The sequence below is a fragment of the Marivita sp. S0852 genome, from assembly GCF_046591575.1.
Taxonomy (GTDB): domain Bacteria; phylum Pseudomonadota; class Alphaproteobacteria; order Rhodobacterales; family Rhodobacteraceae; genus Marivita.
The window spans coordinates 1-56,920 of sequence record NZ_JBIQWA010000013.1 but is presented as its reverse complement, the minus strand read 5'-3'; the positions used below and the strand labels follow the sequence as shown (position 1 = coordinate 56,920).

The window sequence follows — 56,920 nt, the reverse complement described above, 5'->3', positions numbered from 1 at the left end:
CGGATAGGCCGCCATGTCTGCGGATTTCGCCTGACCTTCTGGCGACGTAATATACTGAATCCACTTTTTCGCCATTTCAGGGTTACGCGACCCTTTCCCGATCGAGAAGCTTTCCGTCCACTGCAACCCGCCTTCCTTGGGAATGACGCTGCGCACCGGGCTGCCGTTCTTTTCAAGCGTACCGGTGATCCAGTCGCCGATCCCGGCGAAGGCCAGCATCTGACCGTTATCCAGCGACGAGAAGGTGCCACCGTAATCAAAGAAACCGCCTGCCTGACGACGCAGGCCCATCGTGTGCTCTTGGACCTTTTCCCAAGCGGCCTCGTCAATGTCGTAAGGCGACGCGTTTCCGACATGCAGGCTCATCTGACCAAGGTTCGGCAGGTGCCAGTCAAAATGACCCAGCTTGCCCGTCAGCCGGTCATCTGCATACAGATCATAGCTCGACGCTTCTTCTTCGGTAAAGGTATCGGTGTTGTACGCCACCCCAAGGAAGCCAAAGCGCGTGATCACCGAAAACAGCTTGTCATCCTGCCAATGGCCCGGGAATTTCTGGAATTCGGGGAAAAAGTCGTCAAAGGCGTAATCAGCCGGATCAAGCTCTTCGATGAACCCGGCCGCGTTCAGCTGCTGAACATACTCCCCATCCGACAGGATCACATCAAACGTGCCACGCGGCGATTGGGCGATCAGCCCCAGCATGTTGTCGCCGCCGGTATAATATTTCGGCACGAACTTGACGTTGTTAGCTTCTTCAAACTCACCAACGATATCAGGCTCTGCATGGCCGTACCACGCCATGTTCGATGTCCCATCCAAGAAACCCGTTCGGATACAGTTTTTCAATCGACGCCTGATCGACGAAATCCCAATAGGATAAAACCACGATCTTGACGTCATGAATATTGGCCCAGCCCAATTCCCGCAACGCCAGATCAATGGCTTCGGTGATGAACCATGAATTTTCGAAATGCCCGTTCACGATACACAGGTTGCGCGCCCCGTGACGCACAAATTCCTTGACCACATCTTTGAGCGCATTGACCAGGCTGGCCCCATCAAGGCTGGTGGTTCCGGGGAAAAAGTTGCCGCCACCGGATTTCTGGTGCGACTTGTATCCATAGGTAAACGGCGGCGCGACAAGGCCTCCAACCTGCTCGGCGGCGCGCCGTGCGAATTCCGTCGGCAAAAGCACATCCACATGCATCGGCATGTGATGGCCATGCTGCTCCATAGACCCAAGCGGGATCAGGATCGGAACATCACCACCACTGACCAGACGTTCATAATCCGGCCATGGCATTTCTGCGGCGAACACAGTTGGTTTCGTCATAATCTCCCCCCGTTTTGAATTCTCAGAACCTAGAGCAGCTTGTCACATGCAGGAAATTCATAGTAACAATGGTTGGATAAGGAATATTAATGATGCGTCAGTTTACCAACCTCCAGACCGACCTTCTGCGCACCTTTGTGACGATTGTCGATCTGCGCAATTATACCGAAACCGGAACAGTGCTGGGGCGCACGCAACCCGCGATTTCATTGCAGGTCAAACGGCTTGAAGAACTGGCAGGCGCCAAACTTTTGATCCACAAGGGAAAACAAATAGAACTGACGCCCGATGGTCAGGCGCTTCTGGGCTATGCCAGAGAGATCCTGCGCCTCAATGACCGCGCCGTTGCAAACCTTCAGCGGGCCAGGATTCTGGGCACCCTGCGGGTCGGCTTGCCCATCGACTATTCGATCGAACATCTGCAACGGATCATCGCCGAATTTTCCCGAAAAAATCCGCAGGTGACTTTGGATATTCGCTGCAATCACAGCCAACATCTGCTGTCCTCGCTGCACAAAGACGAGCTGGATTTTGCGATTGCCATCACCGATTCCATGCCCGCGCCTTATGTCTCGATCTATTGGTCCGAACGGCCCATGTGGACATGCGCCCGCGACTACAAGGTCGATCCGGACACGCCCGTCAAACTCGTGGCCCACCCGGATGGATGCCATTACCGCAAACGCATGATCGAAGCGCTGGATGCCGAGGGGCGCGATTGGCACATATCATTTGAAAGCCCCGGCATTTCGGCGCTGCAAAAAGCGGTGTTGGATGGCATGGGCGTCACCGCGCTGACCAACAAGACATTGCAACCGGGCATGCGCTTGCTTGGTGTCGAGGATCGGTTTTCCGACCTGCCCAACATTCACATCGGGCTGTTCTACAAACATGTGAAAATGTCCGACGCTGCCCTGATGCTGATTGAACAAGTCACCGAGGGCGTGAAAGCCTTTGGCACACCGACCCAGGCTCGCAAAGCATAGCCGCGATGCATGCATTAGATAAACTTATCAACTGATCACTTCTATTAATTTATGTCTATATCAGCCACCTGCTAACCATTCGCACCACAGACGGTGACAAGGACGAGTGCGAATGGACGATATGCTTCACGTCATGGAGTGGCACAATGGCGAAAAGGAATTCTCGCCGTTTTCAGACTCTGAAATGGCCCGCCGCCAGAACGAATTGCGCGAATGGATGGGCCAGAATGACGTCGATGCGTCGCTCTTCACCTCGTGTCACTGCATCAATTATTATAGCGGCTGGCTTTACTGCCACGTCGGCCGCAAATACGGCATGGTCATCGACCAGAAAACCGCCACGACCATCTCGGCCGGTATCGACGGCGGTCAACCGTGGCGGCGCAGCTTTGGCAACAACATCACCTACACCGATTGGCACCACGATAATTTCTACTGCGCGGTCCAGCAACTGACCCAAGGTGCCAAACGGGTCGGTGTCGAATTCGATCACATGTCACTGGAGTGTCGCGCACTGATCCAGGACGCCCTGCCCGGTGTAGAACTGGTCGATGTGGGCCAGCCCGCCATGTGGATGCGGACGCTGAAATCCGACGAGGAAATCACGCTGATCAAAGAAGGCGCGCGCGTATGCGACGTGGGCGCTTGGGCTGTGGCGGATGCGATCAAGGCTGGTGTCGCCGAACACGAGGTCGCCATCGCCGGGACCAATGCCATGATCCGCGAAATCGCCAAATCCTTTCCGTTTGTCGAACTGATGGACACCTGGACGTGGTTTCAATCCGGAATCAACACCGACGGAGCGCACAACCCCGTCACCAACAAAATCGTCCAATCCGGCGATATCCTGAGCCTCAACACCTTTCCGATGATCTTTGGCTATTACACCGCGTTGGAACGCACCTTGTTTTGCGACCATGTCGATGATGCAAGCCTTGATATCTGGGAAAAGAACATCAAGATCCGTGAACGGGGCCTAGAATTGATCAAACCGGGCGCTCGCTGCACGGATATCGCGATCGAGCTGAACGACTTGTATCGCGAATGGGATTTGCTCAAATATCGCTCTTTTCGATATGGCCCGTCCTTTGGCGTGCTCAGCCATTATTACGGCCACGAAGCCGGTGTTGAACGGCGTGAAGATATCGACACAGAGTTGAAACCGGGCATGGTTGTCTCGATAGAGCCAATGGTCATGATCCCCGAAGGCCAGCCCGGCGCGGGTGGCTACCGCGAACATGACCTTCTGGTGGTCGGCGAAGACACGGTCGAAAACATCACCGGCTTTCCAATTGGCCCCGACCATAACGTCATCACATCCTGACAGCAGAGCAGTTGCATGGCGCGCAAGATCCCCCGGCGCACGGATCTTGCACTGGGGACTGTCGATTTTGGGCCTTAATAGACCCTATTTTTGATCCGCCCGCTTGAACGCACCCTGCACGATACGATCCATCACCATGGCAAGAAACAGGATCGCAAAACCACCCAAAAGCCCCGGACCCTTGGCCGCAAATTGCAGCGCTTCCAGAATTTCCTGACCCAGACCACCCCCGCCAATAAGCGAGATAATCACCACCATCGACAGGCACATCAGGATCGTCTGGTTGACCCCGGTCATGATCGACGGCAACGCCAGGGGGATTTCCACATCCTTCAGCAACTGCCATTTGGAGGCCCCAAAGGCGACGGCAGCCTCCTTGATGCTCTCTGGCACGCCCCGCATCCCCAACGCCGTCAAACGGATGACAGGCGGCATGCCAAAGATGATTGTTGCCAGAATACCGGGCGGATTGCCGGTACCGAAAAACGCGATGATCGGGATCAGATAGACAAAGGCAGGCAGCGTCTGCATCAAATCAAGCACCGGTTCCGCCATACGGTACGCCCGTTGTGATTTGCCAAACCAGATGCCCAGCGGAATGCCGATGATGACACACAAGAGCACCGCCGCCCCCACAAGGGCCACCGTCTCCATCGCCAGCGCCCAATAGCCCAACAGCGCGGTATAGGCCATCGCCGCCACGGTAAAGATCGCCACCCGAGGCCCCGCCGCACGATAGGCGGTCACCGCAATCACCAGCATGACCACCGGCCAAGGCGACCCGTTCAATGCCAGCGTCAGCGCGTCCAGAACCGTCCGCACACCCAGAACAATGCCGTCAAAGACATCTCCTCCCGCAGTCGCCGCCGCATCAATCCGCGCCTCCATCCAGGACGCGACCGCACCGAAAAGCGTACCGCCCCCCTCGCCCAGCAGCATTTCAGACACTTGGCGTTCCGGAAACTCCTCCAGCAACGGCAAAGACGTGCTGACCGTGAACTTGTAGACAATCAACGGCGCAATCGCAGCAGTCAGCAGGCCGCCCAGGATCATGTTGTGTTTTGATCGCCCGCTCTCGATGCTATCGGGATCAATCCGCCAGCGTGAATACTGTTTTTCATAAGCGATATTTGCGTAAATCCCTTGAACCAGCTTGAACAGCACCAGCAACACCAGTCCCGTCAGCAAAATGCCCATCCCCTCGGCCTGCGCCGCTTCGGCACGTTCCAGGTTCTGATCAATCGCACGCTGCATGTTACCGGCCAGGGTTTCGAACCGTTGCCGCGTGTCCTCATCCGCGGCCGCCGCCGCCTGATCCAGCCGTTCCTGCATCCGTGCCCGTTGCTGATCCGCGCGGGCCAGAAAATCGGCACCCAGATTGCCCCAAAGCCCGCGCCCGATCTGCACCCAGGCGATGATCTCCAGGATCAGAAACGCCCAGAACATGCCCCATATCGCCCGAGACGAGGCCCAAAGCGGCCCAAGCACCGCGGCCCAGATGTTGAATGTCTTGGGAATAACCCCGGTATTGTCGTGAATTTTGTGGAATGTCTCGACATAATACTCGCCGTTCGGTCCGGCGAATTGCTTAATCGACCGGTCCAACGCATCGCGGTCCACCTCGATATCCGAGGCCGCCGTGACCTTCATGTCTGTGGTTGCGTCACTCATCTTTGCCCCCCTGAATGCCGCGCAACAGCCGTGGTTTGGTGACGATCCCGATCTCTGCCCCGTCTTGCGTGATAACCACCGGCAGATCCGTGCCAACGGCAAGGTCAATCAACTGATCCAGATCGGCGCTTTCATCCGCCCGCGGTGCCCCATCAAGAGACCCGCTGTGGCTCTCCATTGGCTCCATGATGGAATGCGCCTTGACCAGCTTCAGCTTGGAAATCCCCTGCACGAATTCCCGCACATAATCGTCCGCCGGGTTCATCACGATGTCCTCTGGCGTGCCGATCTGCACAATCACCCCGTCTTTCATGATCGCAATGCGATGGCCGATCCGGATCGCCTCGTCCAGATCATGGGTGATGAAGAGCGTGGTCTTCTTAAGCTGCGCCACCAGCGCCTTGAACTGGTCCTGCAATTGCAAGCGGATCAACGGATCAAGCGCCGAAAACGGCTCGTCCATCAACAGGATCTCGGGATCGGACGCCAAGGCGCGCGCAATGCCGACACGCTGCTGCATCCCGCCCGACAATTCGCGCGGCAGACGGTCTTCATAGCCGACAAGATCCACCAGACCCAACGCATGTTCCGAAATCGCCCAGCGTTTGGATTTTGCCACTTTGCGAATTTCCAAGGGATAGGCGACATTGTCCCGCACCGACCTGTGCGGCAACAACGCCATATGCTGAAACACCATCCCGATCTGCTGCGCGCGGATGCGGCGCAATTCGCTGGCCGAGATGGCAGACACGTCCTGCCCTAGAATCTCGATCTTGCCTGCGGTTGGTTCAATCAAACGGTTGATATGGCGCACCAGTGTCGATTTACCGGAACCGGACAATCCCATGATACAGAAAATCTCGCCGCGCGAGACTTCGAAACTGGCGTTCTGCACGCCGACCACACAACTGTATTTTTCCAAAACCTGCGGTTTGGTCAGACCTTCGTCAAGCACCGCTTTCATCGCGGCATCGCTGCGATCACCAAAAATCTTCCAGACGTTCTGAAGTTTGACGACAGGGTCGTCCATTGGCCTCTCCCACTGAACTTAAGGGGTGGTCACCCGCCATGGCCCATGACGGATATGAAAAGGGCCGCTTTTGATGACAAGCGGCCCTGACCCTCTGAGGCTTAGTTGGTCAGCCAGTTGATGACCGTGTCTTCATTGGCGGCGACCCATTCTCTGGCATAATCCGCCGCCTCCTGACCATCAATCGCAAGCGCCTTGCCCATCGCGCTCAGCGATTCACCGTCCATCTGATAATTGCGGAACAGCGCTGCGACCTCGGGATAGGTTTCTTCCAGCTCTTTTGCGTAATGCAGATGCAGCGTTGCCCCGTTCCAGGCGGTCGATGCTTCGGATTTCTCAAGCCAATCGGGGTCATCTGTCGGCTGAATGATATTCCATGTTGCCGGATCATGCGCAGGCTCTTCCAGAACGTACAAATCCTGCGTCACAAAGATGTAATGCGGACTGTAACAAAAGCCGAGCCACGGCTCACCCGCCGTCGCCGCATTGGCCAGATTGGCATAGGCGATGGTTTCCTCATACTCGGTCAATTCGAACATCTGGTCATATCCGTATGACTTGGCCCGGATCTTTTCGACAACAGTCGAGGCCCAACCCGGTGCCCCGACCCAGACTTCGGGTGTGCCATTCCCGTCTGTGTCAAAGATACCGATCTTGTCAGGATCGGTCAGATCATCAATTGACCGGATGTCGTATTCTTCCGCAATCGCGGTCGGCACGCACATCCCCTGAGACGCCTGAACAGGGTTTTCATTCATCACGACAGTGCCGTTTTCCTTGACATAGGTGTCATGCAGGTTCTGCTGGTTCGGCATCCACACTTCGGGATGCACATGCATGGACCCGCTGTCCATGGCTTCGAACACGATGGGGTTTGTCCCGTTCTGAAGCTCGACATCAAGGCCAAGATTGTCTTCGATCACAACTTCCAGAACATGCGCCGTCGCGTTCACCGAGGCCCAGTTCGGCACGCCAATCACAATGTCGGCGGCCTGCGCCGATGTGGTGGCCCCAAGGGCAACGATGGCTGATGTCGTCAGCGCTTTTGTCTTGGTCAGTTTCATGAGGAGTGTCCTTTCCCTATTGGACTTGGTTTTTTCAAAGAGACGCGGCCTTTTGCTCTTTTGTGTCTCTCCGCGTTACATCGGATCATGCCCGATCCGTTGTAGAAAATTGCACCGTCGCGTTCACCAGAACATCCAGCGCATCAAACATGTTTACCTTAGCGGTTATTTCGCGGGCCAAAAGCGAAAATTCAGTGCAACAGATACATATCACGTCGGCACCATCCTCAACCATCTGGGCGGCCACGTCGCTTAGCGTATGGGCTGCAAATTCCGAAGGCCCCTGCGCTTTGATCGCGCGGATTGTCGCCAAAACGCGCCGGTCGTCTTGGCCATAGACCGGTGCCAGGCCTTTTGCCGCAAGCGCGGCCTCAAACACTCCCACCTGGCGCAAGGCCGGTGATCCAAGCAGCCCAACCTTACCACCGGGCGCAGTCTGTGCCGCCTCGGCGCACGACAGTGTTACCATGTTCAGAAACGGCGCGTCGGTCGCGCGTTCGACATGCTCGGCATAATAGTGGGCCGTGTTACACGGCATGACAAGCGCTTGGGCCCCTGCCCCAACCAGACCCTGCGCCATCTGCACAAGCACCGGGGCGGGGTCGTCTCCTGTGCCCTCGATAATCGCCTTGATTCGTGACGGCACTTGCGTGTTGTTATCAACAATCAGCGGAACATGATCCGCGTCATCGCGCGCAGGAACGGCGTTAACCACGCGCTGCATAAAATAAATCGTGGCTTCTGGCCCCATACCACCCAGAACACCCACTATGCGCATCACGCCGCCCCCTGCCGGGTCACATCAGCAATCACATGCACGATGATGTCGGCAACCTGTGCGCAATCCTCCAGACTGAATGTCAATGGAATGCGCATATCAATGAGTCCGGCAAGAATAGAGTCTGTTATCGGCAAATCCTGCGGCGAGATATATCGCCAGCTTTGGTGGTTCGAAGTAAACCCAACCGGCTGGTCCGCGCCGAACCACTTTAGCTCGACCCCTAACCTCTTGGCCTGCGTGACCACCTGCATCATCATATCCGGCGTCGCATCCGGCATCAGGAACTGAAACGATGACCCCACATAGCGCTCTTGTACCGGACGCTGCGGAACATACACACCGCGCACCCCGCGCAGGCGGTCCGCCACAAGATCGTGGCGCGCGTTCCAGCGGTCAATATTCGTCTCTAAACCGCCTAATTGGGTCAAAAGGATCGACGCGCGCAGATTGTCCAATCGTCCCGACATGTTCGGCGTCTCAAGCTTGATATCGCGAAACACATCCGGTGCCGGTGCCGCCCCGTGCCGGTCAAACAGCATATACGACCCCGAAAGCATAATCGCCCGCGCCATAAACTCCGGATCATCCGAGGTCAGAAGCCCCCCTTCCCCGCTGTTCATGTGCTTGTAAGTCTGGGTCGAAAAACATCCCGCAAGGCCAAAACTGCCCGATTTAGTGCCGTTCCAGGACGCGCCCATCGTATGTGCGCAATCCTCGATCAGCGGCACATTGTAACGCTCCAAAAGCGCCACAAGCGCCTCCATATCGCACAGATGCCCGCGCATATTCGACACCAGCACCACCTTGGGTGACATCGTTTGGATCTTGCGTTCAAGATCACCCTGGTCGATGACCAGATCAGAGGTGATCTCGACCAACCCAACCTCGGCCCCCACCGCCGCAATCGCGCCCGGCACAGGCGCAAGCGTAAACCCGTTTGTCAGAACAACGTCCCCTGCCCCGACACCCAAGGCGCGCAATGCGGTTGCCATGGCATAGCCGCCAGAGGTGCAGGCAAGACAATATGCCGACCCCTGATACGCCGCATAGGCCGCCTCAAGCTCGGCCACAGCGCCCAGTTCTTCACCAACCGTATTGTACCGGTGCAGCCGCCCCGATTTCAGCACCTCGACAGCCGCCGCTATCGCATCTTCGGCGATGGGTTCTTGCTGGGTAAAACTTCCGGTAAACGGCTGCATCAAGAGCCTATTCCGCAGCACTTGCCGGTGCGGGCGCGTCATAATCAAACGCTGCCGTGTAGCCAAACAAGGCCACACCGCCGCCCGTATGCAGGAAGACGATGTTCTCATCGCCCTCGAACGCGCCTTTTTTCACAAGATCAATCAAACCGGCAGCCCCTTTGCCCGAATAAACCGGATCAAGCAGAATCCCCTCAAGCCGGGCGAACATCTCGATCGCGGCCAATCCTTCTTTTGTCGGGATGCCATAGCCGTCGCCCACGTAATCGGTGTTCGCCTCTACATCCTCACGCGACACAACACCGGGGCAGCCCAGCTTTTCGGCTGTCTTTACCGCCAGATTATAGACGTTCTCTTCCTGCTTTGGCTTGGGCGCACGCACACCGATGCCCAGCAGCGGGATATTCGCGTTTATCGCCTTTAGACCTACAACCAGACCCGCCTGTGTTCCTGCACTTCCCGTCGCGTGGATTAGACGGTCAATCCGCAGGCCCATATTATTGGCCTGGGTCACCAATTCCATCGCCGCATTTGCATAGCCCAACGCGCCCGTCGGGTTGGAACCGCCACCGGGGATGGTGTATACATTGCGCCCCTCAGCGCGGAACTTTTCCGCAACCGTTTCCATTTCGGCATTCATATCAAGCCCGCTGCCGGGGCGCTTTTCTGCCGTTGCCCCGTGCAGGAAATCCAGAAACACATTGCCGTTCAGATTGTAGTTGGGATCGTTCGATCCGGTGCGGTCCTCCAAAAGGATATGGCAGGCAATCCCCAGCTTGGCGGCACAGGCCGCTGTTTGACGTGCGTGGTTGGATTGGGTCGCGCCCTGCGTGATGACCAGATCGGCCCCCTGCTCCACCGCTTCTGCCATCAAAAACTCAAGCTTGCGCGTCTTGTTACCGCCAGTGGACATCCCGGTGCAGTCATCGCGTTTGATCCAGATCCGCGGGCCGCCCAGCTCTTTTGACAACCGATCCATCGGCTCCAGCGCGGTGGGAAGATGGGCAAGGTTAACGCGAGGGAATCGGGAGAAATGCATCAGACATCCTTTCAAGACGGTTGCGCGGACAGTTATGCATGTTTTACCGCTCGTCAAATAGAAAATCGGCTGTTATTATGCGTCAATTGCATAAAGATGGTCAGAATGCGCATAGATTGGATTGAAGACCTTATTGCTTTGCTGGACAGCGGCGGCGTCGCGGATGCCGCGCGCCTGCGCAATGTAACACAACCTGCCTTCTCTCGCAGGATCAAGGTTCTGGAAGACGTTTTAGGCATCGAACTCATTGATCGCAGTGTCAAACCCAGCGGGCCGTCCGCCATCCTTCATGATCACGAATCGGCGCTGCGCAAACTCGCCAGAGAACAGCGGCTGCTGCTGTCCGAGATGCGACAGGAACAAAGCACCGGCGTTCGGCAGCTGATTATTGCCAGCCAGCACGCCATCACCACGTCAATGGGCGCAAAGATCATCACCGCCCTAGCCGAATCCAGCCACACCCATATCCGCCTGCGGTCCGCCAACAGGGACGAATGCGAAACGCTTTTGATCCGGCGACAAGTGGCGATATCCCTGACCTATCGGATCAGGTCAGAACCCGTTTCAGACCCGCCATCTTTCCTGATCGAAGCGCAGATCGGCTCTGAACTGCTGATCCCGGTTTGCGCCGCATCCCACAGGCGCGATCTGATGAAACAGTTTCACAATGGCGCACTGCGCATCATCGGATATCCCGCCGAAGTGTTTCTGGGCGCTGCCATCGCGCGGCATATATTGCCCACCCTTGATCCCCGATGCAGCATCAGTGTCGTGACGGAAACCGGCCTGTCGACAGCCGCCTTGCAGCTGTCTCAATCGGGTCTTGGCGTCGCTTGGGTGCCAGAGGCATTGGCCCGCCCTGCCCTTTCACGCGGGGATCTTTGCAATCTTAACACAGAGCTGGGCAGTCTTGAGATGGATCTTGTGGCGCATCGCTGGGCCGCAACATCAAACGCCGCGACGCTGGACGCCTGGGAAAATCTGACCGCAGCGCTCTGACTTCGGCAAACGCATCACATTTTGCCATTATTACGCTGACCTCTGAAAATGTGGGGCAAAAAGGAAAACGGCCGCTGATTTGGCGGCCGTTTGATGGTTACCCATGGGTAACTGTGCTTAAAAATTAGGCAGGGTTACCCGTGGGTAACCGCCCTGTCTACTCAAGGCTGCGCACACGCGGCTGTGCCGTCAACGCCTCTTCGAACGCGGCAACAGCACGCTCTAGGGCGCTTTTCGGGATGGTGGCAAAATCCCGGTCACTGACGATCCGACACTCCCCATCCCGCGCGGTGACTTTGGTCTTTCCGACATAGAATTCAAACTTCTGACGCGGCGGCTTTTCAGCGCTTTCCGACGTGGCCAATGCTTTTGACTCTTTCACAAAAGCGGACAGCAAATCATTCTGCGCGTCCGGCGTCGTCACGGCTTCCAGCTTGATCCGAAGCGCCTCCACCGCCGCTTTGTTGGTGATCGCCCGAGACACTTCGACACCAAGGTTACGGGAAATCGCTTTGGGAAACTTCAGGCTGTCCCCCAAAACCATCATCATAAAGACAAAGCCTTTGATATAGCTGCGCTTGGTTTTGTGCAGCGACCCATACAAGCGATTGACCAGTTCATTCGGGTCCGGCTCACCCACGGCTTTGTCCAGCGACGCGGTGATCGCAACTTGCGCCATCTCTGCAAAAGACAGGTCTTCGCGCACCACGTTCTCTTCGACCATGTCAATGTAGCGCGAAATGCGGTCCTCGGCAGTTCGCTCGACGCGCGCGACCACCTCGGCAAAGGCATCATCACCGGTTTCACCCAGCAATTGGCGCAGCGCGGTCAGGCGGCGCCATCCCTTTTTAAGCTGAAACGCGCCATCTGCGCCGACATAAACCTCGATCGGCTCTTTCTGTCCGCGTTCTCGGATCGAGGATTTAAGCTCCTCCATCTCGTCCGATTGGGCGATCACCTCAAGCTGCAAACGATCACGGGGCAGATCATCGGTCTGGATGTCACCCACGGGTAACCGTTCAAGCACCAGCCCGTCTTCCTGAGCCGCGCGAAACGCTTTGGCATCCTCCGCATTGCGGCGGCGCTGTTCCACCTTGGCTTCGGTCGCCTCTTGTAGATTTTCTGCCGTGTCGCGCACCGCAGCCCCCATCGGGCCCGGCGATCTTTCCCGCCGGGCCGGCGTCGGGGCAGTGTCCAAGGGCGCAAATCCGAATTTGTTTTTGCTGCTCATTCCGCGGCCTCCTTCGTTGCCTTGTTCTGGGCATTGTTGTTGGTCCAGGCTTTCAGAACGGTGTCGAGGAATTCATCATAAGCGCGATCAAAACTCTGCCGCGCGCGCTTCCACGTCTCACGCGTCATCTGCCTGTAATCCTGTTCATAGACCGACATCTGAAACCGCCCCGATTGTTCAACCGCGCGGGTCATTTCAATCGGATGATTGCACACATCCGACCCGAACACGTTGCGAAACGCGTCCATCATGGCGGCATGTAGCGGATTGGTGGCTTCAAAGCGGGTCATCAGCAAACGGATGTCGGCAAATTGTTTCGGAAGCGTTATCGCGGCGTCCGCAGCCAGTTGCGTGAACCCGTCCGAAATATCGGCCATCGCATCGCCCAGCTGACCCAGATAGCTGGTTGTGCTGTCATATTCCCAATAGCCGGGACCAGAGGGCACATACAGAATATCAGCCGCAAATGCCGCGTTTAGAGACTGATATCCAATCGCTGGCGGACAGTCGAAAATGATGATGTCATATTGATCATCCGGCAATTCATCAAGATACCGCGCCATGCACCCAAAGAACGACCACGCCTTGTGCAACGACCGGTATTGCGCCGATGCGAATTCGACAAAGGCCGCATTGGCGCAGCTTGGGATGATGTCGATGGTCGGCCAGCAGGTGCGTTGGATAAAGTCCTGAAACCGCTGGGCACCGATGGATTGTACGTCTTCCGGAAGTTCGGCCGAGGACGGGTAGGGGCATTCATCCGGGTCATCATAGCTGTCCATGATCCGGTCTGCCTCGCGACACAGATCCCGGCACATGATCCCCCAAACCGTGTTCCATTCCTTCACCTCGGTCAGCCCCATGGAATGGGTCAGCGTCGCCTGCGGGTCGAAATCGACACAAAGCACGCGATACCCGTCCAAAGCGGCGGCATTTGCGAGGTGCTGGGCGACGACGGTTTTGCCGACACCACCTTTGAAATTCGACACCGCGACCCGCATTGCCCGACCGCTGGGCCGTTTCGGGCTAAGCGATTTCCCACGGAACCGCATCCGGCGCCGCAGCTCGTTGATTTCCGTCAGCGAAAACCAGCGCTGTCGCCCGTCGGCTTCGGTTTCGCCCTGGGGCAGAGACGGGTCTTCGGACAGCTTCTTGCGCAGCGTGTCCGCAGGTACGTTGAACATGAACTGGGAAATCTCCCAGATCGAAAAGGGGCGGAGGGTTTTGACCTCGCCTGGGCTAAAGGTGGCGCGGCGCACGGCGGCCTGCTGTGCCAGGCTGCGTTCGTTCATTGCCAATAGGTCTGAGTGATCCCGCATGATCTGCCTCTTGTTATTTGCTTATATTCCGTGAATAACGCGATTTCAGTTTTTGCGCAAAAGTAAAACACGGATTCCCGAAAAATCGGAAAATTCCGGCAAAAGGCTGCAAATCTGGGTCTTTAAAGTCATATTCAGTGACATCGTGCGTCACCAAAAACGGCGTTTGGGTGACATGCAGGGGCGAATTGGGTGACACTCTGGCTGTCACACTACACCATTTGACCTTATCCTTTTTTGGATTTTCAAATGAAGGCCCAAGTCGTGTTTTTTCCTCGTCATTGACAAAATACGGGAAAACATGTGTTGATTGTTTCAAAGAAGAATCGCTGAGCACAGTGATCGCATGAGGCAAGAGATGAGCAGAGTTTTTCCTGCAGCGCGACCCGTGACAGGGCCGACCGCTGCCGTCATGAAATACGATATTCTATCAGCGATTGGGTTGATAGGCATTCACGGGTCAAACCGCGATCAGGTTTCGATGCCGCGTTTGGCCTTGTTAGTGACGGCACGGTACAATTGGCGGCGCAATGAGGTGAGCATGGGACAGGCCGAGATGGCGCGGCTTTGGGGCGTGTCGGACAGGACCGCCAAGCGTGAGGTGAAGTTCTGGGTTGAGCAAAAGCTGTTGATTTGTGTCCGGGCAGGGGTCCGGGGCAGGGTGGCGTCCTATCGTCTGAACCTCAGCCGCATTATTGAGATGTCAGAGCCGTTTTGGGCCGCAATAGGGTCTGATTTTTCAAAAAGGATGGCCGCAGAAGAAATTCCTGAGCCGCAAGATCAGAAGGTTGTGCCTTTGCGCGTCAGGCACGCGGTGCCAAGTGAGCCAGACATCTCTGACCCATGGAGTGCGGTGAAGCGATCCTTGAACGCATCGCATCCGGAGGTCTATTCCAGTTGGCTTGCCGATCTTGACTATGACTGGTCCGGTCCTGGAACGGTACACGTTACGGCACCAAGCCGCTTTATCGCATCTTATGTGGATGGGCATTATATGGACGTGATCGAAGCGGCGCTGCGGCTGGAAGTGCCTGATTTTCGACAGGTCTCGATTTCGACATCATAGACGGTGTGTCACAAAGTGGGGTTTCCGCTTGGGGCGCGCTATTGTAGCGTGCATACGTTCTGTTATGATTCACTCGGACCAGCCGCCATACAATGCCGAAAAAAACTGATCCTGATCAGGACGCGTTTCTTACCGTCAGCAAACTTCAAAGTTGGTTTCTTGGAATCATTGCCTTTGCGGTGATCTTGTTTCTTCTGGTGCAGGCAAAGTTCCTTTTGATCTCATTGGCCATCGCGATCATGTTGTTTTCGTTGACGTCTGATGCGATTGGCTATTTTCAGCAGCTCAGGATCGGCAGCGCCAAGGTTTCGATCTGGATCGCGTCAACGCTGGCGGTTCTCCTGATTGCGACGATCCTCATTATGGCGTCGGCCATTTTGCTGACCCAGGCCAACACTGTCGTTCTGACCATTCTGCAATATGCCGATCCCGCGCAACGGGCGGTGGCCGAGCTGTTTAGCTGGATGGGTGAAGATGTTGAAACCTCGGTTCTGGAGTGGCTGCAGGGCATCCGGTTTGGCCCGTATCTGACGTCATTGGCAGGGCAGGCTGGGAATATTGCATCCGGTGCTGTTCTGGTGACCCTGTTTGTGGGCTTTATGTTTCTGGAAAGGATCTGGTTTTCCACCAAACTGACCAGCCTGATGGGAGACAAGGAAAGTGCGGTGCGGGTGCAGATGATCATTTCGTCGATCATCCACCGGGTGAACCGCTATCTTGTGGTGAAAGCCGTGATCAGCGTTTTGACCGGGGGCATGGTGTATGGTGCCATGACCCTGTTCGATCTGGAGCTTGCGTTTGCCATGGGGGTTTTGACCTTCGTCTTGAACTTTATCCCCAATGTCGGGTCGATTATTGCAACCTTTATCGTGGCGCTGGTCAGCTATGTGCAAACCGGAGACACGGTTATCGGTGTATCGCTTTTCTTTATCGTCGGGTTCCTTCAATTCGTTGTTGGACAGGTGCTTGACCCTGTTCTGCTTGGCCGGACGCTGCGGCTTTCATCATTTGGGATTATCGCGTCGCTTGCCTTTTGGGCGGCGGTCTGGGGCATTGTGGGGATGTTTCTGGCGGTTCCCATCATGGTGTCGATCATGATTGTGTGTTCCCACATCAAGGAATTGCGGCCCATTGCCATTTTGCTGTCCCGAGACGGGCTGCCCGATCACGAGCCTGTGGGGGACACAACCGTCATTCCCGCTATGGCGCGGCTGAAGTCGTCAGATCCAGCTGAATAGGCTCTATTGGCCGTGTAGTGCCTGTTTCTAGGCCGTTTCTGCCTCTATTGGCGCGTCGTTGTGAAACGGGCAGGCAACATGGTGCTGGGGGGCCTCTTCGATCAGAGCGGGGCGTTTTTCAGCGCAGGCAGGCCGCGCGATAGGGCAGCGGGTGCGAAACACGCAGCCAGACGGAGGATCAAGCGGCGAGGGGAGTTCGCCCTCGAGCGCGGTGCGTGTGCGGGCGCGTTCGCGCACCGGGTCCGGCACGGGGATCGAGGCAATCAGCGCTTTGGTGTAGGGATGGCGGGGGGCCGCGATCAGATCTTCGGCGGGGGCGGTCTCGACCAGACGGCCCAGATAGACCACCGCGATGCGGGTCGAGACGTGGCGCACTACGCTTAAATCATGGGCGATAAACAGCATCGACAGCCCCATGTCGCGCTGCAGATCGGCCAACAGATTGACCACCTGCGCCTGCACCGACACGTCAAGCGCCGAAACAGGTTCATCGCAAATCAGCAATTCGGGTTCCGTGACCAAGGCCCGCGCGATGCCGATACGCTGGCATTGTCCGCCCGAGAATTCATGCGGATACCGGTTGACCAGAGACGGCAAAAGACCCACCCGCTCCAGCATCGCGCCGACGCGGTTTCGACGCTCTGTTGTCGAAAGGTCAGGCATGTGGGTCAAAAGCGGCTCTGCCACGATTTGCCCCACGGTCATGCGCGGGTTCAGCGCGGCAAGCGGGTCTTGAAACACCATTTGCACATGGCGGCCCAGTTTGCGCCGGGCAGAGGCGTCAAGCCCGGTGATCGGCTTGCCCTTCCATGTCACTTGACCTGCGGTGACCGGCACTGTGCCGATGATTGCGCGGGCCAGGGTGGATTTGCCTGAACCGCTTTCCCCGACAAGACCCAGGGTTTCGCCCCGGTCCAGCGTCAGGTCGACCTGTGACACCGCTTGCAGGCCCTTAGGCTTGGTCCAGGGCCAGGCGGCGCGGGGCATGATGGGAAAGGTCACATCCAGCCCCTGAACAGAGAGCAACGGCGTTGTCATGACACCTCCTGTGGTGGGGCGTGACAGGCGCGGACGCGGCCCGGTGCGAATTCGACCAGCGGTGGCATGGTCGCGCAGGCGTCATGCGCCAGAGGGCACCGTGGGGCAAACGGGCAGCCGCCTGTCAATTGCGTCAGGTCCGGGGGATCGCCGGGGATTGTTGGCAAAATCTCCTGTGCCACATCCAGCCGGGGCACCGCTGCCAGCAGACCGGCGGTATAGGGATGGAGTGGATCGGCAAAAAGCGCATCCGTGGGTGCGGCTTCCATCACCTGACCGCCATACATCACCAAAGTGCGGTCGCAACTGCCCGCGACGATGGCCAGATCATGGGTAATCAGGATCATCGCGGTGCCGAATTCCAGACGAATGTCCTCGAGCAGATCCATGATCTGGGCCTGAACAGTGACATCGAGCGCGGTGGTCGGCTCGTCCGCGATCAGCAGTTGCGGGCGACACAGCAACGCCATGGCGATCATGATGCGCTGTCGCATGCCGCCGGAAAATTCGTGCGGATACATCGAAAGCCGCCCCTGCGCGTCAGGAATGCGCACCGCTTCAAGCATTTTGGCGCTTTCGATCAGCGCGTCGCGTTTGGATATGTCGTGGTGCAGGGTCAGCACTTCGGCCATCTGGTCGCCCACCCGCAGATACGGGTTGAGCGAGGTCATCGGATCTTGAAAAATCATCGCCATACGCTTGGCTCGCAGACGATTCAGTTTGCTTTCGGGCAGGCCCAGCACCTCTTCGCCCTCAAGCCGGACAGAGCCGCGCGCCGAGCCGTTGCGCGCCAGAAGGCCCAATATGGCAAAGGCCAGCTGCGTCTTGCCGGACCCGCTTTCTCCGACAATGGCAAGCGTTTCGCCCTTGTCGAGCCGCAAGGACATGCCATTGACCGCGCGCACCGTGCCGTCGGGGGTGTCAAAGGCGACATTCAGATCGGAAACATCAAGCAGCATTAGCGGTCTTTCGGATCAAGGGCGTCACGCAACCCGTCGCCCACGAAGAAAAACGCAAAGAGCCCGGCCACGAAGAACCCGAGAGGGAAGAGCAATTGCCAGATCGTGCCATTGCGCATCTCTGACGCGCCTTCGTTGATCAGCGCGCCCCAGGACGTCAGCGGTTCCTGAACGCCCAATCCAAGGAACGAGATGAAGGATTCGTAGATGATCATCGAAGGCACCAAAAGAGTGGCATAAACGATGATCACGCCCAGCAGGTTGGGCACGATATGGCGCAGGATGATGCGGAAGGGATGCACACCGGTGGCGATGGCCGCCTCGACAAATTCCTTGCCTTTGAGGGCCAGAGTCTGCCCCCGCGCGATGCGCGCCATGTCGAGCCAGGAAATCAGGCCGATGCCAATGAACAGCATCAGGATCGAGCGTCCGAACACCACCAGCAGCAGGATCAGCACAAACATGTAAGGGATCGACATCAGCACATCGACGATACGCATCATGGTGCCATCGACACGACCGCCGAAATACCCGGCAATTGCACCGTACAGCGTGCCGAAGAATACCGCGATCAGCGCGCCGACCAGGCCCACCATCAGCGAAATCTGTGTGCCCTGGGCGGTGCGGGCAAAAAGATCGCGGCCCAGTTGATCGGTGCCGAACCAATGCCCGCTTGCCAGCGACGGGCGGCCCAATTCTTCGACCTGGCCCAGCACGGCCCAGTCGATTTCCTCGTAATCCCAGGGGGCGATGATTGGTCCGATCGTGGCAAACGCCGCAATCAGCGCGAGCACGATCAACCCGGCCACGGCGGCACGGTTGCGAAAGAACCGTGCGCGGGCGTCAGACCACAGGCTGCGCCCCTTCGGAGCATGCGCCAGATGCGACGCATCGGTGAGCGTAGCGCCCCGCATCAGTAGCGGATCTTCGGGTCGATCCACGCATAGGCGATATCGACAAGCAGGTTGAACAGAATGGTCAAAGCTCCCAATAGGACGGTGATGCCCATCATCACGCCGTAATCGCGCGCCAGGGCCGAGGCGACAAAGAACTGCCCGATGCCGCCGGTGGAAAAGTAGATGTCGATCACCACCGATCCGGTGATCATTCCCACAAAGGCCGGTCCCAGATACGAGATCACGGGCAATAACGCTGGTTTAAGCGCGTGGCGCAGCATGATCGTGCGCTGGGACAATCCTTTGGCGCGGGCGGTTCTGATAAAGTTGGAGGACAGCACTTCGAGCATGGAGGCGCGGGCGATCCGCGCGATGGAGGCCATGAAAGAGGTGCCCAGGGCGATGACCGGCAAGACAACAAATTGCCATTGACCTCCTTGCCAGCCGCCTCCGGGCAGCCAGCCAAGCCAAAGTGTGAAAATCAGAACAAGGATCGGCGCGAGAACGAAATTCGGCAGCGCTTGCGCGCCGACCGAGATGCCGACGGCGAGGTAGTCCAGCCATGAGTTTTGTTTGAGTGCGGCCACAATGCCCAGCAGGCCGCCGACCAGCGTTGCCAGAACAAAGGCCCAAAGCCCGTAGGTCAGGGTGACGGGAAAGCCTTGTGCGATCAGATCGTTCACATCCTGATCGCGGTACACAAAGCTTGGCCCGAAATCGAACCGCGTCACGATATTGGTGATGTAGGTCCAGATCTGAACGATAAACGGCTGATCCAGGCCGTATTCCCGTTCGAGATTGGCCAACACCGCCGGCGGGACACCACGTTCGGTTGCAAAAGGCGATCCGGGGGCCGCGTACATCAGCACGAAGGTCAGCACCACAAGAAGCAGGAGCACTGGAATGGCGACCAGAAGGCGACGGATGATGAAAGCGGTCATAGGGGGGCTGTGCCACAGTTGGTTTTACGTGTCATTCCCGGGCGTGACCCGGGGATGACAGTGTTTTGGGATCAGATGTTACTCAGCCGCAGCGCGGTAGATGTCTTGAACGTACCAGTTGTTTTCCACGTTGTTCATCGGCCAGTTACGGATCTGTGGGTCGAGCATGAAATTCTGCGTGTAGTGGTAGATCGGAATGATCCCCATGTCATCGGCAAGGATCTGTTCAACCTTTGTGTAGGCTTCGTTTGGATCGGCCATCTGGCGGGATTCGCGCATCAGCTTGTCCACTTCTGGGTTGGAATATTTGCCGTCATTCGATCCATGTGTCGTTGTCACCAGATCAAGAAAAGTCGATGCTTCGTTGTAATCGCCGCACCAGGCAGAGCGCGCCACATCGAAATTTTGTTCGCCGCGAATGTCGATATAGGATTGCCATTCGTAATTCGACAGCACCGCATTCACGCCCAGCGGTTTCCACATCTGGCTGATCACCGTGGCGATGGCCTTGTGGTTGTCGGAGGTGTTGTAGATCAGATCAAGTTCGATCGGGTTGTCGGGACCGTAGCCGGCTTCTTCCATCAGGGCCTTGGCCTGCTGCATTCTTTCGCCGTACGGAATGTCGGCATAGTAAATGTCAGGCATTTCGAACCCGGCGGTTGCTTCATGGGTGAAGTTATAGGCCGGAGACTGCCCGCCCTTGAGCACCTGATTGACAATCACTTCGCGATTGACCGCATAGGACATTGCCTTGCGCACCTTGACGTCTTGCAACGCTTCGTGGCCGCTATCGGTGAAGTTGAACGCATAATAATAGCTGCACAGGCGTGGGGTTGAATGGGCCTCGTCCGGGTAATCCGCCTTGAGCTGCGGATAAGTGCCTGCGGGCAGGTCATCCATCATGTCAAATTCACCGGCCTGATAGCGGGTCAGGGATTGATTGCGGTCGTTGACGACAAAAAACTGAACCTCTTCGATCACCACGTCATCGGCATTGTAGTAATTCGGGTTTTTGACCAGAGTGGCCACTTCGTTCACCGACACATCCTTGAGCATATAGGCCCCGTTGCCAACAAGATTGCCGGGTCGCGTCCAGTCTTTGCCATGCGCCTCTATGGTTGCCTGATGGGCCGGGAACAGGGTGGAATAGGTGGTCATGGCGGGAAAGAACGGCAGCGGCTGGGTCAGCGTGACCTGCAGAGTGTGTTCGTTCACCGCTTCGACACCCAGCGTGTCCGGATCGGCCTCACCGGCCACGATCTCGGCTGCGTTCTCGATGCTGGTCAGCTCGACATACCAAGCATAGGGCGATGCGGTCGCCGGGTCAGCGGCGCGCTGCCAGGCGTAGACGAAATCCTGTGCGGTGAGCGGATCGCCGTTTGACCAGCGCGCGTCGTCGCGCAGGGTGAATGTCCAGGTTTGGTTGTCGTCGGTTGTCCAGTCGGTTGCGATGGCCGGGATGACGTTGCCATCCGCATCCTGCCGCGTCAGCCCTTCAAAAAGCTGCCGGGCGATATGGTTGCCGATCGTTTCCTCGATCAGCTGCGGGTCAATCGTTTTGAATTGATCCAGCACCGAAACCTTGAAGGTCTGGTCGTCCGCGAGGGTATCGCCGGGCTGGATATCGGCGGCAAAGGCCGTGGTGGTCAAGAATGTTGCAACGGTGGTCAGAAGGGTCAGTCGGGTCATCAAAGATCTCCCTTTATGGTTGCACGTGGCGTGCGCCTCGCGCCGGTCGTTTGCATAAGACTTCTGTGAATAGCCTAACGAAAACGCACCGCTGTTCAATGCGTTCCAGTGCAATATTGCGAAATGCTTTGCATGTGGGGGGGCATGGCCGTTGGCTCACTGTCGTGCCGCACGGGCAACAGGTACACACCGGGCAGGGGGGTGGACTTAGACTGGGCGCTGGATGGTGACGAAATGGGTGACGGTCCCGTTTTCGTCTTTCACCGGACGAAATTCGCATTCGTGAAGAAACGGCGTGCCATCTTTGCGGTAGTTCGTGATTCTGACCGTGCCTGCCGAACCTGTCTTGATCAGTTCGCGGAAATACTCGACGGCCTCGGCTTCGGTGTCCGGGCCTTGTAGGAATGACAGATTGCGCCCCACCGCTTCGCTTGCGCTATAGCCGGTATGGGCTTCGAATTCTTCCGAGGCGTAGATCACGATGTTTCCAGACCCGGCAAGACAGATCACCGCCGAGTTTGATTTGGCTTCTTCACCGAATCCGGTGTCGACATGTTGGTCGATGAAATCATCAAAAGTGTCGTCGTAAGAGCTCATGGGTTACTTCTCGTGGGCTGTGACAATGGCTTCGACAAGTTGAACCAGACGTCGTTTTTCGTTGGCATCCGTCAGGCGAACAAACGAACTGACCAGACGTGCAAGCAAATCGGCTTCTTGTGGCAAGTCTGCATCGGCCTCTTGTTTGGCCGGCGACGGGGCAGGGGGGGCGGCCGGGATCGGCGCGGGGTCGGCGACGTCAGTGGAGGGGGCATCCACCGGAAGGATCGAATTGACGTGAACGCCATAGAAATCGGCCAGTGCGATCACATAGGTCAGGTTGCATTTGCTCTGAGCGTCTTCGTATTTCTGGTATTGTTGCGGGCTGACATTGATCGTCCGGGCAACCTCGGCCTGGGTCAGACCGCGCGCGGTGCGCAATTCGCGTAGGCGGCGGCCAAGAAAGCCATAGACGTCGATGGATACGACATTTTGCTGTGCTTGCGCCATTGCGACTCCGTTTGTTGCGGCGTTTGCCGCGCATTCGGCGGCGGTGATTTTTAATATGCGATCCTTCGGCTCGGAAATGAAGAGTTTTGCGCGTTCGCGCATGTTCGGCCGTAAATACGGTTGCGATGCGGTGTTTTTTTACAACGTGACCCAAGGTAAAGAGCTGATTTATCAGAAAAAACAATTTTTCCGGACGGCTTCCAAAATCTGAGAGTGGGTTGTCAAGTGCTTGATAATAATAGTCAAATTTTCACGTCTCATGAAATGCGGCAGGTATAAGGCTTGCGCGCCCTTAAGGTTGACGAATTATCTCCTGAATTTGCCTCAATTTCTCAGAATAAGAGAATCAAATCTCTGATTGTGAGGAAATGATCATGTCTATAGCGTTGATGGAACGGCCCGTCATTGAAACTGCAAGCGAGGTTCTGGAACCCGGTTGCCTTTTGCATGATGGATATTACGCGATTACAGAGCTGCTCAGCTGGAGCAGTTTTGGTATCACGTATCTGGCCGCGGATCGGAATGGTCGTGCTGTCATCATCAAGGAATGTTACCCAAGCGCATTTTGCGAGCGTCACGGTCTAAACGTTGTGCCACGCGATAGCGCTGCTGCTCCGGTTTTGGAAGCGACGCTGTACCTGTTTCTTCAGGACGCCCGGTCGCTTGCGAAACTGCAGCATCCCAATATCGCCTGCGTCGAACGGGTGTTCGAGGAAAACGCAACGGCTTATATCGTGGTCGAGTTCATTGACGGGTTGGACCTGCTTGAGATTATCGAACACAGCTGGCCGCAACTGAGCGCCGACAATGTGCGCGACCTGCTGAACAAAACACTGGATGCGCTGGACAAGGTACATAGCGCGGGATTGTTGCACCGCGATATTTCGCCCGAGAATATCATTGTCACAGGTGCCAATGAACCGGTGTTGATCGACTTTGGCGCGACGCTCAAAACGCTGGCGCGCCGGGCTGGTTCACGGTCAGAGTTGCCGATTTCCAAGAGCAGCTATGCACCGCATGAGTTTTTCGTGTCGGGCAGCAAGCAGGACACAACCGGCGATTTCTATGCTCTGGCCGCCAGCTTTTATCATCTTATCACCGGGGTGATGCCCGTCGATGGGCAGGCCCGCCTGTCTGCCCATCTTGCGGGCAAGCCAGACCCGTACATCCCGCTCAGCCACCTGACCGATGATTTCGATATGGCGTTCTGCAATGCGCTGGATTGTGCCTTGTCCATTCTTCCCAAAGACCGCGTCCGGTCTGCCGAAGAGTGGCAGCGCAACCTCTGATCTTTTCCCGAATACTGACGATTTTGCGCCGATCGCGCACCTGAATGGAGTTCACGATGTCAAACCTACTGTCCCGCCTGAAACGCTCGGCCCTGACTGCATCACTTGTCGCTTCGGCGTCGTTGTTGCCACATGCGGCAAATGCAGGTGATGTCGTCTTGAAATCCGCTGATGGCAATGTCGATCTGAAAGGCGAATTCGTAGACTTTACCGGCACGGAATACGTGATCCGCACCGCACTTGGCGATTTGCGTGTGGCAGCGGCGCGTGTGCGCTGCGAAGGGGCGGCCTGCCCGACATTTGATACCGACGCTGCCGATTTGAAATTTGTCGGCTCTGACGCGATTGGCGACGGCTTGATGCCGCTGTTGTTGTCCGGATACGCCGCCCATCTTGATGCCGAGGCCGCCATTGTCAAAGCTCCGCAGGGCGAACAGATCCTGGCAAATTTTGTCAGCGAGTCCGGTTTTGGTGATAAGATCGGAAGCTACCTTGTGAGCCCGTCCTCTACAGATGATGCGTTTGAGGGCCTCATGACAGGTGAGGCACATATCGGCATGGCGTCGCGTCGCATTCTGCCGGAGGAAGCACGCGCCCTGAAACAAGCGGGTGCGGGCAACATGATTGACCCAAACCAGGAACATATCCTGGCGGTGGACAGCATCGTGATCATTACACATCCGTCCAACCCCGTGTCCGAGATCACGCTTGGCCAAATGCGTGATATCTATGCCGGGCGCATTTCGAACTGGCGCGAGCTGGGCGGTGATGACCTGCCCATTCAGGTGGTCAGCCGCGCCAAAGACACCGGCGCGCGCACAACGTTCGAGGCGTCGATCTTTGGCAGTGCCCGTGTCACCAATACTGCGTCAGAGATCATTGCAGACAGCAACACAGACATGGCCGCTTTGGTAAATGCAGACCCGGCTGCGATTGGTTTTGTGCCCTATGCGTACCAGCGTGGTGCAAAGGCGATGAACCTTGTCAACGCCTGTGGCATCGTTCACCAACCTGATGCGTTTTCGGCCAAAACCGAGGAATACCCGCTGAAACGGCGCCTGTATCTCTACAACCGCGCCGATCTGGACAATGCGCTGGCGGACGATTTTCTTGAGTTCGCGTTGTCCGAGGATGCGGACAGCGTGATCGCCAAGGCCGGGTTCATTGATCTTGGCATCACCCGCCGCCCGCAGGACATGGATGGCCAACGCGCGCGGATGCTGCTTGAGGCGAAAACGGACGCCTATGAAGAAGGCGTGATGCGCGAGATGTTGGATCAGATGGCCGGCTATGACCGTTTGTCCACGACGTTCCGCTTTCGATCCGGGTCGTCGCGGCTTGATGAGCGGGCCGTGATCGATATGGAACGTCTTGTCGATTATCTTGCCGATCAGCCCGAGGGCACGAATATCACGCTGGTGGGGTTCACCGACAATGTTGGCCCCTTTGACAGCAATCGCGAGTTGTCAGAAAAACGCGCAGCGCGGGTTGCGGATACCCTGCGCGACACCGGGGGCGACGCAATTGCCCATGTTGAAATTGCCACCGCCGGGTTCGGAGAAGTGGCCGCGACCTCTTGTAATGTGACGCAGCAGGGTCAATCCATCAATCGCCGGGTCGAGGTGTGGATCGAAGCCGCCAATCAAAGCTAAGGCTTACACGGGTCGGCACCTCGTGTTGGTGCTGAACCGTGCGGTTTTCGATAACTGCTTTCAAACTTGATATGAACATGACTGAATAAGTCAATCCCGCCGAATAGGCGGGATTTCGTTTTGCGTGAGAGAATTCTGATAAACCAAGTTACAGTTTTTAGATAAGCAATATCATAACCGGTGATATAGACTGCTAAATTATTAACTCTGGGAAACACATTTTTGCCATCGTTTAATCGCGCCGTTTCGTTTCGCTACATCTGCACAATTGCCGGTTTTGATTTTACAACATAAATGCAAGAATGTTGAACGAGGGCTCGTTTATAAGTTGGCCAAACATTCAGAAAAAATATGTATTTAGAGCAACTTGGCTAAACCGTGTGTGTGAGTCGATCTTTGCGTGCTTTGCGTTCTGAAAGTTAACACAAGGTTACTGCACATCACCTTTTTTTATTTCGAAAATTTCTGTGACTTCGCAGAAACACCTGAACAATGACACGGTTTTGTCCAGTTTCAAATCTAGAAAAATCTAAAGCGTGCAGATCGCACGACAGCCCAAAAGAACTTTGGAACGAGATTGAAAATGGCCGATGCACCGCAAATAGAAGATGATAGCCAAGAGCATTATCTTGATGAGCTGGCCCCCGGAACCGAATTGCTTCAGGGACAATACAAGATCCTGAAATACCTGAATTCCGGTGGATTTGGGATCACGTATCTTGCCTCTGACAGCCTTGATCGCAAAGTTGTCATCAAAGAATGTTTCCCGTCGTCCTTTTGTGACAGAACGCGAAACACGGTGCGTGCGCGGTCAAAGTCGCAATCACAGGAATTGCGGTCGGTTGTGCAGCTGTTCGTGCAAGAGGCGCGCCGGCTTGCAAAACTGGAACACCCCAACATCGTGGGTGTTCATCAGGTGTTCGAAGACAATGAAACCGCCTATATGGTGCTTGATTTCGTCGAAGGCCGCGACCTTCTTGATACAATCGAGGAGGCGACCCACAGCCTGACCGCCGAGCAGATTGTCCATCTTTTGAAAGAGACCTTGCAGGCTGTGCAATATGTGCATGACAAGGACATCCTGCATCGTGACATTTCCCCTGACAATATTCTGCTTGATGCAAACCTGCGGCCGGTGCTTATTGATTTCGGGTCTGCGCGGGAAGAGGCAACAAAAAAGAGCCGTGTGTTGTCAGCGATGCGCGTTGTCAAAGACGGCTATTCTCCGCAGGAATTTTACGTCCAGGGCAGCCAGCAATCGCCTTCCAGCGATTTGTATGCCCTTGGTGCCACGTTCTATCATCTGATCAGCGGTGATATTCCGCCCAATAGCCAAACCCGGCTGGCGGCTATCGCGGCAGGGGAAAAAGACCCGTTTGTCCCGCTTATTGGTCGCGTCAAAGGGTATGACGGCAACGTCCTTGCCGCCATCGACAAGGCGCTGGCGATACTTCCTCAAGATCGTCTGCAATCGGCAAAACAATGGCTTGAGATGATGGAAGGCACCCGAACGGCAGCGCAGGTGGTGTCCCAGATTGTCCCGCCACGATCTTCCCCCAATGCCAAAGCGAAACCTGCCAAGCGTCGTCTTCTTGTCCCGCTTATGGCGGCGGCCGCGGCTGTGGTTGCGTTGATTGTGGTGGGCGGATTGGCGGGTTCGGGGATCACACCCTCCGAAAGCGAGATCAGCGACGCATCGGACCTCCAGACCCGCACGCCCAGCTCCAACCAAGACTTGTAGCGCGTCCTCCTGTTTTAGGCACCAGGTGCGCCACCTCCCGTGATGCAAGCGAAACGAAAGGCAGAAAAATGAAATTTATCAGAGACATCATGTCCCGCAAATCAAAAGAACCCGAGGCTGTTTCCGACGATGTTCCGGCCTTTGAAAAGGTGATCGGGTTTGGCGAAGATGCAGCGCAGTCGTCTTTCGATGATGACCCATCGGTCAAACGCACAGCCAAGATCAAGGTGGTTGATGAACTGACTTCGCTGGGGTCCGAAGAGCAAGGGCCAAATGACGAACAATCCGACGCAATTCTGGAAAAGGCGCGGGCGATCATGGCGCAAGAGGCTTCGGAAACAGCGGTGAACATTTGGGATATCGAAGACGAAAACGACACAGACTCTGCCGAGGCCCCTGCGGCCCAGCCGATCCGCCGTCGCCGGAACGCAACGCGCGTTCTGAGCTTTGATGGCGGTGCTGCTGATATTGTTCCGATGTTTGACGCTGCACCGCCCACCAAACCAGCGGAACGCACAAAGTTTCCGGTTGGCTGGATTTTGGTTGCCGATGGGCCGGGCCGGGGCGAGTGTTTCACGCTTGAACCCGGCATGTCCCAGATCGGACGCGGTGATGATCAGGCGATCCAGCTTGATTTTGGCGATAATTCAATTTCTCGCACCAATCATGCGGCCATTGTGTACGACACCGAAACTCATGCTTTCATGCTGGGCCATGGTGGCAAAAAGAACATTGTCCGCCTGAACGGCAGCCCCGTTATCTCGAACGAGACGCTCAAAGCGGGTGACAAGATCAAGATCGGTGAGACCGAGCTGCATTTCGTGCCGTTGTGCACAGAAGAGTTCAACTGGGCTGATACCGATAACCCAGAGGAGAGCGATGATGTGGCGATCGCCTAAACCCAGATTTGATGTGGCGTCCGCGATCTGCCAAGGCGGCCGCGACTATCAGGAAGACGCTATTGTCACAGATTTCCCGTTCGGAACAGACACCGGTGTCGTCGTCCTTGCCGATGGCATGGGCGGCCACGCGGCCGGTGATGTTGCGTCCAAATTGATCGTGACAGAGGTCTATAGCGAACTGAAATTCCAAAGTGCGAATTTCGTTCAGAAGGAACGCCATATCCCCGACCTGATGACCAAGGTCGCGGCAGAGGCGAACACTTCGGTGCGCGAATATATCCGGTACAATCCCAAAACCCGTGGCATGGGCGCGACGCTTGTTTCGCTTGTTTTGGTCGAAAACCGGATGTTCTGGTTGTCGATCGGTGACAGCCCGCTTTACCACCTGCGCGGCGGCAAGTTGCAGCAATTGAATGAAGATCATTCAATGGCCCCGCAGATTGATTTCATGGCCAGACAAGGATTGATTGACGAAGAAGCGGCGAAAAACCATCCGGACCGCAATTGTCTGACCTCTGTGTTGATTGGTGAAAAAGTGACGCGGACGGATTGCCCGCGCACGCCTTTTGAACTGAAGGTCGGCGATATTGTTGTCGTCTCCAGCGACGGGCTGCAATACCTGGAAGATTCCAAGATCCAGAAAATTCTTCAGAAATACCGCCGACGCAGCAGTGCCGAGATCGCGGGATATCTGCTTGAGGCGATTGAGGCGCTTGCCGATCCTGATCAGGACAATGTGTCTTTGGCGGTGATCAAGCTGAATCACAACACCCCGATGGAGCGGACGATCGCGCCCAAGCCGATTGATGTGGTGGCCGACCAAAGCGGAAAGGTCACGCGCGTGGTCAATCTTGATGCGGCCAAACCCGCCGAGGACGTGGCAGCTTCGGCCGCCGGGCAACCGGCCCTTGCGGCGACGGACGCGGCAGGCGGCGGGGCTCAGGCCTTCAAAATGGTTGTAGGAGGCAAGTAATGTCGTCTCGGGATGTTGTGCAGGAAAGCCAGGACAATCTGATCCAGGCGCTGGACTCGGGTGTCTTGTCCGATGCGCTTGCCGCGCAGGGGCGGGAAATTCTTGCCAATATGCAGCAGGTGCTGCGCCTGTCGGTTCTTGGCCTTCCCGATGCCGGTAAATCCACATTGATGAACCTGCTTCTGGGCAAAAATGTCATCCCGGATGGTCTGTATCTGCCGACCTTGTCCTTTCAGTACGGCGAGACCCCGCAAGCAAAATGCACGATGCCCAATGGTGATATCGAAGTTCTGGACGATATTGATCTGAACGCCATCGCCAAGCGTCAGCCTGTCTTTGTTGACCTGTCACTGCCTTTGCCCGCGCTTCGGAAACTTTCGATGATGGAGGTGGTTGTCGGGAGCGATCTTGCCGAACAACAACGGGCCGTGAAATGGGCGACCAAGCGGACGGATATCGCGCTTTGGTGTACCCAGTATTGTGATCCGGTTGAAGAAACGCTTTGGACTTTGCTGCCCGACCATTTGTTGGATCATTCCTTTCTCATGCTCACCAAGACCGATGAGCTTGCCGCGAACGGGACCTTGTCTGAATATTCTGATCGTGCGCAGACGCTTGGCAGCGAGACATTTTATAAAACCCTTCCGATTGATACATTGGCAGCGGTCAATGCGCGGCACGCCGATGGCACAGTGGACAAGCAGGCGTTGCGCGCATCAGGTGGCATGGCGCTTATTTCGGCCATTTTGCGAGAGGTCGAGATCGGACAACGCGCCGCGGCTGACGCGGCTGACATCTTTCTGCGGCAAATTGATTTTGATCCCGAAACCTGGGCCCCGGCCAAGGATATCGCACCAAACCTCCCTGCGCAGGATGCCACAGAAGACACCGCCGCGCCGCCAGAAACCGCGCCAAAGACGGTTCCATCCGAGGCCGCGCCGACAGATCCAGACGAGAGCCAAACGGCAGATCCCGATCTGGTCGCAGGGGCCGCGCCGACCCTGAGCGTTGCGGCACGCGCCGCCTGCACACAGGTGGTGGATCAACTGATCGCAGAAGGCAACGCGCTGGCGCATCAACTGGAAAACGACGAGATCAACCAGGCAACGGTTGTCGATGTATCGGTCGATACCGTGACCTGGATTGCAGATTATCTGGCCGAGGCCAGCTCTGAAAACGATCCGGTTTTGGAGCATACCTGCGACATGGCAAACGATGCGGCAGACCTTGTTCAGCTGATCAAGCTTGAGAAGGGCGATACCGTCGCGCTGGATGCGCTGAGCCTGATGATCCAACTGAAACACGAGATACAAGCCGAACTGGCCGCCTGAACACCATCAATGAAACAGTATCCCATTGCTGACACGATCAGCACGACACCGGGCGGCATCTGCGTTGCGCAGGGTTCTGAGCCAATAACAAAAAGGAGGACAGCATGAGAGCGGAATGCATTCGCGTCGAGGCCAGCGAGCCCGTGACAGCCGACCTTTCTACCACACGCACAGGTCTTGAGCGTGATTTTTCGCAGATCGGGATGGAGCCGCTGCAATCCGTGAAAGACGATCTTTTCGATGTGCAACACTCTATCGAGGATCTCAAAAGCTTTGGCGGGCCCGAGGTTGCCAAGAAGGCCGAGAAACTCATCAAGTCACTTACCGAATTCAAGCCGTCCATCACCATGATCGGCCAGATCAAGTCGGGCAAAACGTCATTGGTGAACACGATGGTCGGGATGCCTGACCTGCTGCCCGCGGATGTGAACCCCTGGACGTCTGTTGTGACATCGCTGCATGTGAACACGCCGCAACGAGATGGTGCGCCAAAGGCATCATTCCAGTTTTTCGATCAGGATGAATGGGATCATCTGGTTGAAAAGGGTGGCCGCCTTGGCGAGCTGTCCAGCCGCGCGGGAGCCGATGAGGAAAACCAGAAAGTGCGCCAGCAGGTTCTGGAAATGCGCGAAAAATCCAAAGCCAGACTGGGCCGCAAATTTGAACTATTGCTGGGGCAGACCCACGATTTCAAATATTTCGATGATGCGCTTTTACAGAGATATGTCTGTATGGGCGATGATTTCGGCGATGCCGATCTGCAGGATTTGCAAGGCCAGTTTGCCGATATTACCAAATCGGCCGACCTGTATCTGGACGCGCCGGCCATTCCGTTGCCGTTGTGCATTCGCGACACGCCGGGCGTGAATGATACGTTCATGATGCGCGAACAGGTGACAATCAACGCGCTGCGTGGCAGCCGGATTTGCGTTGTCGTCCTGTCTGCGACGCAGGCGCTGAATTCGGTTGATCTGGGACTGATCAGGCTGATTTCGAACGTGACATCGCGGGAGGTGATCATTTTTGTGAACCGGATCGACGAATTGGCAAATCCGGCAACGGAATTGCAGGAAATCGAAAGCTCGATCCAGCGCACATTGGAAGAACATAACGGCCCCAAAGACCTCAAGATTATCTTTGGCTCTGCCTATTGGGGCAACATGGCCATTCAGGATCTGATAGACCAGATCGTTCCGGACAGCGCAAATGCCTTGGCCAATTATGCCCAGGGCATCGGAACGCCTCATAAGGCGTTAAACGCCGCCGGGATCTGGGAATTGTCCGGCATTCCAAGGCTTTTTGAGGAGATCGGAGAACGGATTGCCGCTGGCGAAGGTCAAGAGATGCTGAGCGCCATGCGGCGCCGCGCTCTGAACCATTTGCAAGGGCTTCAGGCCTCCAGCTCTGTTGTATCCCTGCGTCTGGACGATGCCGAGCTGGACATGATGGACACCGAGACCCTGCGCGAAACGCTGCGCCAGAACGAGGCGCGGTTGGTGGCAGAGCTGGACAGCAAGCTTGACGCGTTGTTCCACAGCTATGAACAAAGGGTCGATCAGGCCCATAAACGGTTCCTCGATCGCGCAGTCGACTCGCTTTTGGATCATCTAGAACGCAAGGGCCCAAGCGAATTGTGGCAGTATTCACCCGATGGCCTGCGGGTATTGTTGCGGTCCAGCTACCACATGCTCAGCAGAAAGGCCGAGAAGGCGACCAAGGATATTTTTCTGGCGGGTGCGTCTTCGATCACCGAGACATATCAGAACATGCTGTCAGCGACGGTGGACGGTTTCCGGATCACTCCGCCGCAACCCCCGTCCTTCCCGCCGCCTGCCACGCTCGGGCAAACCATCGCGCTTGATATGCAGGGATCGTGGTGGTCGGGCTGGTGGCAGCGCCGCAAGGGCTACCGGTCTTATGCTGATGAGTTTTACAAGCTGATCGAGGCGGAAACCGCGCCGATGATCAATGACATGAAGGTCACGCAAACCGAGGACATCCGCAAGATTGCGATTGCCGAACTAATTGATTTTCTGTCCGAGCAATGCGGGATTCTCACAGATGTCAGCCAGAAATCACATATCTCTCTGGACGAATTGAACGGCCTTTTCGGCATCACCGAACAGCAAGAGCGCGATGCACTTTTCGACATTCTGTTCGAGGAGTTTGCAGTCGATGATCCCGAGCCGGAAGACGAACCAGAGGGCCGCCCGACACGGCCCGCCCGCCCGACACGGCCAACCTAAAACCGTCCTGAACACGAATGACCCCGGAGACCAGGAATGACCACGCAGAACCGTAAACCCCGTATCGCTTTGATGGGCGAATTCAGCTCAGGCAAAAGCACCCTGTCCAACCTGCTTTTGGGCGCGCGTCCGTTGCCGGAAAAGGTGACCGCGACCCGCCTGTCTCCGGTGTGGATGTCGGCAGGCACGGCTGCGCCGTATCGTGTTGACGTGGACGGCCATGAAGAGCCGATTTCGATTGAAGATCTTGATGGTATTCCGGTCGAAGAAACGCGGGTGATCCGGCTTTTCTTTAAAACCGAGGTGCTGGAACTTTGCGATCTGATTGATTTTCCCGGAATTTCGGACCCGAATATGTCGTCAGATGTCTGGCAGCGGATGCTCGACGAGGTCGACGCGGTGGTCTGGTGTACCCATGCCACGCAAGCCTGGCGCCAATCCGAGGCGTCCGTCTGGGAGACAATTCCTGCAGAAGTGCGCGCGCGGTCCATTCTGCTTGTTACGAAATTTGACAAACTTACAACAGAACGGGACGGTCGCCGCGTTTTGGCGCGACTTGCCAAGGAAACCGACGGGCTGTTTGCCGCAACCTTCCCGGTGTCGCTGACAGCGGCCCTGGCGGCAGAAGATGATTACGCGGCGTTCGACGCCAGCGGCGGCTTGGATTTCTTGCAGTATTTCCTGAAAATGGTCGAAGACCTGACCGACACTGTTGCAACAACCGAAAAAACGTTGTTCGCAACACATCAGACGGTCAAACCGCCAGCTGCCAAAGTCGAAGCATCGCAGCCAACGGACCGATTGGAACTGCCGTCACAAGACGCGCCTGTGTCCGTTGCGGCCGTAGCTTCGCCTGCGCCTGAACCGCAGCCCGAACTCAAGAACGAAACGCCATCTGCATTTGACGCCGCGCAAACAGCGGAACCTGACAATTCGGTCAGCCCCGAACGGGTTATTCCGCGGCGGGTCAAACCAAAGAATGTAGGTGCCCGCCAACCACGCCCGCGCATCCGCGCAGAAGCCAGCACCATGTCTGCCTCAGAGCTGGCCGCATTGACCACCTCCAGAGTGCCGATGTCGAACAGCGGGCCGAAACTGCGGTCGATCTTTCAAGAGGGCCAATCGAATTCCCAGGACTAGGACCGCACGCATGCCTTGAGACAGTGATAGGACTTTCGCTGTCCCGACGTTTGGCTTACTTAGGACGCGGGGCAAAAACGAGGTGTGCGCGCGATGGTTCGACAGGCATTGGATGCCGTTTGTGAGACGTTTGAAGGCTGCGAGACGCTTGCATATGCAGATCTGTCTACCCAGCTTGTTCTGGCAACAAATGGAAACAACACTCAGGCCCAGGATGGCCTGAACGCGCTGTGCGAAGAAGCTGCGCTCATGCTGGATGGCGGGCATATCGGGATTGTCGGCACCCAGACCGGGTTTCGCCTGTTTCTCAGGGATTTTGACGAACCCAATGATGGCCTGATCTGCCTTTGCACGCTTCAGACCGATATGGACGGTCTTTTGCCGGCGGCCAGGAAATGTCTTTCGCAGATTGCTTCTGGAGGGTAGGGCGCATGGACGAAAAAGACCCACTTGCCCGCAAATTGGCGGCGCTCACATCCGACGACACCTTTGACGGAAAAGCGCTTCATTTGGGGCGCGCCGGGGCGTCTGACAGCATGACGCTGCTGCTTCAGGCGATTGATGACACGATGCTAGAGCGGGATGCGCTATTTTCGGTTGGCAACAGCTCTGCAACCCTGCGGATCAGCGGCAAGCGTGTGCAAATGCTGGTCGCGGCAACCGATGATCTGACTGCTCCGGCAGAGCTGATTGGGGCTCCCATCGATGCCGAAAAACCGCAGGCCATGGCGCAGCTGGGATCGGTTCTGAACACGCTGCTGTCCCGTGAAGGCACACTGACCGTCGAGCGGCAGCGCGTGTCAGGGGCTGGAACCGGATTGGGTTCCGGGGTGAGTATCCGAACGCTAAAAGCCAATTGGAGCTCAGAACAGGTGCAGGATGACAAAGATCCGATGACAGAGTTTCTGGATCGGGTGACGCCGCTTGCCATAACCATGATCGCGTTGAAAGAGTGGGAAATCGACAGCGTGACCGGTGATCCCGAAGCCATTGGCAATCTGGAAGCTATTCTGGATTCGGGATGGAAAGCGTTTGATCACGCCCATGGCCCGTTTCTGTCCGAGGATCAGTCAGCCCATATGCGTCTGCTTGACCAGTGGGGCGCTGACGGGCAATCGACGCTTGTTGCGGTGATCGGGGATCGGCAGTGCCTTGCCTTGGTACGCACCGAAGACGCGGCGCAAATCCTGACCGCCTGGCAATCTGCGCTTCGCTGATACCTGCAGCACAAAACGCCTTGGTTCAAAGCGCGGTCTGGAGTGTGACATTCGACATGCAAAAACCCGACGCGTCTGAGGGAAAGAACGCGCCGGGCTTTTTGTGTCGAAGCACTTGGGATTGGCGATCAGGCCAATTCGCTGGACACGTCTTGCAAGAAGTCCAACAGGCTGTCGACGCTGATCGCTTCCGGGTTCACCGTGTTGCTTGGGAAATACCGCAGGAAGATTTCGCGGGTTTCATCGCCCATCCCTTCGTGCAGACCCATTGACCAGGTCGGGAAGATCCGTTCGCGGACATCGTGGCAGGACATCAGAATGATGTTCACGTGGCGCGGATCGGATGCAATCCGGTGGTAAATGCCACTGACTTCGGCGCGACCGCCTTCAAGCACCTGCAGGAAGTGATTGCCATTGTAGTGCAGAATACCGGTCACGTTCATCGCGGCATTGTTGCGCTTACACACTTCAAGAAGTTCCGACATATCGATCGTGATCGAAGGGTTACGCTGGCTGTAGTAGACAAGACGAGTGAGGTTCATTGTTTTGCTCCGGTCAATTTTCTAAAGTTTGGGTCAGGCGGTTTGTGAAACGGGTTCGACAAGCTTGGGTGTCGGACGCCGGGTTTTCTGATGGGCGCGGGACGCTTCGCGGCGGCGTTTCTGCCGTTCGCGCTCGATCAACAATTCGGCGCGGCGCAGTTCGCCTTTGGCCTGCTGGGCCCGGCGGTTGGCCAAAAGAAGTTCTGCTTGATACAGATCTTCGATTTCGCCACGTACCTTGTTTTTGGACTGCTGCGCGATAAGGAATGTGGCAACAACCAGTAGGGCAAAGGCCGCAAGCAACGCGGTGTCTGGCACGGGCAAGTCCACCATCATGGCTTTCGACAACAGGTCGCCGCCCATAACCGACCCGGTAGAGACCAATTCGGCCCCTTTCGCCTGTGCGACACCGGCCCATACCGCGGCATTGTCGGTTAAATTCGTCCACCCCGTATTGAGTGTGCTCAAGACTGTATCAAGATCCGGCAATGATTCCATTGGATTAGCCTCCTTTTAGTCGATCAGAAATTCGACGGGCAGACCATCATCGCTATAGGCAACCACCTGGGCGTCCTGCGAAACACTGTCCACGATTTTCAGGTTAAGAGCCGCATCGTCGCGGTCCCACTCCACGCGCAAGCTGGCAAAGCCAGACGCTGCCAGCTCGATATCGCCATCAAGCTGCATGCGCGCCATGTCGCAATCCAGGGTCGCCTGGGCCATGACACGAATGCTGTCACGCTTTGTGTCCCAGTCGGTGCTGACATTTGCCACACCGTGAAGCGCGTTCAAGCGATCCTCGATGCGCGCCACACAAGGGGCAAGACCAGCCGGGGGCGTATAGCTTATCGCCTGGGCGGTGATAGGTTCCGCCACCTCCGGCTGGATCAGAGCCTCCATGTCGGGGGCAGACAGGTCAACCGCGGCAAGTTCGACATCTGCTGGTGCGTCTTCGACCGCATCGGCGAAAAAAAGCGGCGTGTCTATTGGCGTTGCCACAGGGGGTGCAATAGCCGCGACCATTTCGGCCATCTGTTCGGTTTTTGGAATCCCGGCTTCACCAGGTTGTCCGTAGAAATAGCCAGCACCACCAATTGCAATAGCAGAGGCGACTGTGAGTGTGATCAGAACAGGCGCTCCGCGACCTGTTTCTTCTCCGGCGCGCTTGGCAAGACGCTGAGACCGGGCAAGCGGAACACCCGCACGGTTTGGCGTATTGCCATCGATATAAGGCTTGGCGACCATTACGCCCGCCTTTGGAATTTGAAGAGCACACTGCCATTCGCAGCGGCGACTTTCTTCAATTCAATTCCAAGCCCATTCGCAACATCCGCCAGCATTGCCTCATTATCCGCAAGGGAAACTGGTGATGTGTCGTCTGACAATACCATATCTAATCCAAGCTCTAACACCATCTGCTGGAGAACGCCGGAAAAGCGGTGTGAATAAACAATCATTTACAGGGTCTCTCGCTTTCAATTTCCATTTTTATAAGAATTGCCCGTATAAGGTGACGAAACTAAGACAAAATCCTCATGAAATGTGTTAATTTCCAGAAAATTATAGGAATTTTTGAGAAAACTCATAATCCAAGAAAAAGCCCCCGCGTGGATCACGCAGGGGCTTTGACTGTGCTGGTTGTGGTTTTCGGCTTTATCCGAAAAACGCCTCGTTCAGCAGATCAGAGGCTTCCTCGATATCTTCGTCAGTGGTTTTTTTGGAAATACTACTTTGCGACTTTTGCGTAGTACCTTTTTGCGCAGTTCTGGATTTCTCCGAAATTGCACCGTCATTTTCCACTTTCAACGCAATAACGGAAATATTGTCCTGTTCCGGGTGTTCAACATTCAACGCAGTTTCCAACAGGCCTTTTGAGATATCTGCTGCGGAAGCTGTTTCAAAATGTTCGATACAGTCACAAATATCCGCGTCTGACAGCGTTTGAAGTCCATCGCTTGCCATAACCAGAATATCGCCTGCCTTAAGCCTGGTCGGTGTATCGGGGCAATCCAGATATTTGTATTCAGCCCCGCAGATCGCCGAAAGCAATTGATTGCGCTGCGGATGATTAAGCGCCTGCTCTTCATCCAGCATGCCGGTGGCCACCATGGCATCGATACTGGGGGCCATGGAATGATCCGCGTTCAGCCGCTCCAGATTTCCATCGCGGTACAGATACAGCAGTGAATCACCGACCGAGGCCCAATAAAGATCCGGCCCCACGGTCATACAGGCGACAAGCGTCGTACCCATTCCGCGGGTTTCGGGTGCATTTGACAGATAATCGGCCAATGCCGTGTTCGCCCGATGAACCGAGCTGCGCAGTGACTCTGTGACATCTTCGGTCTGCGCACGGCACAGGATGGAGCGGGTTTTGAGTTCAGCAAACGCCTCTCCGACGGCCAGCGCGCTGGCAATCTCGCCGCCCTGATGGCCACCCATGCCATCCGCCAGAACGGCGATGCCATAATCGTCACCTGCAGGAAAATCGGCGACAAGCGTGTCTTGTTGATAATCCCGCTTGCCGCAATCAAGGGCGCTGCCGACATCAAAGCGGGACATCACCGCTGATGATGTGTCTGACGGTCTGACGGATTTGGTCCACCGTGCAGATGTAAAAGCAAATCGCTTGTTCATAGTGTTATCCAGCCGCATCCGTTGCCGTCAAATTGACGTTCACGTTCCAAAGCGTGCCATTGCGACGGATCGCAAGATCAAGCTCTGAACGCGCGTTCGATATCGCGTTTGATGTCACTTCCGCCAAGGATGTGATGTCCGACAGGCGAATATTCTCGCTCATCAGTCCAATAACCTCGTCACCCACGGCAAGACCGGTAACACCGGATTGCGGAACATCGACAACCGATGTCACCCAGGCCCCGTTGGCAGGATGTACGGCAAAGCGCAAACCGTTCTCGAAACTGGTTTCATACGATACAGGGACGTCCGCCAATGTGCGCACCGTGACCTCTTCGCCTTCGACGGCCCAATCAAAGGCAACCCGGGCGGTGGCTTGATCTGTGCCGTCAAGATGCGTTTGGATCGCATTTTGCGCCGTATCGCGTCCGGTAACGGGGATGCCGCCAACCGCCTGAAGACGTGACCCAATTGGCAGGGCCAGACGCTCTGCGTCGGCCGGAAGCAACACACCCTCATCATCCAACGCAAACGGCAATTCGGCCTGTGTAGACAATGTGATCCAACCGTCAGCCCAGGTTGTTTGCACCGTGGGCGGTGTGACACTGGCCTGTTCGACAACCGGGACGGGCAGCGCAGCTACCGCTTCGATTACAGGTTGCACAGCCGCCGTTTCAACGACCGCTGCGGTCTGGTCGATTTCAGCCGCCGGTTTCGCTGCGGCGTTGATCATCGGCGTCGACGCTTCCGGGGACGGGGAAAGCGCCACAAACGCACCACCGGCAACAAGCGCACAGACCGCGACACCGGCTGCAATCCGACCAACGGACAGCCCGCTGGATTGCTTTTGCAGCTTGGATTGCTGCCTGCTTGTGACCCGCGTTTTGCGTGTAGTGCGGCGGGAATGGATCTTCGACATACGCTGCGCGCTGACAACGGCTTTCGCCCGCAACCCGGACGCCTTTGAATCCAGCGCCTCTGACCATTCGGCAGCGGTCTGGAACCGATCTTTCGGCAACACGGCCAGCGCTTTGTCGATCGCGGCACAGAAATTGCCATCGTAGCCGTCAACAACCTTGCTCAATGACACATAAGGATCAGATGCCTTGCCAACATGGGCCGTCAGGCGCACCTGGCTGTCAGGCGGAAGGCTGCCCGCAATGATGTGGTAAAAGGTGGCTGCGACAGAATACAGATCGCTGGACGGCCCCTGGGCACTGCCGGCAAGGTAGAATTCCTGCGGCGAATATCCGTCCTTTACCACGCGCAGAGCAGACAGCGCCTGGGTTGTTTTGGTGGCCTGCTCCCGCGCAGCGCCGAAATCAATCAGGATGGGTTCATGATCATCCGTCAGGATAATGTTGTCCGGCGATATATCGCGATGCAACAGACCTGCCTCGTGGACAAAACCCACCGCATCCAGCGTTTTGCGAAGAATGCGGCCGATTTCGGTCGGCATCAACGCGCGGCCGCGCTGTTCGATATAGCTGAGCAAGTCCGACCCTTTGACATAGTCAAGGATCATATATGCGGTGCCATGCTCTTCAAAAACCTGATGCACGCCAACAATGTTGGGGTGGTTCAACTTCGACAAGGCGCGCGCTTCTTTCAGGAAAAGTTTAATCACCGCCTGAAGCTCTTTGGCATGAGACTGTGACCGTGCATGCACATCCTGCCCGACGCGGCGGCACATGGTGTCCGGGAAACACTCTTTGACAACAACCTGGCGGTCCAGACTGTCGGTTGCGAGATATGTGATGCCAAAGCCACCGTGGTTAAGATACCCGGTGATCGTGTACTGCCCCGACATGAGCTCTGTACCTTTCGGCAGCTCATCAGTCGACGGGGGAGCCAAGTCTATCGTGTTGTCTTTTGTCATGGTGGAGACCTTGATAAGAATAGTTAAAAATTCTCATAAATTGGGAATATGTGCGAAATATGGCTTGATTGGGCAAAGTTTGGGATCGGGAATTGAGAATTCCCCGTCAAATGCGCGCGGATTAGTTGAAATTGGCCGGGTTTGATATTGACGACCCCTCAAAACCGGGTGCCGTTTACATATCGCGGAAATAAAGACCTCGGACGCACTCAGGTCTGCAAGATCGACAGATATCAAGGTAAATTCGATGATACAAAAGCGGCCCCGGGCCGGCGCCCATTCATCCTATAATCAAGATTATGTGTTTTAATATATGATGGGGAAAGCGCTTCGGGCTAACGGTTTGATTTAGAGATGATGCACTTGGTGATCATGTCACCGTCGGGTTTGCGAGTTTAATGGCAGAATACGGCATCATGATCGGAGACCCGTTATGCACAGCGCGCTTTGGTATATCTTGTTTGCCCTGCCCGTGGCGGGGGTGCCTGTCTTAGGTCAAACCTTGGCACGGGATTAGAGGAAATGCACACGCACTTAGGGGGGAGACATCAGCAAGCGGTCAAACCGATGCCTGTGTTGCAGCGGGCGCTTCTTGATGCGGGTGGTGTGACACGCATTGCTCAGGAAGGTGACATTGCTTTTCGGTGGCGCGGCCGTCCGCGCGCATTCGTGTTCTTGACGTCCGGGCGGCTTTCGGTGCGGTTTCGCACGTCTGAGCGCCAAATGGCCTGGGCTGAATGCAGGGCGACGGATGGGCAGGATTGTATGCCGCTCACCGCGGCCATTCTGTCGGAACGCGAGATTTCCATTCGCGCTTTGTGTACGGCTCCGTCAACCTGGATCGAATTGTCGCCGACCAGCCTGATCCTGCTGGTACATGGCCAACCGGAATTCCGCCGCGCGCTGTTCGCCGGGCATGCAAGACGCTTGCCGATCTTTTTCGCCAAGCTGTCGTCAAAAAACGTACTGGGCTTTGATCAACGCCTTGCGGATTGGCTTTTGAACCACGCGCAGGCATGTACGGTTCGGGCAACCCATGCCGAGATCGCGCAGGACTTGCTCACAGCACGGGAAGTCGTGTCGCGCAGGCTTCGGGCGTTTGCCGTCAAAGGGTGGATCGAGCAGCAACGCGGCCGCATTCTGATCACCGCCCCTGCCGCCTTGTCGCGTATTGCCAAAGGCGTTTTTTCGCTGTGCAGCGCGGTAAACAGACATCATCACGAGATTGCGCCAGCAGACCCGTTTCCAGGACCAGATCTGTAGTTCAACCAAGAGTGTCCGTTGAAGGCGTTCAAGGCGGGAAACATCATCCGGATAAGCCACACACAGCCGCACCATTTTCAAATGTCCCATTTGTTTGTGACAATGTCACCGAGTGTTCCGGTTCCTAAATGGTAAAGTTGAATAAAGAGCTTTGCATGTGGGGTGCTGATACGCGGCTCGAACACTGTCAGAGCGGGTTTTCGGAGGACAAAGACATGGACAGACGACAATTTCTATCTGCTGCTGTGATGGGAGGGGCTGCTGCCACCTTGGTCTCTGAAAAAGCGTCTGCACAAGCCAGCCCGTTTCAGACCAATGCCCGGATCGTCATCATTGGTGCCGGGGCTGCGGGAACCAGCCTTGCCAATCGCCTGACGGATCGACTTGACGGCGCACAGATCACCTTGATTGATCCGCGCACCGACCATCTTTATCAACCCGGCCTGTCGCTTGTTGCGGCTGGGCTAAAGCCATCGGGCTATGTGGTGTCTGACACCGGAGAATGGTTGCCCAGGGATGTGACCTGGCTGCGTGACCGTGTTGCGGCGGTTGATCCCGAAGCCAAGACCGTTTCGACCGAAGGCGGCGAAACCTTGGGCTACGATTGGCTTGTCGTGGCACCCGGGCTGGTCCTTGATCATGATGCTATCGAGGGGTTCAGCCTTGATATGGTTGGTGAAAACGGGATCGGTGCGCTTTATGCCGGGCCCGAGTATGCAGCCCGTACCTGGCAAGCGGCCAGTCGGTTTACGCAAGAGGGTGGAACAGGTCTGTTCACCCGCCCCGCCACCGAGATGAAATGCGCGGGTGCGCCGTTAAAGCATACATTCCTGATCGACGACATCGCGCGGCGGGCGGGCAATGCAAGTCGGGTCAACATGGTTTACGCAGCCCCACAATCATCGCTGTTCGGGGTTCCGATTGTGGCGGAAAAGGTGCGCATGCTGTTTGAGGATCGCGGCGTTGACACGATGATGAACCGAACGCTGACCTCTATCGACGCAACCGCCAAGCGTGCAACCTTTGCGACGGACACGGGCTCCGAAGAGATCGAGTATGATTATCTTCACGTGATCCCCCCCCAGCGCGCGCCGGACTTTGTTGTCCAGTCAGGGCTGGCATGGGCTGACAAATGGACAGATCAGGGCTGGGTTGAGGCCGATATGAAGACCCTGCGTCATCTGCGATATCCCGAGATTTTCGCCCTGGGTGATGTCGCGGGTGTCCCGAAAGGCAAAACGGCGGCCTCGGTCAAGTGGCAGGTGCCGGTTGTCGAGGATCACCTTGTTGCCGCGATTCAGGGCGGCGAGGGCACTGAGGCTTATGATGGCTATACCTCTTGTCCAATGATCACGCGGATCGGCCGCGCGATGCTGGTCGAATTCGACTACCACGACAATCTGGTCCCGTCCTTCCCCGGCCTTATCGCGCCGCTTGAAGAGTTATGGATCAGTTGGCTGATGAAAGAGGTGGCGTTGAAAGCAACCTACAATGCCATGCTGCGTGGGCGCGCATAAGGAGGAACAGACATGGAAGACCTTACTTTTGGAACGATGATCGCAGTTTTCGAAGAAATATTCGGTCAGGGCCTGTTCTGGACCATGCTGGGTGCCGCAGTGCTGGTGACGGTTGGATACGTCTATGTCCTTGTCCGGGACCGAGAGGTCAGCTGGAAAAAGTTTCTCTTTGCTCAGCTGTCCATGCCGGTGGGCGCGGTGCTTGCCGTTTGGTTCGTCATGGTCATGACCGACTCACATCTTGCGGATCTGGGTGGCCCGGTGGATTACATCGTCTTTCTTGGCATTGCGGTGATGGGTGCGATTGGCATGGCAATCCTTGTCTACACCTTGGAATCTCTGCTGTTCAAACGGCGCAGCGAAGGCGTTTCCTAACCCAAGACGACCGCATCACACAGGTCATGCAGACATGAATTGTTGCGCACCGTTTGGTGCGCACGGCCTCTTGAAACGGGCGTTGGCAGAAAGGCAGCAGGAATGGCTTCGGCACATGACATGACAAAAGACGCAGCGGGCACCGAAACACTCGGTCGGCTTGCGCATTTCCCGATCACGATTTTCGGCATCACGATGGGCCTGTTCGGGCTGGCGCTGGCGCTTCGTGCTGGGGGGTTTGGCGCCGCATCGATGAGTGTGATGTGGATCAGTGCTGCGGTGTTTCTGGCGTTGATCACGCTTTACGGTGTCAAGGCCATCCGTTTTCCGGCGCATGTCGCTGGCGAGTGGAGTCATCCTGTCAAACTGTCGTTTTTTCCGGCTGCAAACATTTCAATTCTGTTGCTGTCAATTCTTCTGCAAGGGCAGGTGCCCGCGATCTCTGCGGCGCTTTGGATGCTTGGTGCCGGTGTTCAGGCCGTTCTGACCCTTGTCATCGTGACCGCGTGGATTTCGCACAGAGCGTTTACACCCGAGATGATGTCACCAGCCTGGTTCATCCCGGCTGTTGCGAATGCGATTGTGCCGTTGGGCGGTATGCATCTCGGCTTCATTGGCATCAGTTGGTATTTCTTTTCAATCGCGGTTCTGTTCTGGAGCATTCTGCTGACGCTGGTGTTCAACCGATTGATCTTTCACGACCCCCTGCCCGGCAAACTGCGCCCGACCCTTGTGATCCTCATCGCGCCGCCCTCCATCGCCTTTCTGGCCTGGATCGAACTGACCGGCGGTACGATTGATGCAATGGCGCATGTGCTTTTGAATCTTGGCCTGTTTTTCGCAGCCCTCGTCGCCATCCAGGTTCCGGCTTTGGTGCGATTGCCGTTTGCCCTGTCGTTTTGGGCCCTGTCATTTCCACTTGCCGCACTTACGACCGCGCTGTTTCGCTTTGCGGCTCTGAGCGGCGTTGAAGGCTACCACATGGCCGCGAACGGCCTTCTGGTTCTTCTTTGTCTCATCATTCTCGTCCTTGGCATACGCACTGTGCGGGCCGCCATGGCCGGGGATATTTGCCAACCCGACTAAACTCAATATCGAAGGATATCTCTCATGAAAAAGCTACTTCTCACTGCTGTGTTGGCAGCGACTGCGGCAAGTTCAGCCTTTGCGGATAACATGCCCAAACTGGTCACTGTCGTGACATCGCCAGACGCGCAGACACAGCTTATGTCGATGGTCCTGACCATGCAGGCGGCCAGCCAAGGTGCAGACACGCATATCATGCTGTGCGGTCCTGCGGGAGATCTGGCCTTGCGTGACGCGCCAGAGACGGCCACCGCCGCTCAACCGCCCAAAGACTTGAGCCCACAAGGGTTGATGCAAACCATTCGCGAAAAAACCGGGGCCACGGTTGAGGTCTGCGCGATCTATTTGCCCGGTCGTGGCGAAGACGCGTCGGTCTTGCTGGACGGCATCGGTGTGGCGGACCCGGCTGAAATGGCTGCCCGGCTTATGGATGACGACACCCGCGTCCTGAACTATTGATAACGCGCCACGCCGATCCGGTCATTTGGGTCGGCGTCGCACAAACAGCCGTGGCGGAAACCCGCATGGCGCAACAGGTCGATATGCGCGACTGGTATTTCCCGAACATTGCGAACTAAAAAACACATGTCAGCCACATGCGTGTTTCTTCATCTGAAAACGCGCACACCTGGCTGAAATGTGGAGCTTGGGGCCGTGCCATATGACCGACACATGGATTGATACGTTCAAGGGTCTTCGTCGCTTGCCAGACGATATCCGAACAGACTTGGAAACAGGAAGCCAGATCGTCACCGTTCCTCCGGGCACTCAGATTTTTGCACCCGGTCAAACGGCAGACAATCTTTGGTTGCTGTTGGAAGGCACTGTCAAGGTACAGCAGAAATCAGAAACAGGTCGGGACGTGTTTCTGTACCGTGTTCACGGGGGTGAAAGTTGTGTTCTGACAACCGCCTGTATGCTGGCCTTCGAAGATTACGCAGCCGAAGGCACATCCGAGACCGAAGTAAAGGCGGTGGCCATTCCGCGAAAGACGTTTGACGATCTGGTCGCGAAATCCCCGGTGTTTCGGGAATTTGTCTTCACCGCCTATTCGCGCAGGATCACCGATCTTTTTACGCTTATCGACGATATCGTGTTTCAACGTATGGATGTCAGGCTGGCATCGCGGTTGCTGGAACTGGTGGATGACAAGAACGTGGTTCACGCCACACACGCGATTCTTGGAACCGAGCTGGGCACCGCCCGCGAAGTGATCTCGCGGACCCTCGCGGAATTTCAGCGCCGAGGCTGGATCGAGCAATCCCGCGGAGAGGTCCACCTTGTGGATGTTGACGGGCTGGAACGGTTGGTAAGATCCTCTGGCGCGCAGTCCTGACGCAATTTGTTTATTCTAGAGTCAGGTTTGGTGACTTGGTCACCAAACTCCTGCTGCGGATCGTGCAATGGTCTCCTGATTGATTCTTGATGGAGAAAGACATGACCACCAATATGGGAAAAGCAGACCGCATCGCACGTCTGGCCGTCGCCGCTGCTTTGCTGGTTTTGGCGTTTGGCACGTCGGTTCTGGCCAGCGGCCTTTTGTTCTGGCTTGCACTGGCGGTTGCGGCTGTGTTTGCGGTGACCGCGCTTGTCGGCAATTGTCCGCTTTACGCGCTTGTGGGACTTAAAACATGCCGGGATTGCCAATGATCGAGACAGCGTTCACACCCTGGATGTCGCTTGGTGGCGGTGTGCTGATTGGCCTTGCCTCGACGCTGCTCATGCTGCTTCTGGGCCGCGTGATGGGGGCCACTGGCATTCTTGCCGGGTTGTTTCAGCCGTCCTCCAAACAGGATTTTGCATGGCGCGCAGCGCTTTTGGCCGGCATGATCACCGGGCCTTTGGTTGTTTGGCTTCTGTCGGGTCAGATGCCCGCAATCCAGGTGCCAATCTCCACCCTGACCCTGATTGTCGGGGGGGTGATCGTCGGGGTCGGCGTGACCTTTGGTGCGGGCTGCACATCTGGTCACGGTGTTTGTGGCATGGCGCGTCTGAGCCCCAGATCCATTGTGGCAACAGTGACGTTCATGCTGTTCACCTTTGTCACCGTTTTCATTATCCGCCATGTGATCGGAGCCTGAGGCATATGAAACTGATCGTAACCTATCTGATTGGCGTCATTTTTGGCGTCGGCATCGCCATCTCGGGCATGGCAAATCCGGCCAAGGTTCTTAACTTTTTTGACGTCTTTGGCACGTGGGACCCGTCGCTGATCTTTGTGATGGGCGGTGCTTTGGTCACAACTTTCATCGGCTACAAGCTGGTGTTCGGGCGCAAGGCCCCAGTGTTTGAGGACAGCTTCAACATTCCCGGTGCGCGTGTGATTGACGCAAAACTTGTCGGGGGATCTGCGGTCTTTGGCATTGGCTGGGGCATATCTGGGTTTTGCCCCGGAGGTGCGCTGCCCGCTCTTGGCACCGGACGATGGGAGGTGTTCGCCTTTACCGCCGCCATGATTGCCGGGATCTTTTTGGCCAAATTCTTTCAAGCCACCGCCGCGCGCCGCGCATCGGCCGCGACCTGACGCAGATACAAGGAGACACGCAAGATGACTGCTTATCCTGTCAATATGGACATCAAACCGGACGTTCAGGCCTTTTTCGATGAGACCACCAATACCATCAGCTATATCGTCAAAGACCCAAATTCGAACGCCTGTGCGATCATTGATAGCGTGATGGACATCGATTACGCCGCCGGGCGGATCACCTTTGACCATGCCGATACCCTTATCCGCGAGGTTGAATCGCGAGGGCTCAAGCTGGAATGGATCATTGAAACACATGTTCATGCAGACCATCTGAGCGCCGCGCCGTATATTCAGGAACGGCTTGGCGGCAAAATCGGTGTCGGATCCAAGATCACCGTGGTGCAGGACGTTTTCGGCAAGGTCTTTAACGAAGGCACGGAATTCCAGCGCGACGGCAGCCAGTTTGATGCGCTGTTCGAGGATGGCGACACTTACATGGTGGGCAACATGCAGGCATTCGCGATGTATACGCCAGGTCACACCCCGGCTTGCATGGTGCACGTCATGGGGAATGCGGCTTTCGTTGGTGACACGTTGTTCATGCCTGACGGTGGATCAGCCCGCTGTGATTTTCCCGGCGGAAGTGCCGAAGAGCTGTATGAGTCCATCCAGAAAGTGCTGGCTCTGCCCGACGACATGCGGCTTTTCATGTGCCATGATTACGGCCCGAATGGCCGCGATATTCAGTGGGAAACCACGGTAGGAGACGAGAAAGCGCACAATATCCATGTGGGTGGCGGCAAGACCAAAGAGGAATTTGTAAAGTTCCGTACCGAGCGAGACGCCCAGCTGGATATGCCAAAGCTGATCATTCCATCGCTTCAGGTAAATATGCGCGCCGGTGAAGTGCCGACCGACGCAGATGGCAATCCAATGCTCAAAGTGCCGGTCAACGGGCTTTGATCGGCATCAAACGCCCGGCCTCAATCACCAAAGCGCGACACGGCATGCGGAGATATATCCGCGTGCTGCCGCTTTGACGAAATCAGGCCAGCATGGCCAGTTATCCGGACCATAGAATGATCAACCGACTCCGCCGCTATATTCCGGTTCTTGACTGGGGGCGCACCTATGATCGCAGGGCTTTTTCGAATGACATGATCGCAGCGGTGATTGTGACGATTATGTTAATCCCGCAATCATTGGCGTATGCGCTGCTGGCGGGTCTGCCGCCCGAAGCCGGTATATACGCCTCAATTGCGCCGATTATCCTGTATGCGATATTCGGAACAAGCCGCGCATTGGCCGTCGGACCTGTGGCTGTTGTCTCTCTTTTGACAGCGTCGGCCATTGGCCAGATCGCAGAACAAGGCACCGCAGGCTATGCGGTTGCGGCGCTGACGCTTGCCTTTCTCTCGGGCGGATTTCTTGTGCTTATGGGGGTGTTCCGGCTTGGGTTCTTGGCCAACTTCCTAAGCCATCCGGTGATTGCCGGCTTCATCACCGCGTCGGGTCTTTTGATCGCGACAAGTCAGCTCAAGCATATTCTGGGGGTCACGGCCCAGGGGCATACCTTGCCGGAGATGGTCTTTTCGATTGTCAGGCATCTGTCCGAGACGAACTGGATCACCCTTGTCATCGGGGTAACGTCCACCGGGTTCCTATTTTGGGTTCGCAAGAACCTGAGACCAACGCTGAAAACGCTGGGCACACCTGCATTGCTTGCCGATATCCTGACCAAAGCGGGGCCGGTTGCGGCTGTTGTTGCAACAACTGTTGCAGTTTGGCTGTTTGGTCTGGCCGATGGCGGGGTCAAGATTGTCGGCGAGGTTCCCCAAAGCCTGCCGCCGCTGACGATGCCGGGCCTGTCGCCCGATCTGATCAGCGCTCTTTTGATGCCGGCCATCCTGATTTCGATCATCGGTTTTGTTGAATCGGTGTCGGTTGCACAAACGCTTGCGGCCAAGAAACGCCAGCGGATCAATCCAGATCAGGAATTGATCGGCCTGGGTGCGGCAAATCTGGGTGCCGCCTTTACCGGCGGGTATCCCGTCACGGGCGGCTTTGCGCGGTCGGTCGTGAACTTTGACGCAGGCGCCGAGACACCGGCGGCCGGGGCCTACACTGCAATTGGCCTGGCGATCGCAGCTGTCGCCTTGACGCCGCTAGTTTATTATTTGCCGAACGCGACGCTTGCAGCCACCATTATCGTGGCCGTCCTCAGCCTTGTTGATCTGTCAATCCTGCGGAAAACCTGGGGCTATTCCCGGGCCGATTTCAGCGCGGTTGCCGCCACGATTGTGTTGACGCTTGGTCTTGGTGTCGAGGTGGGGGTTGCGGCGGGTGTGGCGCTTTCGGTAATGCTGCATCTTTACAAAACATCGCGCCCTCATGTGGCCGAAGTTGGCCTTGTTCCGGGAAGTCAGCACTTTCGCAACATCCACCGTCATGAGGTGGAAACGGACCCGTCCCTTGTGACCTTGCGTGTCGATGAAAGCCTTTATTTCGTGAATGCGCGCTTTCTTGAGGATTTGGTCCAGAAACGCGTGACCGATGGCTGCGACGTGCGCAATGTGGTGCTGATGTGTTCGGCGGTGAACGCTGTCGACTATTCGGCGCTTGAAAGCCTTGAGGCCATCAACCAGCGCCTCAAAGACATGGATATCGGCCTGCATTTGTCCGAGGTGAAAGGTCCGGTTATGGACAGGCTCAAAAGATCGCATTTCATCGAAGAGATGAACGGCCGCGTGTTCCTGTCTCAATACGACGCCTGGCGCGCCTTGGCACCATGCCCGTCATCGAAGCTGTCTGAATAATATCACCCACGCACGACGCACGCGCGCGGTTTTGCGTCAGCTGGCATATTCCGTGCGCAGCACGTTCTTTTGCACCTTTCCCATCGTGTTCCGCGGCAGGGCGTCGCGCAGGATGTAACGCCGGGGGTGTTTGAACCGCGCGAGTTTGGGTTCAATGACGTTCGCGATAGCGTCCTCGGTCACGGATGCACCCGGATCGGGTATGACAACTGCCAGAACGCTTTCGCCAAAGTCAGGATGCGGCACACCGAAAACCGCGCTTTCCAGTACGCCATCTATATCATTGATCGCGTCTTCGATTTCTTTTGGGTAAATGTTGTACCCGCCGGAAATGATTAGATCTTTCTGACGTCCGACAATGCTGATCCTGCCATCTTCTGCCGCAATGCCCAAATCCCCGGTGATGAAAAATCCGCTGGACCGAAGCTCGGCTGCGGTTTTTTCCGGCATGTTCCAATAGCCTTGAAACACGTTGTCGCCCCGCACTTCGATCATACCAATATGTCCCGGTGAAACCGGGGCCCCGGTTTCAGGATCGGTGATCATCACTTCGGTGCCCGGTAACGGATACCCCACAGTTCCGGCAATCCGGTCCCCGTCATAGGGATTGGACGTGATCATGTTGGTTTCGGTCATGCCATACCGTTCAAGAATGTGATGCCCGGTGCGGTCGGCAAAAGCGGTATGTGTTTCCGCCAAAAGCGGCGCAGAGCCGGACACAAAAAGGCGCATGTTCGCGCAACGCTCTTGGGTGACGCGGGGATCGTCCAGCAAACGGGTATAAAAGGTCGGCACCCCCATCAACAAAGTTGATTTCGGCAATTCAGCGATGATGTCATCGGTATCAAACGCCGCCATGAATCGCACCCGCGCCCCCGCCAGAAGGCTGGTGTTCAGCGCCACGAAAAGCCCATGCGAGTGAAAGATCGGCAAGGCATGGATCAAACGGTCTTGATCGGTGATCTGCCATAATTCGGTCAAACTGTGCGCATTCGACAATAGGTTCTTGTGCGAAAGCATCGCGCCCTTGGAACGCCCGGTTGTGCCGGATGTATACAGCAACGCGGCCAGATCATCCTGTCCTCTGGGCACGGTATCAAAATGATCCGGGGCAGCATCGGCGGCCGCGATCAAGCTGCCTGTCCCATCCGACCCAAGCGTCAGCACAGAGGCACCGACCGGGGCACAGATATTTGACAGGACCGCTTCGTCCTTTGGGTCACACACCACGACACGCGGGCTGGCATCGGTGATGAAATAGGACAGCTCGGCCTGCGTATAAGCGGTGTTTACGGGCAAATAAACGGCACCCGCCTGCACGGCTGCCGCATAAAGCGCGATGGTATCGGACCGCTTTGGCACCTGCACAAACACGCGATCACCGGGGCCGACACCTGCATTGACAAGAACATGAGCAAGCTGGGCAACCCGACGCACAAATTCCGCATAAGGTATCGTGCTGCCATCATCACATTCCAGAAAGGAACGGTCAGAAAACGCATGCGGGGCGATCAACGCGTCATACAGGATGTTGGTCACGGTATAGAATCCTTGGTCTTGTGTGCATTGGCGTTATACCCTCAATGCGGATACACTGAACCCCGTGTTTGATGCGGGCATATCCCCTGTCACCGGCCCGGAGTTTTTTCAAAACCGGCTGTAATTGCACAGGAATCCAGGCCTAAAGCGGCACGTGGGTGGCACGCATCACGCGGGTACGCCCCACCATCTCAGGGTTTGGTCATAATGATACCGGATCGCCAATTCGGTCGCGTCCACATCACAGCGTCCCAGCGCGTCAATGATCGCCAGATGTTCTTGCATTGCAGAGGCGATGCGGTCTTTCAGAAACGGGCGTATATTCTGAATGATGGCGATGCGCACACGGTTGACGTCATAAGCTGCGGAAAGCTGCGCATTCTCAAGCCCATCCGCCAGAAAATCATGCAATGACAGATCCGTTTCAATCGCCCGAGGCGGAAGATCGCCGGCACCTTCGGTGTTCGCCTCTTGCCACAAGTGATCATGTCGGTCCCGAAGCCGGTCCAGCCCATCAAGTGACCGCGCCGCAATCCGCCGCCGCGCGCCTTCCTGATCAAGCAACATGCGGAAATCCAGGCTTTCGCGAATGGCGACGAAATTGACATCCATCACCTGAATCCCGCGTTTGGGCAATGTTGTCACAAGACCCAGTGCGCTGGCCTGTTTGACGGCGTCACGGGTCGCTGCAATCGGGCATCCAAGAATGTCGACAAGTTGAGACATTGAAAGAAATTGACCGCCGCGCAACGTACCCTGTCGCAATGCCGCCCAAAGCGCGTGCTGCGCCTTTTCTTCAAGAAGCGGTGCGGGCTGTGACGGGGTTTTGCTAACAGGGTCTTCGGTATTTTCAAATATATCCATAAACTGTCTGCTGAATTTTGCGATAGTGTTGTAATTAACATATTTAGTAAAATGTTAGTTGCAAGATCAGTTTTCAATGATCCTCAAAAACAGTGAGATGCCACGCAGGATGCCTGGCAGAGGGAGGGACACATGACTTCAATAGACACCACGCCCGTCATTCATGGCGGGACAATGGACGCCGATGGCAACACGCTGAACCCCGCTGGGGCAGATGAAAAAACCTGGGGGTGGTTCGCAATTTTTAACATCTGGGCCAATGACGTCCAATCGCTCTTTGGCTACACGCTGGTTGCGTCGTTGTTCATCTCCTTTGGCGTTGGGGGCTGGACGGCGTTCGCCGCGCTCATCACCGCCGGATTGTTTGTCATGTGGATGGTGAACCTGTCCGGGGCTGCGGGCGAAAAATACGGCATTCCCTATCCGGTTTTCGCGCGCGCCAGCCTTGGAACGCAGGGGGCGAAACTGCCTGCAATTCTTCGCGCAACTGTTGCCGTGTTCTGGTACGGCGTTCAGGTTTATTTTGCCTCAACCGCGATTGCACTGTTGATCCGCTCGATCACCGGGGCAAGCGGCGGTGCAGAATTTCTGGGCCTGACCGGCATTGACTGGTTTTCCTTTTTGCTGGTCTGGATCTTTCACATCGTCATCTTCTGGCGCGGTATGACCTGGGTCGAGACCTTTTTGAACATTGCAGGCCCGTTCGTTTACGTCGTGATGATTGGCCTTGTGATTGTCCTGTGGCAACGCTCTGACGGTCAGCTTTTGTCAGCGACCGCCACCATTTTCGCCAATCCCGAAGGCACGTTCTGGACCGAAGTGAAGGGCTTTGTCGCCATTGTCGGCACGATGGTCGCGTATTTTGCCGCCGTGATGATCAATTTCAGTGATTTTTCACGCTACGCCAAAGACAAGAAGACAATGGTTTTGGGCAATCTGGCCGGCCTGCCTTTCAATATGATCCTGTTCTCGGCGCTTGCGCTTCTGACAACCGGCGGTGCAGCCGTTGTTTTTGGGGAAGAGATCATCAATCCAACCGAGATTGTAGAGCGCACAGACAGCGTTTTGCTAGGTATCATCGCCGCCATCACGTTCTTTGCTGCAACCGTTGGCATCAACCTTGTTGCCAACTTCATTCCGGCGGTGAACGGCATTGCGAACATCTCACCCGAAAAGATCAGCTTTCGGACCGCAGGTCTGATCACCTCCCTTTTTGCTCTGGTTATTGGTGCCTTGTGGGTCAGCTTTATCAGCGAAGTCGGCATAAGCGGCTTTGTGAATACGCTGGGTGCGGTGCTCGCGCCGATCTTTGGCATCATGATTGTCGACTATTATGTCCACCGTAAAGAGCAGCTGAGCGAGGCGGATCTTTATAATATGGACGGCGGTCTCTATCACTACAGCAATGGCTGGAACAATGCAGCGGTCAAAGCATTCGGCATCGCGGCAATTTTCTCGGTTGCGACGGTGTGGGTGCCATGGTTCTCGGTTTTGTCTGGCTTTAACTGGGTGATTGGCGCGATTTTGGGTGCCGTAATCTACCACGTCTTGGCAGGCGACCGCACAACCGCCTGACACAGATAGTTCAATTGCAAAGGGCCAGAGACGTAGATGTCTCTGGCCCTTTGTCGTTCAGCATCGCAATGCCGTATGGTCAGTCGGGGATCAGCATTCCGGCAAATTAACCGCAAGACCCCCAAGGCTGGTTTCCTTGTATTTGGTCAACATGTCATGCCCGGTCTGGCGCATCGTTTCGATACAATTGTCCAAAGGCATGAAATGCGTTCCATCCCCGCGCAGCGCCAGACTTGCCGCACTGACCGCCTTGATCGCGCCAAGCCCGTTGCGTTCGATGCACGGCACCTGAACAAGCCCTGCCGCCGGGTCACAGGTCATGCCAAGATGATGCTCCAACGCAATTTCCGCCGCGTTTTCGATCTGTTCATTAGTGCCGCCCATAGCGGCGCACAACCCTGCCGCGGCCATCGACGAGGCTGAACCCACCTCGCCCTGACATCCCATTTCAGCCCCTGAAATAGAGGCGTTGTGTTTGATCAGCCCGCCAATGGCCGACGCCGTCAGCATCAGGGTCCGCACGCCCTCATGGCTCGCACCCAGACAATGGTCGCGGTAATACCGGATAACGGCAGGCACAACGCCCGCAGCCCCGTTGGTGGGCGATGTCACCACACGCCCTCCGGCTGCGTTTTCTTCGTTCACCGCCATTGCGTAAACGGACAGCCAATCATTGGCGACATGAGGCTGACTTTGGTTCAGACCCCGCTCTGCCAAAAGCTGTTCATAGATCGCCTTGGCGCGCCGTTTGACCGACAACCCACCGGGCAAGATCCCCTCCATCCGCAGGCCCCGGTCAATACAGGCATCCATCACTTCGCAAACATGATCAAGACGCTTGTTCAAACCACCGCCGGAATGGGCTTCCTCATTGGCGCGCTTCATCTCGGCAATGCTCAGGCCCGATATGCGCCCCATCTCAAGCATTTCCGCCGCAGACCCAAAGGGATAGGGATACCCCATTGCCGCTTTCTCGTCGTGCAGGTCGTTCGACGCATGCGCCTTTTCCGCGTCAAGCTCGGCTTCGGTCACCACAAACCCGCCGCCCACCGAATAATAGGTCTGGGTCATATAGGGATTGCCACGCTCATCAAACGCGCGCAACACAAGACCGTTGGCATGGCCGGGCAAAGGCGGGCCATAGTCGAAAACCAGATCGGTATCCGGGTCAAATTCAAGCGTGCCCAGCCCCGGGGGGCTGATACGCTTGGTTTGCCGCACTTCGGCTTCCAACTGCTCGGCCGCGTCGGGGTCAAGCGTGTCAGGCAGATACCCGATCAGGCCCAGAACCACAGCACGGTCCGTGGCATGCCCCTTGCCAGTGAACGCAAGAGAGCCGTGCAAAGATGCCCCGAGGCGGGTAAGCGTACCCGACCCGGGGATTTTCTCGGCACCGCCACGCAGATCGTCAAGGAACCGCGCGGCTGCCGTCATTGGCCCCATCGTGTGCGACGAGGATGGGCCAACGCCAATCTTGAAAATATCGAACACCGACAGGAACATAGGATTACACGCCTTCTGCGTAGATTGGGTGTGCGGCACAAAGCGCCTTCACCTCTTCCAGCACGGCCGCTTCAACAGTGGCATCACCCTCGGGATTATCCGCAAGCGCGTCAATCACCCGTAGCACAAGTTCACCAACTTTACGGAACTCTGCTTCACCAAATCCGCGCGTTGTACCCGCCGAGGTGCCAAGCCGTACACCAGAGGTGACAAATGGCTTTTCCGGGTCAAACGGAATGGCGTTCTTGTTGCAGGTCAGCCCGGCCCGTTCAAGCGCGATTTCCGCCGCTTTGCCTGTCACACCTTTGGGGCGCAGATCGACCAGAACCATGTGGCAATCAGTGCCGCCGGACACGACGCCCAAACCGCCCTCGACCAGAACCTCGGACAACGCGCGCGCATTGGCGATCACGTCTTTGGCGTATTGCTTGAACGACGGATCAAGCGCTTCACCGAACGCCACGGCCTTGGCCGCGATGACGTGCATCAACGGGCCACCCTGGTTGCCGGGGAACACGGCCGAGTTAAACTTCTTGGCGAGCGCTTCGTCATTGGTCAAGATAATCCCACCGCGCGGCCCGCGCAGTGTTTTATGCGTTGTGGACGTGACGACATGCGCGTGCGGCACCGGATCAGGGTATTCACCCGCCGCAATCAAGCCCGCGTAATGCGCCATGTCCACCATCAGGTATGCGCCCACTTCGTCGGCAATCGCGCGGAACGCGGCGAAATCCATGTGACGCGGATAGGCAGAGGCACCAGCAACGATAAGCTTTGGTTTTGTCTCAAGTGCCACCTTGCGCACGTTGTCCATGTCGATCAGCAGATCATCCTCGGACACCTCATAGCTGACCACGTCGAACCACTTGCCCGACATCGTCACGGGCGAGCCGTGTGTGAGGTGGCCCCCATGCGCCAGATCCAGACCCATGATCCGATCACCGGGCTTGAGCAGCGCAAGAAACACCGCCTGATTGGCTTGCGCGCCGGAATGCGGCTGGACATTCGCAAAACCTGCACCAAACAGCTCTTTCAGACGATCAATGGCAATTTCTTCCACGGTATCAACGTGTTCGCAGCCACCATAGTAACGACGCCCCGGATACCCTTCGGCGTATTTGTTGGTCAGAACAGAACCTTGCGCGCGCATCACATCTGCGCTGACGATATTCTCGGATGCGATGAGTTCAATCTGGGTCTGCTGGCGGTCAAGCTCGTGACTGACAGCATCGGCGATGGCCGTGTCAGAGATACGGGACGTGTTCAGTGTCTTAAGCATGGAATAGGTCCTTTCAGACGTAAAAGTGGGACCGCGCCCTGATCACAGGAGGCGGCACAACATAAGCGTTCGGGAAGGTTACAGACCGATGGTCAATTCCCTCGCCGCGATGTTCAGGATGCCGTGGACATGCGGGAGGTATGATCGCCAGACTTCGATGCGGAATGTGTCTTCGGCGTCTCGGATGAGGGTGATCTGTGCGTAGTCGAAGACTGTCCGCTTGGCGCTGCCTGC

56 protein-coding genes and 1 pseudogene (1 of these 57 cut by a window edge) are annotated in these 56,920 nt (G+C 56.4%); 29 read left to right on the top strand and 28 right to left on the bottom strand.

Annotation, left to right across the window (positions count from 1 at the left end; genetic code table 11):
* Positions 1–807: pseudogene (locus tag ACG74X_RS19380) on the bottom strand (spermidine/putrescine ABC transporter substrate-binding protein) (its annotated part extends 198 nt beyond the left edge of the window); the annotation flags it as partial.
* Positions 773–1,303 carry a creatininase gene (locus ACG74X_RS19375; RefSeq protein ID WP_411236984.1) on the bottom strand — a complete coding sequence of 177 codons (531 nt, stop codon included), beginning with the start codon at positions 1,301–1,303 and terminating at the stop codon, positions 773–775. The pseudogene ACG74X_RS19380 and the gene ACG74X_RS19375, both read right to left, overlap by 35 nt.
* Before the next feature lie 122 nt (positions 1,304–1,425).
* Between ACG74X_RS19375 and ACG74X_RS19370 the strand changes: the two genes are divergently transcribed.
* The gene (locus ACG74X_RS19370; protein ID WP_411236978.1) at positions 1,426–2,319 is read left to right on the top strand and encodes a LysR substrate-binding domain-containing protein; all 894 of its coding nucleotides are present in this window, start codon (positions 1,426–1,428) and stop codon (positions 2,317–2,319) included.
* Between the two features lie 112 nt (positions 2,320–2,431).
* Entirely contained in the window at positions 2,432–3,643 is a 1,212-nt protein-coding gene (locus ACG74X_RS19365) for a M24 family metallopeptidase (RefSeq protein WP_411236977.1), read from the top strand.
* 84 nt (positions 3,644–3,727) lie between these two features.
* On the opposite strand, the gene ACG74X_RS19360 is transcribed toward ACG74X_RS19365, so the two are convergent.
* From ACG74X_RS19360 to ACG74X_RS19335, 6 genes are all read right to left on the bottom strand, one after another.
* On the bottom strand, positions 3,728–5,314 hold the full coding sequence (locus tag ACG74X_RS19360; protein WP_411236976.1) for an ABC transporter permease: 1,587 nt from the start codon (positions 5,312–5,314) through the stop codon (positions 3,728–3,730).
* Positions 5,307–6,344, bottom strand: a complete 1,038-nt coding sequence (locus ACG74X_RS19355; protein ID WP_411236975.1) for a quaternary amine ABC transporter ATP-binding protein — start codon at positions 6,342–6,344, stop codon at positions 5,307–5,309. The genes ACG74X_RS19360 and ACG74X_RS19355 overlap by 8 nt, the downstream gene beginning before the upstream one ends.
* Before the next feature lie 101 nt (positions 6,345–6,445).
* Positions 6,446–7,408, bottom strand: a complete 963-nt coding sequence (locus ACG74X_RS19350) for a glycine betaine ABC transporter substrate-binding protein (RefSeq protein WP_411236974.1) — start codon at positions 7,406–7,408, stop codon at positions 6,446–6,448.
* An 85-nt stretch (positions 7,409–7,493) separates the two neighbouring features.
* On the bottom strand, positions 7,494–8,186 hold the full coding sequence (locus ACG74X_RS19345) for an aspartate/glutamate racemase family protein (RefSeq protein WP_411236983.1): 693 nt from the start codon (positions 8,184–8,186) through the stop codon (positions 7,494–7,496).
* Complete coding sequence (locus ACG74X_RS19340) at positions 8,186–9,430, bottom strand: DegT/DnrJ/EryC1/StrS family aminotransferase (RefSeq protein WP_411236973.1); 1,245 nt, start codon at positions 9,428–9,430, stop codon at positions 8,186–8,188. Before ACG74X_RS19340 ends, ACG74X_RS19345 begins: the two co-directional genes overlap by 1 nt.
* Positions 9,396–10,427, bottom strand: coding sequence for a D-cysteine desulfhydrase (locus tag ACG74X_RS19335; RefSeq protein ID WP_411236972.1), 1,032 nt, complete (start codon positions 10,425–10,427; stop codon positions 9,396–9,398). The genes ACG74X_RS19340 and ACG74X_RS19335 overlap by 35 nt, the downstream gene beginning before the upstream one ends.
* 105 nt (positions 10,428–10,532) lie before the next feature.
* Between ACG74X_RS19335 and ACG74X_RS19330 the strand changes: the two genes are divergently transcribed.
* The gene (locus tag ACG74X_RS19330) at positions 10,533–11,426 is read left to right on the top strand and encodes a LysR family transcriptional regulator (protein ID WP_411236971.1); all 894 of its coding nucleotides are present in this window, start codon (positions 10,533–10,535) and stop codon (positions 11,424–11,426) included.
* A gap of 157 nt (positions 11,427–11,583) precedes the next feature.
* On the opposite strand, the gene ACG74X_RS19325 is transcribed toward ACG74X_RS19330, so the two are convergent.
* Genes ACG74X_RS19325 through ACG74X_RS19315 form a run of 3 tightly spaced genes read right to left on the bottom strand, consistent with a single transcriptional unit; the run spans position 11,584 to position 14,313 of the window.
* Entirely contained in the window at positions 11,584–12,657 is a 1,074-nt protein-coding gene (locus ACG74X_RS19325; RefSeq protein ID WP_411236970.1) for a ParB N-terminal domain-containing protein, read from the bottom strand.
* Positions 12,654–13,976 carry an AAA family ATPase gene (locus tag ACG74X_RS19320; RefSeq protein WP_411236969.1) on the bottom strand — a complete coding sequence of 441 codons (1,323 nt, stop codon included), beginning with the start codon at positions 13,974–13,976 and terminating at the stop codon, positions 12,654–12,656. Before ACG74X_RS19320 ends, ACG74X_RS19325 begins: the two co-directional genes overlap by 4 nt.
* A 13-nt stretch (positions 13,977–13,989) precedes the next feature.
* Positions 13,990–14,313, bottom strand: a complete 324-nt coding sequence (locus ACG74X_RS19315) for a hypothetical protein (RefSeq protein ID WP_411236968.1) — start codon at positions 14,311–14,313, stop codon at positions 13,990–13,992.
* A 21-nt stretch (positions 14,314–14,334) separates the two neighbouring features.
* Between ACG74X_RS19315 and ACG74X_RS19310 the strand changes: the two genes are divergently transcribed.
* Together ACG74X_RS19310 and ACG74X_RS19305 are read left to right on the top strand one after the other, a co-directional pair.
* Positions 14,335–15,042 (top strand): DnaA N-terminal domain-containing protein, encoded by a 708-nt coding sequence (locus tag ACG74X_RS19310; RefSeq protein ID WP_411236967.1) that lies wholly within the window; start codon positions 14,335–14,337, stop codon positions 15,040–15,042.
* A gap of 92 nt (positions 15,043–15,134) precedes the next feature.
* Positions 15,135–16,280, top strand: coding sequence for an AI-2E family transporter (locus ACG74X_RS19305; protein WP_411236966.1), 1,146 nt, complete (start codon positions 15,135–15,137; stop codon positions 16,278–16,280).
* Between the two features lie 27 nt (positions 16,281–16,307).
* Here the strand turns inward: ACG74X_RS19305 and ACG74X_RS19300 are convergent, their stop codons facing one another.
* From ACG74X_RS19300 to ACG74X_RS19270, 7 genes are all read right to left on the bottom strand, one after another.
* The gene (locus ACG74X_RS19300) at positions 16,308–17,318 is read right to left on the bottom strand and encodes an ABC transporter ATP-binding protein (RefSeq protein WP_411236965.1); all 1,011 of its coding nucleotides are present in this window, start codon (positions 17,316–17,318) and stop codon (positions 16,308–16,310) included.
* Positions 17,315–18,277, bottom strand: coding sequence for an oligopeptide/dipeptide ABC transporter ATP-binding protein (locus ACG74X_RS19295; RefSeq protein ID WP_411236964.1), 963 nt, complete (start codon positions 18,275–18,277; stop codon positions 17,315–17,317). Before ACG74X_RS19295 ends, ACG74X_RS19300 begins: the two co-directional genes overlap by 4 nt.
* Positions 18,277–19,191 (bottom strand): ABC transporter permease subunit, encoded by a 915-nt coding sequence (locus ACG74X_RS19290; RefSeq protein WP_411236982.1) that lies wholly within the window; start codon positions 19,189–19,191, stop codon positions 18,277–18,279. Before ACG74X_RS19290 ends, ACG74X_RS19295 begins: the two co-directional genes overlap by 1 nt.
* Complete coding sequence (gene oppB / locus ACG74X_RS19285; protein WP_411236963.1) at positions 19,191–20,114, bottom strand: oligopeptide ABC transporter permease OppB; 924 nt, start codon at positions 20,112–20,114, stop codon at positions 19,191–19,193. The genes ACG74X_RS19290 and oppB overlap by 1 nt, the downstream gene beginning before the upstream one ends.
* Before the next feature lie 78 nt (positions 20,115–20,192).
* Positions 20,193–21,803, bottom strand: a complete 1,611-nt coding sequence (locus tag ACG74X_RS19280; RefSeq protein ID WP_411236962.1) for a peptide ABC transporter substrate-binding protein — start codon at positions 21,801–21,803, stop codon at positions 20,193–20,195.
* Positions 21,804–22,010: 207 nt separating this feature from the next.
* Complete coding sequence (locus ACG74X_RS19275; RefSeq protein WP_411236961.1) at positions 22,011–22,400, bottom strand: PAS domain-containing protein; 390 nt, start codon at positions 22,398–22,400, stop codon at positions 22,011–22,013.
* 3 nt (positions 22,401–22,403) lie between these two features.
* Positions 22,404–22,850, bottom strand: coding sequence for a helix-turn-helix transcriptional regulator (locus ACG74X_RS19270; protein ID WP_411236960.1), 447 nt, complete (start codon positions 22,848–22,850; stop codon positions 22,404–22,406).
* Between ACG74X_RS19270 and ACG74X_RS19265 the strand changes: the two genes are divergently transcribed.
* The 11 genes from ACG74X_RS19265 (at position 22,819) to ACG74X_RS19215 (ending at position 35,341) form a co-directional block, all read left to right on the top strand.
* Complete coding sequence (locus ACG74X_RS19265; RefSeq protein WP_411236959.1) at positions 22,819–23,061, top strand: hypothetical protein; 243 nt, start codon at positions 22,819–22,821, stop codon at positions 23,059–23,061. The two genes, ACG74X_RS19270 and ACG74X_RS19265, sit on opposite strands and share 32 nt — an antisense overlap.
* Positions 23,062–23,224: 163 nt before the next feature.
* Positions 23,225–24,139 (top strand): serine/threonine protein kinase, encoded by a 915-nt coding sequence (locus tag ACG74X_RS19260; RefSeq protein WP_411236958.1) that lies wholly within the window; start codon positions 23,225–23,227, stop codon positions 24,137–24,139.
* A gap of 56 nt (positions 24,140–24,195) precedes the next feature.
* Positions 24,196–25,791 (top strand): substrate-binding domain-containing protein, encoded by a 1,596-nt coding sequence (locus ACG74X_RS19255; RefSeq protein WP_411236957.1) that lies wholly within the window; start codon positions 24,196–24,198, stop codon positions 25,789–25,791.
* A gap of 583 nt (positions 25,792–26,374) precedes the next feature.
* Positions 26,375–27,532, top strand: coding sequence for a serine/threonine-protein kinase (locus ACG74X_RS19250; protein ID WP_411236956.1), 1,158 nt, complete (start codon positions 26,375–26,377; stop codon positions 27,530–27,532).
* 68 nt (positions 27,533–27,600) lie between these two features.
* Positions 27,601–28,431 carry an FHA domain-containing protein gene (locus ACG74X_RS19245; protein ID WP_411236955.1) on the top strand — a complete coding sequence of 277 codons (831 nt, stop codon included), beginning with the start codon at positions 27,601–27,603 and terminating at the stop codon, positions 28,429–28,431.
* The gene (locus ACG74X_RS19240) at positions 28,415–29,407 is read left to right on the top strand and encodes a PP2C family protein-serine/threonine phosphatase (protein WP_411236954.1); all 993 of its coding nucleotides are present in this window, start codon (positions 28,415–28,417) and stop codon (positions 29,405–29,407) included. Before ACG74X_RS19245 ends, ACG74X_RS19240 begins: the two co-directional genes overlap by 17 nt.
* Complete coding sequence (locus ACG74X_RS19235) at positions 29,407–30,738, top strand: hypothetical protein (protein ID WP_411236953.1); 1,332 nt, start codon at positions 29,407–29,409, stop codon at positions 30,736–30,738. Before ACG74X_RS19240 ends, ACG74X_RS19235 begins: the two co-directional genes overlap by 1 nt.
* A gap of 104 nt (positions 30,739–30,842) precedes the next feature.
* Positions 30,843–32,984 carry a dynamin family protein gene (locus ACG74X_RS19230; RefSeq protein WP_411236952.1) on the top strand — a complete coding sequence of 714 codons (2,142 nt, stop codon included), beginning with the start codon at positions 30,843–30,845 and terminating at the stop codon, positions 32,982–32,984.
* A gap of 36 nt (positions 32,985–33,020) precedes the next feature.
* A complete protein-coding gene (locus tag ACG74X_RS19225; RefSeq protein WP_411236951.1) occupies positions 33,021–34,124 on the top strand; it encodes a dynamin family protein in 1,104 nt (367 codons plus the stop codon).
* A 93-nt stretch (positions 34,125–34,217) separates the two neighbouring features.
* Positions 34,218–34,550, top strand: a complete 333-nt coding sequence (locus ACG74X_RS19220) for a hypothetical protein (protein WP_411236950.1) — start codon at positions 34,218–34,220, stop codon at positions 34,548–34,550.
* 5 nt (positions 34,551–34,555) lie between these two features.
* A complete protein-coding gene (locus ACG74X_RS19215) occupies positions 34,556–35,341 on the top strand; it encodes a hypothetical protein (protein WP_411236949.1) in 786 nt (261 codons plus the stop codon).
* Between the two features lie 128 nt (positions 35,342–35,469).
* On the opposite strand, the gene ACG74X_RS19210 is transcribed toward ACG74X_RS19215, so the two are convergent.
* The 6 genes from ACG74X_RS19210 to ACG74X_RS19185 form a co-directional block, all read right to left on the bottom strand.
* On the bottom strand, positions 35,470–35,883 hold the full coding sequence (locus ACG74X_RS19210; RefSeq protein WP_411236948.1) for a BLUF domain-containing protein: 414 nt from the start codon (positions 35,881–35,883) through the stop codon (positions 35,470–35,472).
* Positions 35,884–35,916: 33 nt separating this feature from the next.
* Positions 35,917–36,381, bottom strand: coding sequence for a hypothetical protein (locus ACG74X_RS19205; RefSeq protein WP_411236947.1), 465 nt, complete (start codon positions 36,379–36,381; stop codon positions 35,917–35,919).
* 15 nt (positions 36,382–36,396) lie between these two features.
* Positions 36,397–37,128 (bottom strand): hypothetical protein, encoded by a 732-nt coding sequence (locus ACG74X_RS19200; RefSeq protein WP_411236946.1) that lies wholly within the window; start codon positions 37,126–37,128, stop codon positions 36,397–36,399.
* Positions 37,128–37,340, bottom strand: a complete 213-nt coding sequence (locus tag ACG74X_RS19195) for a hypothetical protein (protein WP_411236944.1) — start codon at positions 37,338–37,340, stop codon at positions 37,128–37,130. The genes ACG74X_RS19200 and ACG74X_RS19195 overlap by 1 nt, the downstream gene beginning before the upstream one ends.
* Positions 37,341–37,536: 196 nt before the next feature.
* A complete protein-coding gene (locus ACG74X_RS19190) occupies positions 37,537–38,520 on the bottom strand; it encodes a PP2C family protein-serine/threonine phosphatase (RefSeq protein WP_411236942.1) in 984 nt (327 codons plus the stop codon).
* 4 nt (positions 38,521–38,524) lie between these two features.
* Complete coding sequence (locus tag ACG74X_RS19185) at positions 38,525–40,399, bottom strand: serine/threonine protein kinase (protein WP_411236940.1); 1,875 nt, start codon at positions 40,397–40,399, stop codon at positions 38,525–38,527.
* Between the two features lie 765 nt (positions 40,400–41,164).
* Here ACG74X_RS19185 and ACG74X_RS19180 point away from each other — a divergent pair.
* From ACG74X_RS19180 to ACG74X_RS19125, 12 genes are all read left to right on the top strand, one after another.
* Positions 41,165–41,662: a Crp/Fnr family transcriptional regulator gene (locus tag ACG74X_RS19180; protein WP_411236938.1), complete on the top strand. Its 498-nt coding sequence runs from the start codon at positions 41,165–41,167 to the stop codon at positions 41,660–41,662.
* Between the two features lie 215 nt (positions 41,663–41,877).
* Positions 41,878–43,179, top strand: a complete 1,302-nt coding sequence (locus ACG74X_RS19175; protein ID WP_411236936.1) for an NAD(P)/FAD-dependent oxidoreductase — start codon at positions 41,878–41,880, stop codon at positions 43,177–43,179.
* Between the two features lie 12 nt (positions 43,180–43,191).
* Entirely contained in the window at positions 43,192–43,554 is a 363-nt protein-coding gene (locus ACG74X_RS19170) for a DUF5368 domain-containing protein (RefSeq protein ID WP_411236935.1), read from the top strand.
* Between the two features lie 120 nt (positions 43,555–43,674).
* Positions 43,675–44,640: an SLAC1 anion channel family protein gene (locus ACG74X_RS19165; protein ID WP_411236933.1), complete on the top strand. Its 966-nt coding sequence runs from the start codon at positions 43,675–43,677 to the stop codon at positions 44,638–44,640.
* Positions 44,641–44,664: 24 nt separating this feature from the next.
* The gene (locus ACG74X_RS19160) at positions 44,665–45,099 is read left to right on the top strand and encodes a hypothetical protein (RefSeq protein WP_411236931.1); all 435 of its coding nucleotides are present in this window, start codon (positions 44,665–44,667) and stop codon (positions 45,097–45,099) included.
* The gene (locus ACG74X_RS19155) at positions 45,096–45,218 is read left to right on the top strand and encodes a hypothetical protein (RefSeq protein WP_411236929.1); all 123 of its coding nucleotides are present in this window, start codon (positions 45,096–45,098) and stop codon (positions 45,216–45,218) included. Before ACG74X_RS19160 ends, ACG74X_RS19155 begins: the two co-directional genes overlap by 4 nt.
* An 83-nt stretch (positions 45,219–45,301) precedes the next feature.
* Positions 45,302–45,976, top strand: a complete 675-nt coding sequence (locus ACG74X_RS19150; protein ID WP_411236927.1) for a Crp/Fnr family transcriptional regulator — start codon at positions 45,302–45,304, stop codon at positions 45,974–45,976.
* Between the two features lie 101 nt (positions 45,977–46,077).
* Entirely contained in the window at positions 46,078–46,290 is a 213-nt protein-coding gene (locus ACG74X_RS19145; protein ID WP_411236925.1) for a YgaP-like transmembrane domain, read from the top strand.
* Entirely contained in the window at positions 46,272–46,721 is a 450-nt protein-coding gene (locus ACG74X_RS19140; protein WP_411236923.1) for a YeeE/YedE family protein, read from the top strand. The genes ACG74X_RS19145 and ACG74X_RS19140 overlap by 19 nt, the downstream gene beginning before the upstream one ends.
* Before the next feature lie 5 nt (positions 46,722–46,726).
* Positions 46,727–47,164 carry a DUF6691 family protein gene (locus ACG74X_RS19135; RefSeq protein ID WP_411236921.1) on the top strand — a complete coding sequence of 146 codons (438 nt, stop codon included), beginning with the start codon at positions 46,727–46,729 and terminating at the stop codon, positions 47,162–47,164.
* A gap of 24 nt (positions 47,165–47,188) precedes the next feature.
* Positions 47,189–48,073 (top strand): MBL fold metallo-hydrolase, encoded by an 885-nt coding sequence (locus ACG74X_RS19130; protein ID WP_411236919.1) that lies wholly within the window; start codon positions 47,189–47,191, stop codon positions 48,071–48,073.
* A gap of 116 nt (positions 48,074–48,189) precedes the next feature.
* Positions 48,190–49,926, top strand: coding sequence for a SulP family inorganic anion transporter (locus tag ACG74X_RS19125; RefSeq protein WP_411236917.1), 1,737 nt, complete (start codon positions 48,190–48,192; stop codon positions 49,924–49,926).
* A gap of 36 nt (positions 49,927–49,962) precedes the next feature.
* On the opposite strand, the gene ACG74X_RS19120 is transcribed toward ACG74X_RS19125, so the two are convergent.
* Together ACG74X_RS19120 and ACG74X_RS19115 are read right to left on the bottom strand one after the other, a co-directional pair.
* Positions 49,963–51,465, bottom strand: coding sequence for a malonate--CoA ligase (locus ACG74X_RS19120; RefSeq protein ID WP_411236915.1), 1,503 nt, complete (start codon positions 51,463–51,465; stop codon positions 49,963–49,965).
* A gap of 168 nt (positions 51,466–51,633) precedes the next feature.
* Positions 51,634–52,329, bottom strand: a complete 696-nt coding sequence (locus ACG74X_RS19115; protein WP_411236914.1) for a GntR family transcriptional regulator — start codon at positions 52,327–52,329, stop codon at positions 51,634–51,636.
* A 132-nt stretch (positions 52,330–52,461) separates the two neighbouring features.
* On the opposite strand from ACG74X_RS19115, the gene ACG74X_RS19110 reads away from it, so the two are divergent.
* A complete protein-coding gene (locus ACG74X_RS19110; RefSeq protein WP_411236913.1) occupies positions 52,462–53,904 on the top strand; it encodes an NCS1 family nucleobase:cation symporter-1 in 1,443 nt (480 codons plus the stop codon).
* 90 nt (positions 53,905–53,994) lie between these two features.
* Here ACG74X_RS19110 and ACG74X_RS19105 read toward each other — a convergent pair whose 3' ends face one another.
* Positions 53,995–55,407: an L-serine ammonia-lyase gene (locus ACG74X_RS19105; protein WP_411236912.1), complete on the bottom strand. Its 1,413-nt coding sequence runs from the start codon at positions 55,405–55,407 to the stop codon at positions 53,995–53,997.
* A 4-nt stretch (positions 55,408–55,411) separates the two neighbouring features.
* The gene (gene glyA, locus ACG74X_RS19100) at positions 55,412–56,686 is read right to left on the bottom strand and encodes a serine hydroxymethyltransferase (RefSeq protein ID WP_411236911.1); all 1,275 of its coding nucleotides are present in this window, start codon (positions 56,684–56,686) and stop codon (positions 55,412–55,414) included.
* Positions 56,687–56,920 lie beyond the last annotated feature (234 nt).

Bases quoted from the DNA above. Each gene is read 5' to 3' on its own strand.
- ACG74X_RS19205 (WP_411236947.1), bottom strand. From the start codon at position 36,381: ATGGAATCATTGCCGGATCTTGATACAGTCTTGAGCACACTCAATACG.
- ACG74X_RS19300 (WP_411236965.1), bottom strand. From the start codon at position 17,318: ATGACAACGCCGTTGCTCTCTGTTCAGGGGCTGGATGTGACCTTTCCC.
- glyA (WP_411236911.1), bottom strand. From the start codon at position 56,686: ATGCTTAAGACACTGAACACGTCCCGTATCTCTGACACGGCCATCGCC.
- ACG74X_RS19295 (WP_411236964.1), bottom strand. From the start codon at position 18,277: ATGCTGCTTGATGTTTCCGATCTGAATGTCGCCTTTGACACCCCCGAC.
- ACG74X_RS19375 (WP_411236984.1), bottom strand. From the start codon at position 1,303: ATGCCATGGCCGGATTATGAACGTCTGGTCAGTGGTGGTGATGTTCCG.
- ACG74X_RS19350 (WP_411236974.1), bottom strand. From the start codon at position 7,408: ATGAAACTGACCAAGACAAAAGCGCTGACGACATCAGCCATCGTTGCC.
- ACG74X_RS19330 (WP_411236971.1), top strand. From the start codon at position 10,533: ATGCGCATAGATTGGATTGAAGACCTTATTGCTTTGCTGGACAGCGGC.
- ACG74X_RS19320 (WP_411236969.1), bottom strand. From the start codon at position 13,976: ATGCGGGATCACTCAGACCTATTGGCAATGAACGAACGCAGCCTGGCA.
- ACG74X_RS19290 (WP_411236982.1), bottom strand. From the start codon at position 19,191: ATGCGGGGCGCTACGCTCACCGATGCGTCGCATCTGGCGCATGCTCCG.
- ACG74X_RS19255 (WP_411236957.1), top strand. From the start codon at position 24,196: ATGTCAAACCTACTGTCCCGCCTGAAACGCTCGGCCCTGACTGCATCA.
- ACG74X_RS19215 (WP_411236949.1), top strand. From the start codon at position 34,556: ATGGACGAAAAAGACCCACTTGCCCGCAAATTGGCGGCGCTCACATCC.
- ACG74X_RS19305 (WP_411236966.1), top strand. From the start codon at position 15,135: ATGCCGAAAAAAACTGATCCTGATCAGGACGCGTTTCTTACCGTCAGC.
- ACG74X_RS19195 (WP_411236944.1), bottom strand. From the start codon at position 37,340: ATGATTGTTTATTCACACCGCTTTTCCGGCGTTCTCCAGCAGATGGTG.
- ACG74X_RS19265 (WP_411236959.1), top strand. From the start codon at position 22,819: ATGGATACGACATTTTGCTGTGCTTGCGCCATTGCGACTCCGTTTGTT.
- ACG74X_RS19280 (WP_411236962.1), bottom strand. From the start codon at position 21,803: ATGACCCGACTGACCCTTCTGACCACCGTTGCAACATTCTTGACCACC.
- ACG74X_RS19335 (WP_411236972.1), bottom strand. From the start codon at position 10,427: ATGCATTTCTCCCGATTCCCTCGCGTTAACCTTGCCCATCTTCCCACC.
- ACG74X_RS19235 (WP_411236953.1), top strand. From the start codon at position 29,407: ATGTCGTCTCGGGATGTTGTGCAGGAAAGCCAGGACAATCTGATCCAG.
- ACG74X_RS19110 (WP_411236913.1), top strand. From the start codon at position 52,462: ATGACTTCAATAGACACCACGCCCGTCATTCATGGCGGGACAATGGAC.
- ACG74X_RS19210 (WP_411236948.1), bottom strand. From the start codon at position 35,883: ATGAACCTCACTCGTCTTGTCTACTACAGCCAGCGTAACCCTTCGATC.
- ACG74X_RS19345 (WP_411236983.1), bottom strand. From the start codon at position 8,186: ATGCGCATAGTGGGTGTTCTGGGTGGTATGGGGCCAGAAGCCACGATT.
- ACG74X_RS19130 (WP_411236919.1), top strand. From the start codon at position 47,189: ATGACTGCTTATCCTGTCAATATGGACATCAAACCGGACGTTCAGGCC.
- oppB (WP_411236963.1), bottom strand. From the start codon at position 20,114: ATGACCGCTTTCATCATCCGTCGCCTTCTGGTCGCCATTCCAGTGCTC.
- ACG74X_RS19360 (WP_411236976.1), bottom strand. From the start codon at position 5,314: ATGAGTGACGCAACCACAGACATGAAGGTCACGGCGGCCTCGGATATC.
- ACG74X_RS19185 (WP_411236940.1), bottom strand. From the start codon at position 40,399: ATGACAAAAGACAACACGATAGACTTGGCTCCCCCGTCGACTGATGAG.
- ACG74X_RS19115 (WP_411236914.1), bottom strand. From the start codon at position 52,329: ATGGATATATTTGAAAATACCGAAGACCCTGTTAGCAAAACCCCGTCA.
- ACG74X_RS19275 (WP_411236961.1), bottom strand. From the start codon at position 22,400: ATGAGCTCTTACGACGACACTTTTGATGATTTCATCGACCAACATGTC.
- ACG74X_RS19250 (WP_411236956.1), top strand. From the start codon at position 26,375: ATGGCCGATGCACCGCAAATAGAAGATGATAGCCAAGAGCATTATCTT.
- ACG74X_RS19370 (WP_411236978.1), top strand. From the start codon at position 1,426: ATGCGTCAGTTTACCAACCTCCAGACCGACCTTCTGCGCACCTTTGTG.
- ACG74X_RS19180 (WP_411236938.1), top strand. From the start codon at position 41,165: ATGCCGCTCACCGCGGCCATTCTGTCGGAACGCGAGATTTCCATTCGC.
- ACG74X_RS19260 (WP_411236958.1), top strand. From the start codon at position 23,225: ATGTCTATAGCGTTGATGGAACGGCCCGTCATTGAAACTGCAAGCGAG.
- ACG74X_RS19140 (WP_411236923.1), top strand. From the start codon at position 46,272: ATGCCGGGATTGCCAATGATCGAGACAGCGTTCACACCCTGGATGTCG.
- ACG74X_RS19135 (WP_411236921.1), top strand. From the start codon at position 46,727: ATGAAACTGATCGTAACCTATCTGATTGGCGTCATTTTTGGCGTCGGC.
- ACG74X_RS19310 (WP_411236967.1), top strand. From the start codon at position 14,335: ATGAGCAGAGTTTTTCCTGCAGCGCGACCCGTGACAGGGCCGACCGCT.
- ACG74X_RS19240 (WP_411236954.1), top strand. From the start codon at position 28,415: ATGTGGCGATCGCCTAAACCCAGATTTGATGTGGCGTCCGCGATCTGC.
- ACG74X_RS19340 (WP_411236973.1), bottom strand. From the start codon at position 9,430: ATGACGCGCCCGCACCGGCAAGTGCTGCGGAATAGGCTCTTGATGCAG.
- ACG74X_RS19200 (WP_411236946.1), bottom strand. From the start codon at position 37,128: ATGGTCGCCAAGCCTTATATCGATGGCAATACGCCAAACCGTGCGGGT.
- ACG74X_RS19105 (WP_411236912.1), bottom strand. From the start codon at position 55,407: ATGTTCCTGTCGGTGTTCGATATTTTCAAGATTGGCGTTGGCCCATCC.
- ACG74X_RS19125 (WP_411236917.1), top strand. From the start codon at position 48,190: ATGATCAACCGACTCCGCCGCTATATTCCGGTTCTTGACTGGGGGCGC.
- ACG74X_RS19165 (WP_411236933.1), top strand. From the start codon at position 43,675: ATGACAAAAGACGCAGCGGGCACCGAAACACTCGGTCGGCTTGCGCAT.
- ACG74X_RS19355 (WP_411236975.1), bottom strand. From the start codon at position 6,344: ATGGACGACCCTGTCGTCAAACTTCAGAACGTCTGGAAGATTTTTGGT.
- ACG74X_RS19220 (WP_411236950.1), top strand. From the start codon at position 34,218: ATGGTTCGACAGGCATTGGATGCCGTTTGTGAGACGTTTGAAGGCTGC.
- ACG74X_RS19270 (WP_411236960.1), bottom strand. From the start codon at position 22,850: ATGGCGCAAGCACAGCAAAATGTCGTATCCATCGACGTCTATGGCTTT.
- ACG74X_RS19245 (WP_411236955.1), top strand. From the start codon at position 27,601: ATGAAATTTATCAGAGACATCATGTCCCGCAAATCAAAAGAACCCGAG.
- ACG74X_RS19150 (WP_411236927.1), top strand. From the start codon at position 45,302: ATGACCGACACATGGATTGATACGTTCAAGGGTCTTCGTCGCTTGCCA.
- ACG74X_RS19145 (WP_411236925.1), top strand. From the start codon at position 46,078: ATGACCACCAATATGGGAAAAGCAGACCGCATCGCACGTCTGGCCGTC.
- ACG74X_RS19365 (WP_411236977.1), top strand. From the start codon at position 2,432: ATGGACGATATGCTTCACGTCATGGAGTGGCACAATGGCGAAAAGGAA.
- ACG74X_RS19325 (WP_411236970.1), bottom strand. From the start codon at position 12,657: ATGAGCAGCAAAAACAAATTCGGATTTGCGCCCTTGGACACTGCCCCG.
- ACG74X_RS19230 (WP_411236952.1), top strand. From the start codon at position 30,843: ATGAGAGCGGAATGCATTCGCGTCGAGGCCAGCGAGCCCGTGACAGCC.
- ACG74X_RS19175 (WP_411236936.1), top strand. From the start codon at position 41,878: ATGGACAGACGACAATTTCTATCTGCTGCTGTGATGGGAGGGGCTGCT.
- ACG74X_RS19190 (WP_411236942.1), bottom strand. From the start codon at position 38,520: ATGAACAAGCGATTTGCTTTTACATCTGCACGGTGGACCAAATCCGTC.
- ACG74X_RS19170 (WP_411236935.1), top strand. From the start codon at position 43,192: ATGGAAGACCTTACTTTTGGAACGATGATCGCAGTTTTCGAAGAAATA.
- ACG74X_RS19160 (WP_411236931.1), top strand. From the start codon at position 44,665: ATGAAAAAGCTACTTCTCACTGCTGTGTTGGCAGCGACTGCGGCAAGT.
- ACG74X_RS19225 (WP_411236951.1), top strand. From the start codon at position 33,021: ATGACCACGCAGAACCGTAAACCCCGTATCGCTTTGATGGGCGAATTC.